Origin of the sequence: Exiguobacterium sp. s128 (genome assembly GCF_018618815.1) — a bacterium.
Taxonomy (GTDB): Bacteria; Bacillota; Bacilli; order Exiguobacteriales; family Exiguobacteriaceae; genus Exiguobacterium_A; species Exiguobacterium_A antarcticum.
The window spans coordinates 1-57,671 of record NZ_JACSMT010000004.1 but is presented as its reverse complement, the minus strand read 5'-3'; the positions used below and the strand labels follow the sequence as shown (position 1 = coordinate 57,671).

56 protein-coding genes, 1 pseudogene and 1 other annotated feature are annotated in these 57,671 nt (G+C 47.8%); of the genes and pseudogenes, 18 read left to right on the top strand and 39 right to left on the bottom strand.

Features of this window, described 5'->3' with window-relative positions:
* Positions 1 to 684: 684 nt before the first annotated feature.
* The 6 genes from KNQ13_RS02875 to KNQ13_RS02850 all read right to left on the bottom strand — a co-directional run bounded on the left by KNQ13_RS02875 (position 685) and on the right by KNQ13_RS02850 (position 7,697).
* Positions 685 to 1,932 (bottom strand): flagellin N-terminal helical domain-containing protein, encoded by a 1,248-nt coding sequence (locus KNQ13_RS02875; RefSeq protein ID WP_209547940.1) that lies wholly within the window; start codon positions 1,930 to 1,932, stop codon positions 685 to 687.
* Between the two features lie 222 nt (positions 1,933 to 2,154).
* Positions 2,155 to 3,438, bottom strand: coding sequence for a methyl-accepting chemotaxis protein (locus tag KNQ13_RS02870; protein WP_209547939.1), 1,284 nt, complete (start codon positions 3,436 to 3,438; stop codon positions 2,155 to 2,157).
* 199 nt (positions 3,439 to 3,637) lie between these two features.
* Entirely contained in the window at positions 3,638 to 5,152 is a 1,515-nt protein-coding gene (locus KNQ13_RS02865) for a peptide ABC transporter substrate-binding protein (RefSeq protein WP_209547938.1), read from the bottom strand.
* 95 nt (positions 5,153 to 5,247) lie between these two features.
* Positions 5,248 to 5,483 (bottom strand) — a binding site (T-box leader).
* 62 nt (positions 5,484 to 5,545) lie between these two features.
* On the bottom strand, positions 5,546 to 5,938 hold the full coding sequence (locus KNQ13_RS02860) for a hypothetical protein (RefSeq protein WP_209547937.1): 393 nt from the start codon (positions 5,936 to 5,938) through the stop codon (positions 5,546 to 5,548).
* Positions 5,939 to 6,306: 368 nt separating this feature from the next.
* A complete protein-coding gene (locus KNQ13_RS02855; protein WP_209547936.1) occupies positions 6,307 to 7,137 on the bottom strand; it encodes a GNAT family N-acetyltransferase in 831 nt (276 codons plus the stop codon).
* Between the two features lie 77 nt (positions 7,138 to 7,214).
* Entirely contained in the window at positions 7,215 to 7,697 is a 483-nt protein-coding gene (locus tag KNQ13_RS02850; RefSeq protein ID WP_209547935.1) for a hypothetical protein, read from the bottom strand.
* Positions 7,698 to 7,834: 137 nt separating this feature from the next.
* Here KNQ13_RS02850 and KNQ13_RS02845 point away from each other — a divergent pair, with 137 nt between their 5' ends.
* On the top strand, positions 7,835 to 8,338 hold the full coding sequence (locus KNQ13_RS02845) for a hypothetical protein (RefSeq protein WP_209547934.1): 504 nt from the start codon (positions 7,835 to 7,837) through the stop codon (positions 8,336 to 8,338).
* Between the two features lie 47 nt (positions 8,339 to 8,385).
* Here KNQ13_RS02845 and KNQ13_RS02840 read toward each other — a convergent pair whose 3' ends face one another.
* Together KNQ13_RS02840 and KNQ13_RS02835 are read right to left on the bottom strand one after the other, a co-directional pair.
* The gene (locus KNQ13_RS02840; RefSeq protein ID WP_209547933.1) at positions 8,386 to 9,666 is read right to left on the bottom strand and encodes a HAMP domain-containing sensor histidine kinase; all 1,281 of its coding nucleotides are present in this window, start codon (positions 9,664 to 9,666) and stop codon (positions 8,386 to 8,388) included.
* Entirely contained in the window at positions 9,663 to 10,322 is a 660-nt protein-coding gene (locus KNQ13_RS02835) for a response regulator transcription factor (protein ID WP_209547932.1), read from the bottom strand. The genes KNQ13_RS02840 and KNQ13_RS02835 overlap by 4 nt, the downstream gene beginning before the upstream one ends.
* 129 nt (positions 10,323 to 10,451) lie before the next feature.
* Here KNQ13_RS02835 and KNQ13_RS02830 point away from each other — a divergent pair, with 129 nt between their 5' ends.
* The 4 genes from KNQ13_RS02830 (at position 10,452) to KNQ13_RS02815 (ending at position 16,742) form a co-directional block, all read left to right on the top strand.
* Positions 10,452 to 11,582, top strand: a complete 1,131-nt coding sequence (locus KNQ13_RS02830; RefSeq protein WP_209547931.1) for a hypothetical protein — start codon at positions 10,452 to 10,454, stop codon at positions 11,580 to 11,582.
* A 432-nt stretch (positions 11,583 to 12,014) separates the two neighbouring features.
* Positions 12,015 to 14,840 (top strand): sensor domain-containing protein, encoded by a 2,826-nt coding sequence (locus KNQ13_RS02825; protein ID WP_209547930.1) that lies wholly within the window; start codon positions 12,015 to 12,017, stop codon positions 14,838 to 14,840.
* An 80-nt stretch (positions 14,841 to 14,920) separates the two neighbouring features.
* Positions 14,921 to 15,802 carry a YitT family protein gene (locus KNQ13_RS02820; RefSeq protein ID WP_209547929.1) on the top strand — a complete coding sequence of 294 codons (882 nt, stop codon included), beginning with the start codon at positions 14,921 to 14,923 and terminating at the stop codon, positions 15,800 to 15,802.
* A 37-nt stretch (positions 15,803 to 15,839) separates the two neighbouring features.
* Positions 15,840 to 16,742 carry an alpha/beta hydrolase gene (locus tag KNQ13_RS02815; protein ID WP_209547928.1) on the top strand — a complete coding sequence of 301 codons (903 nt, stop codon included), beginning with the start codon at positions 15,840 to 15,842 and terminating at the stop codon, positions 16,740 to 16,742.
* Between the two features lie 52 nt (positions 16,743 to 16,794).
* Here the strand turns inward: KNQ13_RS02815 and KNQ13_RS02810 are convergent, their stop codons facing one another.
* From KNQ13_RS02810 to KNQ13_RS02745, 14 genes are all read right to left on the bottom strand, one after another.
* Positions 16,795 to 17,619 carry a squalene/phytoene synthase family protein gene (locus KNQ13_RS02810; protein WP_071499608.1) on the bottom strand — a complete coding sequence of 275 codons (825 nt, stop codon included), beginning with the start codon at positions 17,617 to 17,619 and terminating at the stop codon, positions 16,795 to 16,797.
* Between the two features lie 132 nt (positions 17,620 to 17,751).
* Positions 17,752 to 17,979, bottom strand: a complete 228-nt coding sequence (gene csrA / locus KNQ13_RS02805) for a carbon storage regulator CsrA (protein ID WP_014971224.1) — start codon at positions 17,977 to 17,979, stop codon at positions 17,752 to 17,754.
* The gene (gene fliW / locus KNQ13_RS02800; RefSeq protein ID WP_251027303.1) at positions 17,979 to 18,419 is read right to left on the bottom strand and encodes a flagellar assembly protein FliW; all 441 of its coding nucleotides are present in this window, start codon (positions 18,417 to 18,419) and stop codon (positions 17,979 to 17,981) included. The genes csrA and fliW overlap by 1 nt, the downstream gene beginning before the upstream one ends.
* A 4-nt stretch (positions 18,420 to 18,423) precedes the next feature.
* On the bottom strand, positions 18,424 to 19,002 hold the full coding sequence (locus KNQ13_RS02795) for a DUF6470 family protein (protein ID WP_071499606.1): 579 nt from the start codon (positions 19,000 to 19,002) through the stop codon (positions 18,424 to 18,426).
* A gap of 17 nt (positions 19,003 to 19,019) precedes the next feature.
* A complete protein-coding gene (gene flgL, locus KNQ13_RS02790) occupies positions 19,020 to 19,979 on the bottom strand; it encodes a flagellar hook-associated protein FlgL (RefSeq protein WP_209547926.1) in 960 nt (319 codons plus the stop codon).
* Between the two features lie 7 nt (positions 19,980 to 19,986).
* Positions 19,987 to 21,516, bottom strand: a complete 1,530-nt coding sequence (gene flgK / locus KNQ13_RS02785; RefSeq protein ID WP_209547925.1) for a flagellar hook-associated protein FlgK — start codon at positions 21,514 to 21,516, stop codon at positions 19,987 to 19,989.
* A gap of 12 nt (positions 21,517 to 21,528) precedes the next feature.
* The gene (locus KNQ13_RS02780) at positions 21,529 to 21,936 is read right to left on the bottom strand and encodes a flagellar protein FlgN (protein WP_014971229.1); all 408 of its coding nucleotides are present in this window, start codon (positions 21,934 to 21,936) and stop codon (positions 21,529 to 21,531) included.
* Positions 21,937 to 22,034: 98 nt separating this feature from the next.
* The gene (gene flgM / locus KNQ13_RS02775) at positions 22,035 to 22,283 is read right to left on the bottom strand and encodes a flagellar biosynthesis anti-sigma factor FlgM (RefSeq protein WP_014971230.1); all 249 of its coding nucleotides are present in this window, start codon (positions 22,281 to 22,283) and stop codon (positions 22,035 to 22,037) included.
* Positions 22,284 to 22,319: 36 nt separating this feature from the next.
* Entirely contained in the window at positions 22,320 to 22,700 is a 381-nt protein-coding gene (locus tag KNQ13_RS02770; RefSeq protein ID WP_071499603.1) for a hypothetical protein, read from the bottom strand.
* 42 nt (positions 22,701 to 22,742) lie between these two features.
* Entirely contained in the window at positions 22,743 to 23,381 is a 639-nt protein-coding gene (locus KNQ13_RS02765) for a ComF family protein (RefSeq protein ID WP_209547924.1), read from the bottom strand.
* Positions 23,378 to 24,592, bottom strand: a complete 1,215-nt coding sequence (locus KNQ13_RS02760) for a helicase-related protein (protein ID WP_209547923.1) — start codon at positions 24,590 to 24,592, stop codon at positions 23,378 to 23,380. The genes KNQ13_RS02765 and KNQ13_RS02760 overlap by 4 nt, the downstream gene beginning before the upstream one ends.
* Positions 24,593 to 24,779: 187 nt before the next feature.
* A complete protein-coding gene (locus tag KNQ13_RS02755; protein ID WP_209547922.1) occupies positions 24,780 to 25,625 on the bottom strand; it encodes a DegV family protein in 846 nt (281 codons plus the stop codon).
* Between the two features lie 135 nt (positions 25,626 to 25,760).
* The gene (locus KNQ13_RS02750; RefSeq protein ID WP_014971233.1) at positions 25,761 to 26,456 is read right to left on the bottom strand and encodes a response regulator; all 696 of its coding nucleotides are present in this window, start codon (positions 26,454 to 26,456) and stop codon (positions 25,761 to 25,763) included.
* Entirely contained in the window at positions 26,453 to 27,625 is a 1,173-nt protein-coding gene (locus tag KNQ13_RS02745) for a sensor histidine kinase (RefSeq protein ID WP_071499599.1), read from the bottom strand. The genes KNQ13_RS02750 and KNQ13_RS02745 overlap by 4 nt, the downstream gene beginning before the upstream one ends.
* A 98-nt stretch (positions 27,626 to 27,723) precedes the next feature.
* On the opposite strand from KNQ13_RS02745, the gene KNQ13_RS02740 reads away from it, so the two are divergent.
* The 3 genes from KNQ13_RS02740 (at position 27,724) to KNQ13_RS02730 (ending at position 29,856) form a co-directional block, all read left to right on the top strand.
* Positions 27,724 to 28,365 carry a YigZ family protein gene (locus KNQ13_RS02740; RefSeq protein WP_209547976.1) on the top strand — a complete coding sequence of 214 codons (642 nt, stop codon included), beginning with the start codon at positions 27,724 to 27,726 and terminating at the stop codon, positions 28,363 to 28,365.
* A 68-nt stretch (positions 28,366 to 28,433) separates the two neighbouring features.
* Positions 28,434 to 29,465, top strand: a complete 1,032-nt coding sequence (locus KNQ13_RS02735; protein ID WP_209547921.1) for an LCP family protein — start codon at positions 28,434 to 28,436, stop codon at positions 29,463 to 29,465.
* Positions 29,440 to 29,856, top strand: coding sequence for a GNAT family N-acetyltransferase (locus KNQ13_RS02730; RefSeq protein WP_071499596.1), 417 nt, complete (start codon positions 29,440 to 29,442; stop codon positions 29,854 to 29,856). Before KNQ13_RS02735 ends, KNQ13_RS02730 begins: the two co-directional genes overlap by 26 nt.
* A gap of 101 nt (positions 29,857 to 29,957) precedes the next feature.
* Here the strand turns inward: KNQ13_RS02730 and chrA are convergent, their stop codons facing one another.
* From chrA to KNQ13_RS02710, 4 genes are all read right to left on the bottom strand, one after another.
* Entirely contained in the window at positions 29,958 to 31,115 is a 1,158-nt protein-coding gene (gene chrA / locus KNQ13_RS02725; RefSeq protein ID WP_209547920.1) for a chromate efflux transporter, read from the bottom strand.
* A gap of 72 nt (positions 31,116 to 31,187) precedes the next feature.
* A complete protein-coding gene (locus KNQ13_RS02720; RefSeq protein WP_209547919.1) occupies positions 31,188 to 32,309 on the bottom strand; it encodes a DUF418 domain-containing protein in 1,122 nt (373 codons plus the stop codon).
* A gap of 54 nt (positions 32,310 to 32,363) precedes the next feature.
* Positions 32,364 to 33,407 carry a glycosyltransferase family 4 protein gene (locus KNQ13_RS02715; RefSeq protein ID WP_209547918.1) on the bottom strand — a complete coding sequence of 348 codons (1,044 nt, stop codon included), beginning with the start codon at positions 33,405 to 33,407 and terminating at the stop codon, positions 32,364 to 32,366.
* A 57-nt stretch (positions 33,408 to 33,464) separates the two neighbouring features.
* Entirely contained in the window at positions 33,465 to 33,866 is a 402-nt protein-coding gene (locus KNQ13_RS02710) for a Rok-like winged helix domain-containing protein (protein ID WP_014971241.1), read from the bottom strand.
* A 292-nt stretch (positions 33,867 to 34,158) separates the two neighbouring features.
* Here KNQ13_RS02710 and KNQ13_RS15925 point away from each other — a divergent pair, with 292 nt between their 5' ends.
* Positions 34,159 to 34,494 carry an SH3 domain-containing protein gene (locus KNQ13_RS15925; protein ID WP_251027302.1) on the top strand — a complete coding sequence of 112 codons (336 nt, stop codon included), beginning with the start codon at positions 34,159 to 34,161 and terminating at the stop codon, positions 34,492 to 34,494.
* 49 nt (positions 34,495 to 34,543) lie between these two features.
* On the top strand, positions 34,544 to 35,644 hold the full coding sequence (locus KNQ13_RS02705) for an N-acetylmuramoyl-L-alanine amidase (RefSeq protein WP_251027301.1): 1,101 nt from the start codon (positions 34,544 to 34,546) through the stop codon (positions 35,642 to 35,644).
* 156 nt (positions 35,645 to 35,800) lie between these two features.
* On the opposite strand, the gene pgmB is transcribed toward KNQ13_RS02705, so the two are convergent.
* Positions 35,801 to 36,463, bottom strand: a complete 663-nt coding sequence (gene pgmB / locus KNQ13_RS02700) for a beta-phosphoglucomutase (protein WP_071499592.1) — start codon at positions 36,461 to 36,463, stop codon at positions 35,801 to 35,803.
* A gap of 276 nt (positions 36,464 to 36,739) precedes the next feature.
* On the opposite strand from pgmB, the gene secA reads away from it, so the two are divergent.
* Complete coding sequence (secA, locus tag KNQ13_RS02695; protein ID WP_209547917.1) at positions 36,740 to 39,100, top strand: preprotein translocase subunit SecA; 2,361 nt, start codon at positions 36,740 to 36,742, stop codon at positions 39,098 to 39,100.
* Positions 39,084 to 39,842, top strand: coding sequence for an SLAP domain-containing protein (locus KNQ13_RS02690; RefSeq protein ID WP_209547916.1), 759 nt, complete (start codon positions 39,084 to 39,086; stop codon positions 39,840 to 39,842). Before secA ends, KNQ13_RS02690 begins: the two co-directional genes overlap by 17 nt.
* A gap of 53 nt (positions 39,843 to 39,895) precedes the next feature.
* Here KNQ13_RS02690 and KNQ13_RS02685 read toward each other — a convergent pair whose 3' ends face one another.
* Both KNQ13_RS02685 and KNQ13_RS02680 read right to left on the bottom strand, forming a co-directional pair.
* Complete coding sequence (locus KNQ13_RS02685; RefSeq protein ID WP_236624326.1) at positions 39,896 to 40,228, bottom strand: Asp23/Gls24 family envelope stress response protein; 333 nt, start codon at positions 40,226 to 40,228, stop codon at positions 39,896 to 39,898.
* A 51-nt stretch (positions 40,229 to 40,279) separates the two neighbouring features.
* The gene (locus KNQ13_RS02680; protein WP_209547915.1) at positions 40,280 to 41,347 is read right to left on the bottom strand and encodes an acyltransferase family protein; all 1,068 of its coding nucleotides are present in this window, start codon (positions 41,345 to 41,347) and stop codon (positions 40,280 to 40,282) included.
* Positions 41,348 to 41,390: 43 nt separating this feature from the next.
* Here KNQ13_RS02680 and KNQ13_RS02675 point away from each other — a divergent pair, with 43 nt between their 5' ends.
* Both KNQ13_RS02675 and KNQ13_RS02670 read left to right on the top strand, forming a co-directional pair.
* Positions 41,391 to 42,131, top strand: a complete 741-nt coding sequence (locus KNQ13_RS02675; RefSeq protein WP_209547914.1) for an SGNH/GDSL hydrolase family protein — start codon at positions 41,391 to 41,393, stop codon at positions 42,129 to 42,131.
* A gap of 457 nt (positions 42,132 to 42,588) precedes the next feature.
* Positions 42,589 to 43,056 carry a hypothetical protein gene (locus KNQ13_RS02670; protein WP_209547913.1) on the top strand — a complete coding sequence of 156 codons (468 nt, stop codon included), beginning with the start codon at positions 42,589 to 42,591 and terminating at the stop codon, positions 43,054 to 43,056.
* Positions 43,057 to 43,115: 59 nt separating this feature from the next.
* On the opposite strand, the gene KNQ13_RS02665 is transcribed toward KNQ13_RS02670, so the two are convergent.
* Together KNQ13_RS02665 and KNQ13_RS02660 are read right to left on the bottom strand one after the other, a co-directional pair.
* Positions 43,116 to 43,715 (bottom strand): alpha/beta hydrolase, encoded by a 600-nt coding sequence (locus tag KNQ13_RS02665; RefSeq protein ID WP_209547912.1) that lies wholly within the window; start codon positions 43,713 to 43,715, stop codon positions 43,116 to 43,118.
* Positions 43,712 to 44,650 (bottom strand): ring-cleaving dioxygenase, encoded by a 939-nt coding sequence (locus KNQ13_RS02660; RefSeq protein WP_209547911.1) that lies wholly within the window; start codon positions 44,648 to 44,650, stop codon positions 43,712 to 43,714. Before KNQ13_RS02660 ends, KNQ13_RS02665 begins: the two co-directional genes overlap by 4 nt.
* Positions 44,651 to 44,830: 180 nt before the next feature.
* Between KNQ13_RS02660 and KNQ13_RS02655 the strand changes: the two genes are divergently transcribed.
* The 3 genes from KNQ13_RS02655 to KNQ13_RS02645 all read left to right on the top strand — a co-directional run bounded on the left by KNQ13_RS02655 (position 44,831) and on the right by KNQ13_RS02645 (position 47,414).
* On the top strand, positions 44,831 to 45,724 hold the full coding sequence (locus KNQ13_RS02655) for an ABC transporter ATP-binding protein (protein ID WP_071499583.1): 894 nt from the start codon (positions 44,831 to 44,833) through the stop codon (positions 45,722 to 45,724).
* Positions 45,714 to 46,916 carry an ABC transporter permease gene (locus KNQ13_RS02650; RefSeq protein WP_209547910.1) on the top strand — a complete coding sequence of 401 codons (1,203 nt, stop codon included), beginning with the start codon at positions 45,714 to 45,716 and terminating at the stop codon, positions 46,914 to 46,916. Before KNQ13_RS02655 ends, KNQ13_RS02650 begins: the two co-directional genes overlap by 11 nt.
* A 66-nt stretch (positions 46,917 to 46,982) precedes the next feature.
* Complete coding sequence (locus KNQ13_RS02645; RefSeq protein ID WP_071499581.1) at positions 46,983 to 47,414, top strand: hypothetical protein; 432 nt, start codon at positions 46,983 to 46,985, stop codon at positions 47,412 to 47,414.
* Between the two features lie 57 nt (positions 47,415 to 47,471).
* Here the strand turns inward: KNQ13_RS02645 and KNQ13_RS02640 are convergent, their stop codons facing one another.
* The 8 genes and pseudogenes from KNQ13_RS02640 to KNQ13_RS02605 all read right to left on the bottom strand — a co-directional run bounded on the left by KNQ13_RS02640 (position 47,472) and on the right by KNQ13_RS02605 (position 55,398).
* A complete protein-coding gene (locus tag KNQ13_RS02640) occupies positions 47,472 to 48,101 on the bottom strand; it encodes a helix-turn-helix domain-containing protein (protein WP_071499580.1) in 630 nt (209 codons plus the stop codon).
* Positions 48,102 to 48,126: 25 nt separating this feature from the next.
* Entirely contained in the window at positions 48,127 to 50,058 is a 1,932-nt protein-coding gene (locus KNQ13_RS02635; protein WP_209547909.1) for an FtsX-like permease family protein, read from the bottom strand.
* Positions 50,024 to 50,788, bottom strand: coding sequence for an ABC transporter ATP-binding protein (locus tag KNQ13_RS02630; protein WP_209547908.1), 765 nt, complete (start codon positions 50,786 to 50,788; stop codon positions 50,024 to 50,026). Before KNQ13_RS02630 ends, KNQ13_RS02635 begins: the two co-directional genes overlap by 35 nt.
* Positions 50,781 to 51,719 (bottom strand): sensor histidine kinase, encoded by a 939-nt coding sequence (locus KNQ13_RS02625; protein WP_236629963.1) that lies wholly within the window; start codon positions 51,717 to 51,719, stop codon positions 50,781 to 50,783. Before KNQ13_RS02625 ends, KNQ13_RS02630 begins: the two co-directional genes overlap by 8 nt.
* A gap of 50 nt (positions 51,720 to 51,769) precedes the next feature.
* Positions 51,770 to 51,928: pseudogene (locus KNQ13_RS02620) on the bottom strand (winged helix-turn-helix domain-containing protein); the annotation flags it as partial.
* A 133-nt stretch (positions 51,929 to 52,061) separates the two neighbouring features.
* Positions 52,062 to 53,978: an ABC transporter permease gene (locus tag KNQ13_RS02615; RefSeq protein ID WP_209547907.1), complete on the bottom strand. Its 1,917-nt coding sequence runs from the start codon at positions 53,976 to 53,978 to the stop codon at positions 52,062 to 52,064.
* Positions 53,965 to 54,726, bottom strand: a complete 762-nt coding sequence (locus KNQ13_RS02610) for an ABC transporter ATP-binding protein (protein ID WP_209547906.1) — start codon at positions 54,724 to 54,726, stop codon at positions 53,965 to 53,967. The genes KNQ13_RS02615 and KNQ13_RS02610 overlap by 14 nt, the downstream gene beginning before the upstream one ends.
* A 168-nt stretch (positions 54,727 to 54,894) precedes the next feature.
* Positions 54,895 to 55,398, bottom strand: a complete 504-nt coding sequence (locus KNQ13_RS02605; protein ID WP_014971262.1) for a PTS sugar transporter subunit IIA — start codon at positions 55,396 to 55,398, stop codon at positions 54,895 to 54,897.
* Positions 55,399 to 55,572: 174 nt separating this feature from the next.
* On the opposite strand from KNQ13_RS02605, the gene KNQ13_RS02600 reads away from it, so the two are divergent.
* Positions 55,573 to 57,279: a M3 family oligoendopeptidase gene (locus KNQ13_RS02600; RefSeq protein WP_209547905.1), complete on the top strand. Its 1,707-nt coding sequence runs from the start codon at positions 55,573 to 55,575 to the stop codon at positions 57,277 to 57,279.
* Positions 57,280 to 57,671: the final 392 nt, after the last annotated feature.

The following is a 57,671-nucleotide window of genomic DNA, read 5'->3' as shown; positions in this document are numbered from 1 at the left end:
CATTTTTGGAGCAAGTTGCACCATATACAACGGACTTGCCAAAGTTTGCTTACAAGTTAGACTGGGAAGCTCGTCTCAAGCAACTTCAGCATGGACATCCACAGTATCAAGTACTTCCATCAAACCCTTCAAGACCATATACATTAGAAGAGTGCACTACTATTTTAGAACTCAAAACAAATGGATGGACGACACAAGCCATTGCTGAAAAACTCAACCGGACATATTGGTCTGTCACTTATAAGTTTGGACAACTAAAAAAGGCCATGGAACGAGTCCATGACCTTTAAGTAAGCTATACGACCAATTACGATTAACGGAGTAATTGGAGAACGCCTTGCGGCTGTTGGTTCGCTTGCTACGCGCATTAGCTTTCGCTAATGATAAGACTATATCTTCATCCTAGGTATACTAGGAGCTGGGCGCTTCCCCCGCCGTTTACGGAGTACGGATTTCATAACCATCGGAAATCTCCATTAGGTCGTCTATCCTAGTCGTTGAACCTTCACCAAGGTTTCCCTACAGGTGCTTGGCTGCTGATTGTCCAATCCTTGACGTTTTTCAGAACGGTCACGCTCGCCGTTTCCAGCCACGTTGTCGTACATCAAGGCTCTAAAGGAGTTCCAGCAATTCACCCAGTCATGCTCTGATCAGTTACCCGATCAGACGCCCGGTGGAATCAAATTACCGTAGGAGTTGAAGAACGCCTTGAGGTGTTTGATTCGATTGAGCCAACATTGCTTGTGCAGCTTGCGCAAGAATCGAGTTTTTCGTTTGGTTCATCATTTCTTTCGCCATATCAACGTCACGAACACGTGATTCAGCCGCTGTTAGGTTTTCAGAAGATGTTTTAAGGTTGTTGATTGTGTGCTCGAGGCGGTTTTGTGTTGCTCCGAGTTTAGAACGCTCTGCAGATACTTTTTGAATTGCAGTATCGAGAACTTTAACAGCAACGTTAGCTTGACCTTGGTTACCAACTTTTAAATCTTTAACACCTAAAGCAGAAGTACCCATATCTTTAAATGCTAATTGAATGTTTTGTCCAGTGTTAGAACCGATGTGGAAAGTTGCTTGTCCATCTGTGTTGATGTTAGCAGCAGCTGTTGTTTCTGTAAAACTTGAAAGTGCGTTTGTAGCAGCACTTCTCACGTTTCCAGATGCATCTTTAACAGTTACAGTAAGACCATTGATTGCTGCACCTGAACCACCTACTGCTGCTGTGATAGAAAGATTTTTATTAGCATCCGCAGCGAGTGTTAGGTTAGTATCCCCAGCAGCACCGTTAGTTGTTCCTAATGCAGCTGTCGTAAGTACTCCAGCAGTAAATGAGTTCGTAACAGTTGCACCATCTTTTACATATGACACACTGATTACGTCAGTTGCTGTGATACCTAAGTTGTTTCCGTTTTTATCAGTTAAAGTTGTCAAAGTATCTGTCAAAGCACTTGCAGTAGCAGTTTTAACTTCTGTATTTTGGTTAATGTTTGCTACAGCAGCTGCTTGTCCTTTATCCATTGAACCGTTTAAAAGATTTTTTGTATTGAATTGAGTTGTATCGCGAATACGATCAACTTCTTTTCCTAATTGGTTAACTTCATCTTGGATGTTTGTACGATCTGCATCAGTATTTGTATCTGTAGCAGATTGGACAGAAAGTTCACGCATCCGTTGAAGGATATCATGCGTTTCGTTAAGTGCACCCTCAGCTGTTTGAATCATTGAGATACCGTCTTGTGCGTTACGTGAAGCTTGATCAAGTCCACGAACTTGGCCACGCATTTTTTCAGAGATTGCAAGACCAGCAGCATCGTCGCCTGCTTTGTTGATGCGAAGACCTGAAGCCAGTTTCTCCATTGATTTACTTTGAGCTGCAGAAGCGCTCGAAAGTTTGTTGTGTGTGTTAAGTGCTGTAATGTTGTGATTGATAATCATTTTAGTTTCCCTCCATAGGAATAAATTTTTTGTCTCTTTGAAGATCCTTCTTCTCCGAGATGCGCCCCCTGGCCGGCCCAAGAGTAGCGCGGTGGTTGTAGTCGATGACTGCTTCCACTCTATATATCGTCGCCGTATCGAAATGTTTAACAGTTTCTCTCAAAAAAAATAAAAAACTTCAAACAAAAATCGCAGACGCTGATGCCGTCTACGATTTCTGATTTACAGACGCGTCGCGCCTGTTTCTTCCTGTAGTTGTTCCGCGACCGCAACCAACTCTTCCATCGCGCCATTAACCTCACCAAGTGAAGCTGCCTGGTGACTAGACGCCTGCAAGACCTGTTCCGCGTGTTTCGATGCTTCTTCGACCATCGCGAGGATATTCGCCGTCGTCAAACCGACCTGATCGATTTCTTTATCCGACTTGATAACGAGTTGATCGACCGACTGAACACGCGAATAAACGCTTTCCGTCGACTGATGAATCTCTTCAAACGACGAACCGGCTTGTTCGACGAGTCCGACACCGGTTGCGACTTCTTTTTGAACGTCCGTCATGGCGTTCGCTGTATCGTTGACGAGACGCTTGACACCGGAAATCAAATCGGTGATTTCTTTCGCTGACGTTGCTGTCTGTTCAGCGAGCTTCTTGACTTCTGCTGCAACGACGGCAAATCCGCGTCCGGCATCGCCAGCACGTGCCGCTTCAATCGATGCATTGAGGCTAAGTAAATTCGTCTGCGCTGAGATATCACTGATGACATCGGTAATCCGTGAGATTTCACCCGTCATGTCGGTCAAGCGACCGTTCAGTGTTGCTGACTGTTCCATCTTGCTTGAAATCATGTGCATCGCCTCGACTGAATCTGTCGCCAGCGTCTTGCCGTTCTCCGCTTCCGTTTGCATGACCGTCGCTGATTTTAAGGCTTCGTTCATTTCTTTTGCCACTTCATTCATCGTCCGTTTGACGGCACCGAGGGCGTCCATCGACAGATAAGCTTGATCGACGTTTTCATTCATCTTCGTCGAGAGCTCTGCCATCGCTGACTGAATGCTTTCGCCCGAGGCATTACCTTCTTGCACGGCGGCTGCGATTTCTTGCGCTGACGCTGTCAATTTATCACTTGAATTGCCCATCTGTGTCGCTTGTTTGCGAATATGTAAGACCATGACTTCGAGTTCATGCATCAATTGATCGACTTCGTCGCCACGTTTGGCTTCTTCGAAATCAACGTTAAAGTTACCGTTTGCGACTTCACGTGCCGTTTCCGTCGCTTTTTCGATTGCTCTGATCGGCTGACGAAGAATCAATTGAATCAACAACGAGCCGAGAATCGAAAGGATTAATCCAATTCCTGCACCAAATAAAATCGCTTGATTTTCTGCGACATCAACTCCACGCGCAAGGAATAATGTCAGCTGTGCTGAAATCCCACCCGTAATGACTGAAATCGCCAAGACCCAGACAAACAACCGCATTTTTAAATTTTTTCGTAATCTACTCATCTTCGAAACTCCCTTTCCTGTTTCAAATCTCATCACTCTTCTTATCGGCAACTTCTGAGAACGCTTTAATAGAATTGACCTGATTTTGCAGTTCACGACTGCATACTTTCGTCACATCGGTAATAGACATAACAAAAAAACACCCAGTCAACGCTTCTTATAGAAGAAGACAGCTGATTGGATGTCTGTTTGTTTTACTTTACTTGCGGTCAATCTCGACGTATTTATAAGAAATATCTGTTCCGACATTGTGACGGGCCAGGTTTTTGACTTCCGTGTTTTGCAGGAAGGCATTTTTTCGTTGGTAGACCGGTGAAATTGCTTGATCGTCGAGTAACATCGTTTCTGCTTCGCTCAACAGCTCCAAACGTTTGTCTTGATCGAGTTCGTTTTCAGCCTGTTTCAAGAGTTTGTCATACTGTTTGTTCGAGTAGTCCATCATGTTAAACGGATTGCCTGTCATGAACAGGTTCAAGTACGTTGTCGCATCTTGATAATCCGGAGCCCAGCTCGCAAGGGACAAGTCGTAATCCCCTCGTCCTTCACGCGCCAACCGTTCTTTTTTCGGCAGCGACAACAGTTTGACATCGACGTTTTGCTGTTTCAGCGATCCTTGAATGTATTCGCCAATTTTTTTCGAGACATCGTCGTCTTCAATGATCATAGTCAGTTCTAACTTCTGATCGGCTAACACTTGTTTTGATTGTGCCGCGTCAAATGACGATTCGATTTGACGGGTCTTGTCGTATTTCAAATCGAGTTCTTTCGGTACGATGTAGTCGGCCGGCAGTGATCCGTTCCCGAGTAACGTCTCCGTCAATGCTTTTTTATCGTAAGCGGCATCAATCGCCTGACGTGTCTTCTGATCTTTGAGCGCTTCCGTTTTTTGATTCATCCGGATGAAGAACATCCGTGAGTCGCTGAACGTGTTGTACTCTTTTTTGTTTTTATACGTCACGACGTTTTCCGAGTTCAGTGGGGCAACGTCCAGTTCACCTGTCTCAAACAAGTTAATCGCAAGCATCGGGTCCTTGATGATTTTGACGTCAACTTCGTCAATCTTGACGTTTTTCCGGTCGGCATAATCGGCGTTTTTTGCGAGTGTATAGCCTTGCTCGGCTTGGTATTTTTTGAATGTGAACGGTCCGTTGTAGACGTTTGTTTTCGGGTCCGTCCCGAACTGCTCGCCTTGTTGTTTTACGATGTCTTCCCGAACCGGCATATACGTCCCAAATGTCGTCATGCTGAGGAAGTACGGTGTCGGGCGTTTCAATTCGATTTGTAACGTCTGATCATCGATGACTTTTGTTTCTTTAACCGGCTCCAGCAAATAAGCGAACGGTGAGTTCGTCTCGATTACCCGCTCATACGCATAGCGGAAGTTTTCCGCTGTGACCGGTTTGCCATCCGACCATTTCGCATTCTGATCGAGCTTAAACGTGTAGACTTTTCCGTCTTCCGACACGCTGTGTGATTTCGCTGCTGCCGGAACGAGTTCGTTATTTGCATCAAACCGGTAAAGTCCTTCGTAGATCTGGTTGAAGATGTTTGACGTGATAGCATCTGCCGGGTCGACCGACAAGAGGTCATAACTTTCCATCGTGTGCAGGACTTTCTTTTCATTTTCCTTTGGTGCTGCTTTTTCTGTTTCCGTCGTCGAGCATCCTGCGAGTAGGAACGCCGTGCTTGCCGCCGCGATCAATGTCTTTTTCATCAAAAATTCCTCCTAAAGATAATGTGCGTTGGATGATTCGGCGTTCCTTGACGTAAAACAAAAGACGTCCTCTATGCCACAGCAAAAGCTGATGCATAGAGGACGCCTGTATCCGCGCGGTGCCACCTCTAGTTGAGATTAAAAATCTCCTCTTGTCGCTGGTCCAACAACCAGCTAGCCCGGTAACGGGGGCAACCGTCCTGTCTACTGAATCGTTCAACAGGCTCTCAGCGGTCCATTCCCTGATCAGCTTACCGCGTCAGGCTCTCACCTTTCCTGACTCGCTTTGTCGGCAGTGTTGACGGTACTTACTCCGCGTCGTTGATTTATTTGATATGGCTTAACTTGCTGTTTACTTTACACGGCTTGTTTTCTCCTGTCAACGAAAAAAGCTTAGAACGGATGGTCCTCTTTGCGTTCCTGTTCTTTTCGGACCGGACGGGGACGGATCGGTTCGACGCGTTCCACATGTGTCCGCGTGAGAATCCGGTTGCCGAATGCCGCATCAAGCAAGATCGTAATCGCTGCCGCCATATGCAACAGCATCCCGACGACCGGGATGACACCGACTGTCGACGCGACGATTCCGACGATGTTCCCTTTTGAGACCCGACCGGCTCGTGCCGTCAAGACGACGACCACGATATGGAACGCTAACATCAACCACAGTGCATTATACCCTGTCCCAATGACAATCAATCCGCCTATAAACGGAATCCCGAGCATTGCCTCTAAACCACCTGATACCCACTTCAACGTCCGTAATGAACCCTGTCGACATTCCATAACGTCGCCTCCTCTTTTTTTCCATATGTTTAGTATACGACAAAACCGGGAGAAGGTTTCAGACTTCTTTTAGATTATGAACTTGTTTTTCCATGTTGTTGAGCTCATCAAAAATAGCATGATTTCTTAAGAAAAGTTTCCGTCGTCCGGGTACGACTCCTACGGGAAAAGGAAGGGCTTGTCCCTTCCGTCAGGAACAGGCAAGACCCGGTCGGCTGAAAGACGACAGCGGCTTGCGTTCCGCCTGAGGAAAGCGCGCCAACGGACGAACGGCAACGATATCGTATTTCTTTAAAAAATAGCAAGACCTAAGGTCTTTTAACTCTACAAAAAAGCCCACTCCCGTGGGCTTTCATCAACCAGACTACTTATAACGCAAGCACGTGGAACTGGTAACCGCGTCCGACAACAAACCCGGCCTCTTTATAGAGATCAAGCGCCCGTGCATTATCCGTCTCGACATCCAGTTCAAGTTGCGTCCGACCGGTGCGGAACATCGCCTGGACCATTAGCTTCAACATTTTTTTACCGTACCCTTTACCCTGTGCTTCCGGACGAACGGCAAACGCATGGATGCTCGCCTGTGTGTCAGATGCGAGGTAAGCCCGAACGACACCAACCGGCTTGCCGTTTGCGACACCGATGAATGTGACACGATCTTCCGACTCGATCGCCTGATAGATCGACTCTGCTTCATCTGCCGTGTTGCCAAATGACGATCCAAGCGTCTCAACGATGAACGGACGATCGTCCTTTGTTGCTTCACGCAGTTCGAAATCCGGATCAGCTTTTAAGAACAATTGTGCTTTCTTGAGCACCATGTTGTATTCCGTCATCCGGTATTCGGCACCAAGTTGACCGAGGACGGCTTGTCCCGACTTACTTTCATCATCAATGACAAACGTAAACGCTTCGACCCCTTGCGGACGAGCTGCTTCTTTTGCCGCTTCGACAAGCGTCTTGAAGACACCTTGCTTCCGGTAATCCGGATCGACGAAGACATTGATTTCCCATTCCGTCGGTAAGTAGGCAAATGCTTGGAGATAGCCAATCAATTTTGTATCATCATAGATTGCAAAATCGTTTTGTCCGACCCAATCCGCTGCTACCTTTAATTCGATGCCATCGTGATCGTTAACACATTTCTCAAGTTGTAAAACTTCTGTCGTTTGTTTAACTTCTGTTACTGTCCATTCCATTTCACTTCACCTCAACCTTTACTATATCGGACCATCAAAAGAAGCACTAGCAAAAGCTGGTGCCCCTTGCAGTTTCCTCATTTTAATTTAAATGTTTTCATCATCGCCGGGACATCACTTGTGATCAAGTTGGCGATTTTTTCTTTACCAACTGCCCCTTTGACGGCTTCTGTCGGCTGGACGTAATAATACGTTTTGTTGCCTTTGGTTCCGAGGTACGTTCCGAATCCGACTTGTTTTTCAAATTGTTTTTTTGATAACTTTTTCGGTTCAAAGTTCAAGTTGACGAGCAATTGGTCTTTGCCCTTCACTTTATAATAGAGCGAAAACGTCCCGCTTCGTGTGACGGTGCCGTATTTCGTCTTGACGGTTTTGTTTTTGACAAGATCGACCTTATCCTGCTTGATCGCTTTCTGCAAGGCTGTCGTCGTCTTGACGGAATAACCAAAGTCTTTGTTTTGAATCGTTCCTGTGTTGTACGTCACGTTACTTGCGCCGAAAGCTGTCACTGGAATTAGACATGCCCCGATTAATACCCCTGTCATTGCTAGTCGTTTCATGCTAACTCCCCCTCAACTCTTCGATAATAGTTAGATTCCCTTTTGTGAAATAGGTAAACTCTATTCTTGAAAAAGATTTGACGGAATTGTCTAAATTTCTTACGATAGAAGTAACGAAACGAAATGGGGTTAAACTGATGGCTGAACAAGAACAATTAACGCAAGAACAGCTCGATAATCTGCTGAAGAATTCGTTTGCGATGCAGGTACCAATCCTCGAGAAGTTCATGAAAGATACACATGACCGCTACGCACTCGCGACGACTTCTTTCAAACGCGATATGAATACGATGAAAGAAAGCGAGTGGCACCAGTTTTTTGCCGGTAAATTGTTACCACACTTCTTCCTCGAGCACCTCGGATTCGGCGCCTCGTTCCGCTTCAACGGACACGACAAAGAAGTTGATTTGCCGGAAAACGTCGTCCCTGTTCGCAATGACGCCGATGACCAAATCGCAAAAGTCGTCCTCGGTGTTGAAAAAGCGATGAAGGACATGCACATCAAAAACCACAATCTGGTCGCGAAATTCTACCAGGAAACACTCGAACTCGCTTGCCAGATGGGCAGCCGTGTCGGGATGAGTGATGAATTCTATACACTCGTCAAACCAAGCCTCGTCCAAGCAAACGATTCCGAATAAGCAAACGTCTCGCTCCTCATCTAGTTGATGAAGGGCGAGACGTTTTTTCATGTGATCCGTTCTTCTCCGAATCGAATATAAAAGCAGGCTCCCTTAAGCGAACTGTCACGAACCCCATATTCAAGTCCATGACTATCCAGAATCAGTCGACTGATCGCAAGACCAAGACCGTGCCCGGATCCTCCGGTCTGTTTGACATAGAGATCCCAAATCGTTGCCCGGTCCGCTTCCGCGACACCACTTCCCGCGTCTTCGACCGTCAGTTCCATTGGTGTCAACTGGACCCGGACTTCACTGCCGGTTGGTGCTGCGACTTGCGCATTCATTAAAAAATTGACGAGGACGCGTTCGAACATCCGGCGATCGACAACAAGACGGACCGGTTCTGTCTCGACGCTCAATATGACCTGGTCTTTGCTGAACGTCGACCGAAGGCGTTCGACCGTCTCCTGCACAAGCAAATCAAGGGCGACTTCCGATTGGTCGAGCGGCATCACCCCCCCGGCAAGTTTCGAGTAGACCAGTGTTTCGTCAATCAACAGACCCAACCGGTCCGCCTCCTCGATGATACTGTCCGTCACTTCCGGTAATTCTTCGACCGGGATCACTCCTGCCGCGAGTGCTTCCGTCTCGTTACGGATAATGGCAAGTGGTGTCCGTAAATCGTGGGTGATCCCAGCGATGAACGATTTCTGCAGGACGTCTTTTTGTACGAGTTGTTCCTGCATCTCGTCCACGGCACGAATCAACTCACCCACTTCGTCATTGGGTCGGACCGGCAAGGTGACATTTTTTCGTCCATCGCCAATCTGTTTGGCGACTCCGCGCAACTCGATGATCGGACGGATGAACCGTCGTCCCATATAGTAGGCAAGTCCTGCCGCCAGCAGTAACGTCACGAATAAAGCGACTCCAATCGCGAGATACACGCCGTCAAGTGCACTACTTGCAAGCGGAGCTTCACGGATTGTCGTGATGACCGTATCCCCGCTCGTCAACTGATACGTCAACAGCCGGTTGCCTTGGACTTCGATGATATCTTTTTGCTTCAGATTATCAAGAATCGGCAGTTCGACGACTTGTCGTCCCCGTCCCCCGATGCGTTCCGTCACGCCGTCACGGGTGATAAAACCCTGGATTTCCCGTGGCACCGGACGATTTTCGGTCAGTGCCTCTTTGAGGATACTTGCTTCCCGTGCCAGTTGATTGTATCGTTCGTCCTCCGCAAAACGGTTGACGAGGAACGCCGTCAGACTGAAGCTGAGTATACCCATAATCAATAACGGGGCGATGACCGCCAGCAAAAACTTTTGCATCAACTTACTCATTCAATCGCCTCCAACCGGTAGCCGACCCGATGGATTGTCTTCAACTGTTGTTTAATGGTCGGGAGTTTATCACGCAACTGTTTGACGTGGGTATCGACGGTCCGCGTATCCCCGCCGAACGTGTAGCCCCAGACCTCGTCCAGGATTTGGTCACGGCTGAGCGCTTCTCCGAGGTGCTCAAAGAAATAGATCAACAGTTCGAACTCCATCTTCGCCAGACTAATCGTCTCCGGTCCACTTTTGACACGGCGGGCCTTTTCGTCAATCGTCACATCTCCCAGCTGCCGTCCGGCGGGTAACCGTTGTTTTAACGCCCGTTCAAGCCGAATGATCAATTCCTTTAAGACAACCGGTTTGACGAGATAATCATCGGCACCCAGTTCGAGTCCAAACACCCGGTCGTCTGCTTCCCCGCGTGACGTCAGCATGAAGACGACGGGTGCCGGATGATTTGACTTGATCGATGGGACGAGCGACCAACCGTCTCCATCAGGTAGACGGACGTCAACCAGTACGGCGTCAAACGTCTCGCCCATCAAATATATTTTGGCCCCTTGAAGCGATTCGGCAAGTGTCACCGTGTAACCATGATGGCGCAAGAATCGTTCCGTGACCTGAGCCAGCTTCAGTTCATCCTCAATTACTAAAATCTTCATCTTCATCCCTCCATCTGTAGTGTACCGCCTTTTTTAGCCGGTTAGCGTTTCTTCGCGATTTCTTTGCAACTTCCTCACAACTTCCGTCCGGACACCCGCTAACATAAAGGATGAAAGGAGTGATCACCCATGCAATTCAAAAAACAATGGATCACCGCATTGACCATCAGCGCCTTAACAGTTGGAGGAGCTTCTGCTTACGCCGCAACCAACGACAGCGATACGGAAACAAAATCAGAACGTCCTCATTTCGAAGGCATGAAAAAACTTGACTTCACCTTACTTCTCAAAAAATTGAATCTGACTCAAACACAAGCCGAGGCGGCTCGGGAAAAAGGCTTATCGATCGCCGATCTTGCGAAACAAAAAGGCATCTCGTTTAAAGACTACAAGGCAGCAGAACTCGCTGCTGCAAAAGAACAACTTGCTTCCCTCGTCAAATCAGGGGACTTAACGAAGTCGCAGGCAGCAGATATGCTAAAACGACATACGGAACGGTTTAGTAGCGTTTCAAGCTACGCCGAGCTAAAAGAGCAAATGCCTAAAGGACATCACGGTGACAAAGGCGGTTTCTTTAACGAATCCTTGATTGCTGACGTCTTAAAAGCCCTTGGATTGAGCCAAGACAAGTTTGATGCCGCCAATCAATCACTCGCTGCCTATGCGAAGGCACAATCGATCAAGTTCGCCGACTACAAAAAAGCGTTGCTCGCTGCTCAGACGACACAACTCGATCAATTCGTCAAAGACGGTAAAATGACGAAAAAACAAGCAACGGACATCAAAGCCCGTCTGACGGAAGAGTTTTCGGACGCTAACAGCTATGATGACTTACCGGACCGCGGTCAACATGGACCAGGCGAACACGGGGAACGTGGTCATGACGTGTTTGGCGATACGACATCTGCCATCTTGAAACGGTTGAACCTCGATGAAGCGAAGTTCAAGGCCGCCGATCAAGCGTTACCGGAATTTGCAAAAGCGAATAACGTCTCGTTTGCGAAATTCGAACAAGCTGTGCTTGCGGAGCAGACAAAAGCGATCGATGCGAAAGTCAAAAGCGGTGCCATCACGAAAAAACAAGCGACAGCCATCAAGGAACGGATACAGGAACGGGCGGATGAAGTCTCCAGTTACGACGACTTACAGCAAAGTCCACGCGGTGGACACGGTCCCGGACGTCATCACGGACTGGACGAAGACCGCCCGGACCAAGCCGATTCAAATGCGAGCGCCACGTCTGTTGATCTTGTCATCTAGTATTCGAATCACGGACAAACTTCAACATCTGCCACTAAGCGGGCATTGTCGAGGTTTGTCTTTTTGTCTTTTTGTCTTTTTCCGTTATGAGCCATCATTTAAGATTTTTTACGTTCTGTGCCGGAGTGAACGATTCGATTGAGTCTGCTTTTGAAGCTCGACTTCTACGGGAAAAGGAAGCTTCGCTTCCGACAGGAACAAGGAAGACCCGGTCGACGGTCAAGGCGACCGCGGCTTCCGTTCCACCCGAGAAAAGCGAGCGCGCAAAAGCTGACTCAACTCGCCCTAACTCCCCTCTTTTCCTCTCATTCTCTAAAAAATGATTCGCTTTTTTTGAAAAAAAAGTCTATTCTTTGAACTTTGATTGCAATTGAGGCTCCCTTACTCCGATACTAGAAAGAGAGTTAAAATTTCTAGTGAGGAGATTTGTCTATGACTTTTTTCGACGCGATGCAACGGCTGAGCCGTTCATCTACATCCCCTCTGTTGATCGGCGGGCTCGAACTGTCCCATCCGGAACGCGTGGAACCTTTTTTCCAACAAAATACGGATGCCGTCTTTTTCTTTAATCACCTTGGTGAAATCGTCTATTTTAACGAGAACCTTCCTCGGATGCTGGGTTATTCTGAAGATACTTTATATAACCATTTCGCCGTCTTTAGCCCACCGGAACAAAACGATTCCGTGACCACCTTTTTCGAACGTGCACTTGCCGGCGAAACCGTTCATTATACGGCCCAAGGATTACATATTGATCAACATCGGCTGACGTTAAAAATCACCAATATGCCGATCGAACAAGATGGTCAGGTCGTTGGTGTATACGGGATCGCACGAGACATCACACGTGAAAAGCAACTCGAAGAGGATGTCGTCCAGATTCGGTCACAACTTGAATTGACGGAACAGATTCCGGAACTCGTTGTATTTCATTATGATCCACAGGCCCGAACGATTGAGTACTCTCCGTCGTTGATCAATTATCTCGGTCTGGGTCCGGAACAACTGAAAGAACTTTCAAACGAACAATTGCACAAGCGAATTCACCCGCGTGACTTCGACCCGCTCCGCTTTCATATGATCCGACTCCTCGACGGAGAAATCGAGACGTTCGAACAGGAAGTATCGGTTCTGAATGCCAAGAACCAATACCAGCTGTTACGCTTAAAGGCTTTACGACGCGACGATCAAAGTGGTCTGATTTCACTTATCCTGTATGATTTGTCGGAAGTCAGTGAAGCCCGTCGCCAACTGGCACTCGAACGTGAACAGACGCGTGAAATCTATGAAGCCCTCGATGCAGCGATTTCGCAAATCGATTTATCGACTGGACGTCTTTTGTTTCATTCCAAAGGATTTTTCCAGATTTTCGAAGAGTTGCCGGAAGATTTGATTCTCAGTCAGGACTGGCTGTTTGAGCGCCTTGACCCACGCGATGTGACGGCGATGAAGCAGTTCATCCGTCGTTTGACTTCCGGAAAATCAAGTACGATTCAATACCGTCTTGTTTTCCCGGACGGCCGTTGCAAGTGGATCGAGGATCAACAAATCCCTGTCTTCCAGCTCGATGGATCGATTGCTTATACGAACAGCATCATGCATGACATCACGTTACAAAAAGAATATGAAGAACGGTTGCAGCAACTCGCGATGCACGATTCCGTCACCGGTTTGCCGAACCGGATCTCATTAACTGAAACCATCAAGGACTGGATGCAAACGAATACCACCTTCTCGATTTTATCGATTTCATTTAACCGGATTTCTGAAATCAACAATGCCTTTGGTCATGCGTCCGGTGATCAGTGGATTCAAGCGACGAGTGCTCTTCTCTACACATCAAAACCGGATGAAGTCTTTTTTGGTCATCTCGGTGGTGATGAATACGCGATGCTCATTCCGTCCTGCTTCAAGCAAGACGTCACATCGTGTGCTGAAGCCTTACTCACGTTATCTGCTGCACCGATTCTGATTGAACCGTACGCCTTGTTTGCTCGGGTCTCGATCGGGATCAGCCGTTTTCCGGATGATAGTCATGATCCGATTGAACTGATGAAACATTCGTATACGGCACTGCGGCGTTCGCGCCGGGAAGACCATAGTGCCGTCCATCATTATGCGTCCAATCTCGATATCGATTACTACCGCCGTTACCGGCTCGAACAAGATTTGCATTACGCGATCGAGCGGAATCAACTGTTTCTCGAGTACCAACCGAAAGTCGATAGCTGGACTGGGAAAATCATTGGTCTCGAAGCCTTGATCCGGTGGCAACACCCGGAATGGGGACGGATTCCACCAAATGATTTTATTCCACTGGCAGAAGAAAGTGCACTCCATATCGCAATTGGCGACTGGGTCGTCGAGACGGCTTGTCAGGCGATGGTCAACTGGTCCCGTGCCGGTGCTGAACTCGTTCCGATTTCCGTCAACGTCTCCCCAAAACGGTTTTTGATCCCCGGGTTCGAGCATCAAATCGAACAAGCTCTGACCACGTACAAGCTGTCGGCCGATCTGCTTGAACTTGAAATCACGGAAGCCGCCTTGATCATGGATGACCCGAACATCAGTCGGACCCTCGAACACTTAAGTCAGCTTGGTGTTCGGATTGCTCTCGACGACTTTGGAAAAGGATACTCCTCAATGGTCTATTTGCAACGTTATCCGATCAACGTCATCAAGATCGATCGGCAATTTGCGACGCATATCGCGGAGGATCGAAAAGCGCAAGCCATCGTCAAAAGTATTCTTTACATGGCGACAGAGTTTAATCTAGCCGTCATCGCAGAAGGCATCGAAACCTTACAACAACTCGAGATGTTCCGGTCCTTGAACTGTCCGAATATCCAAGGTTATTTATTCAGTAGACCGGTGTCGGCAGAGGTGATGGAAAGTTTCCTCTTACGGGAAGTGTTGTATCCGATTGAAGCCTGTTCCCTTGCGTCCGATACCGTTCCGAGTTTCTCCGTCCCAGGAAAAATCAAGATGCTGAAACATCAGAATCAAGCCCTTGATTTTAGTTTTTCAAACATTCAGGCGCACCGGACGAGTACCCGTCATCTCTACTTCACGACGAAAACGCCACTGCCGTTACAGACTGCGACGTTTGAAGTACGGCTCGCCGAAGGGATTCAGATGGTCTCCTGTACCCTGTCCATCATCACCATCGAACAGGGACAATATGTCGGACAATATGAAACGGTCCAAGAAGCTGAACTGGTCTTACGTTTTTTCCAGTCTCTTCGCTATATCGGATAATACCAGCACTAAGGTCGTTCTCGCGCGCCTTAGTGCTTTTTTGTTATAGTAATGAAAAGTGTGTAAAAAGGAGGGATTCGATGCCCGCTGCTGAACAGGCCAAACGACACCGCCGTTCGACGAAATGGCAACTCGTGCGTCGCCTGTTGTTATTGACGATTGGTGCCGTGATTTTTGCGATCGGACTAAAAGGATTCCTTGTCCCAAACAGCATCATCGATGGGGGTATCGTTGGGATTTCGATCATTGCCTCCAAACTGACGGATACGACGCTTGCCTTATGGTTGTTCTTCCTCAATATTCCGTTCATCTTCTTTGGTTATAAACAAATCGGGAAAACGTTTGCTTTGTCGACACTTTATGCCATCTCAATCATGGCGATGGCGACGAAACTGCTCGAAGACATCGGACCGATGACAAGTGTCGATTTACTCGCGACTGTGTTTGGTGGATTGATTCTTGGAATTGGGGTCGGAATTGTCATTCGGGCCAGTGGTTCGCTCGACGGAACGGAAATTTTAGCCGTTTCGTTTAGCCGCTCGACACCTTTTTCTGTTGGTGAGATCGTCATGTTCTTTAACGTCTTCATCTTAGGTGCTGCGGGTTTCGTCTTCGGCTGGGATCGGGCGATGTATTCGTTGATTACGTATTTCATCGCGTTTAAGACGATTGATGTCGTCATTGATGGACTCGATCAGTCCAAAAGTGTCTGGATCATTTCTGAAAACCACGAAGAGATTGGTCTAGCCATCATGGACCGGCTTGGTCGGACGATGACCTACTTAAATGGAGAAGGTGCGTTTTCCGGGGATGACAAAAAAATCATCTTTTGTGTCATCAGTCGTCTGGAAGAAACGAAATTAAAAGAAATCGTCCGTGATTTTGACGAAGAAGCCTTCATCGCCATCGGCAATATTCACGATGTCCATGGTGGTCGTTTCAAGAAAAAAGACATCCATTAAGCAATGGATAGGATCAGAATAGAGAGGGAGGATCGCCGTGTCGTTGTTGAAAAAACACCGTAAGAAACTGATTGCCGGACTAATCGTATTGATCGTCCTGGTTTTGATTGCGATCGTCGGGATTTCCGCCTACGTCGGTTCTTCGTTGACGGAGCCGACGCGGGAACCGCTGACGACCAATCCGAAAAAAGCAGAAGGTCTTGCTTATGAGAATATTTCCTTCCGGTCCGTCAAAGACCGGACGCGCCTGTCCGGCTGGTGGATTCCTAGTGAAGACGCCAAGCTGACGATCGTCTTCGCCCACGGGTACGGGAAAAACCGGGAGCAAAATGATTTGCCGGTTTTACCACTGTTCAAAAAGTTTCATGAAGCCGGCTATAATGTACTGACATTTGATTTCCGGGGATCCGGTGAATCCGAAGGAAAACGTGTCACGGTTGGCGCAAAAGAACAGGATGATTTATTGACGGCCGTTAATTATGCGAAGTCCCGCGCATCCGAACCGGTTGTCCTCTACGGGATCTCGATGGGGGCTGCGACTTCTCTCGTCACGGCACCAAAAGCGGACGTGGCTGGTGTCATCGCCGACAGTCCGTTCAGCAATCTCAAAAATTATCTCGAGACGAATCTGCCGGTTTGGAGTGGACTGCCTAACTTCCCGTTCACACCGATCATCTTGCAGGTGACACCACCGTTGACCGGACTGAATCCGGAACGGGTCAAGCCGATTGAAGCGATTCGCCGAATCGAGTATCCGATTCTCATGATTCATGGGAAAGACGACGATGCGATTCCCGTGACGGAAAGCATGCGCCTCCAAAAAGCAGCACCCCGGTCTGAGTTGTACGTCACGGAAAACGGTGGACATGTCCAGTCCTACAAACATGACCGAGCAGCATATGAAGAAAAAGTCTTATCGTACCTCGAAGATATTCGTTAATCACAAAAACGGAGACCCTGTTCCTAGGAACGAGGTCTCCGTTTAAATTCACTTATCGTTTTAAAACCGCACTTCCGACAATCTTCAAGACTTCCGGTCGACTGAGTTTTTCTTTTCCGCGTGCGAGCGCATCGAGCGTCCCGTGTGCAAGAGCCAGGGGAATCTTACAGAACTCATAAATCGTCGTCTGTTTTGGAATCGATGCCAGATACGCATCCGCTTCCGCTAAGTTCTCGCGTGCATAATTAAACATCGTTTCCGTCGTCCAACCTGGTGGGAAATAGCCGACCCCACGTTCGGCATCTTCTTGTTGATTCCGTAGGATGTTGACAGCCTGCAAGCCGCGTCCAAAACCAATCGCCTGCTGTTTATCGGTCACGATACCGGCTTTCCAGTACCAGATATCCGATAACATGACACCGACGAGTCCCGCCACGTAATACGTATATTCATCCAAGTCAGCAGCTGTTTTAACCGTCCAGTCTCGTTCCGCCCAAACCGCCATCCCTTCCGCCATCTCAGCCGTCGATTCCAGTACTTTCGCCCGAATGCCGACTGGGCAGTAAGCGATCCATTCCGGAAGACGACGTGTCACTTCCGGTAACTGATTGGCATACGGTGCAATCAGCGTCCGGTATGTTTCACTCGAAAATGTTCCCCGCATCAGTAAGGCGGTCTCGCGCAACAAGGTTGTTTTGATGTCTGTCGACAACTCTTCGTGATCCTCGATCTCGTCGATTGCCCGCATACATAAATAAGCAGCGCCGACTGCTTCCTGTAATTCCTGTGATAGACGGCTGATCGGTATATAAAAGGTCCGGCTCGTCGCTTTTAGTACACGATTCGCATCTTTCTTCAGCTGCTTCGTCTCATTCATCCCACTACACTCCCTCTTTAGTCAAAAAGGTTTCTTTTCTCTACATTACTATACACGATTCAAAAGAAATGAGCATTTTTTTCGTGAGATGAAAAAACTTCTTCTGCTAGGACTTAGCAAAAGAAGCCTTGATTATGTATCCGTCCGCTGTTTCAACAATTGGCTCATCAAACCGGTACTTTGCGATGCTTCCGCATTCTCGTCCTGAATCGCCAGATAGATCTCTTTCCGGTGAATATCGATTTGCCGCGGGGCATTGATCCCCAGTTTGACTTGATCGCCTTCAATCGCGAGAATCGTCAACTCGATATCGTCGCCGATTTGAATCGCTTCTCCTGCTTTTCGTTTTAAAACGAGCATCAGCGGCCACCTACTTCGGTCAAACTACCAATCATCCGTCGGTTCGCATACGTTTCGTCGAGGATGATCTGTTTCGCTTGACGACGTTTCGTCTCCATGACGAACGGGGCGCGCAAGTTTGTCGTCGATTCTTGGAACGGTTCCCGTAAGGTCACGGTCGTATAAACAGCAACTTGTGCAGTCTCTTGAATACCCAGTTGTTCTTTGGCCGACTCTGGTAATTCAAACACGTAATCCGGATCAATCCAAAACGGATTTGTCACGACAAACGCACATTCCTCCTGATCAATCGATTGAAACGACCAAAAGGGAACCCCTTCTCCAAACGGTAACAGGATAAAACGCCGGGCATCCGGGAAACCCGGTACTTCTGAAGCAAAGGTAATGATTTCACTTTCATCTACTTGCACCGTACCAAAAAAATCAGTGTTGATTTGCATATGATTATCCTTCCCCATCGAATATGCCGCCGACCGGCCACATATCCAGTTGATTTTGTTCCCGCAGATAAATTTCGACCGTACCTTCCGTGACGTTCAACTCCGGTCGATTGACCTGAACCTCAATCCGTGGTTTCTCAGCCGTATAGTTGAGTTGTACTTCTGCCGGCGTGTAATTGATTTTGACCCGGTCGAGACTACGTGGCGAGAAACCAAGTGTCGTCACTTCAGCAGGCGGCGTGTCCCGCGATTTTGCGACGCGGGCTACTGCATTGCCCCCTTGCTCGATTCGCATCAATTGATCGCCTTCCGCTGCTGCCCGACTAACTGCCTGTTGCCCCATCTGACGACCATATTCCGCATAACGCTGGACGGACTCAAACGCTGGAAGCCGTCCCGTTTCAATCATCGCTTGGGTCGAGTCGATTTCGAGACGTGCTGCGACTGTCTCGATCGACAGATTCCCTTTTGGTTGTTCGATCGATAACGACGCCGGTGCCTGATGCTGCTCAAGCGTGGCTCGGGTCGTATTGATTCCAATCTTCGCTGACGTTTGACGCATCTCAAGATGTGGCAGATTCACCGTCCGTCATTCCCTTCTTAACGTAAGAAATCAAGCAAGGTCGGCTGAATGATCCGCGCCCCCGCGCTGAGTGCCGCACGGTGTAACGTTTCATACGACTTCAGTTCCATGATGACTTTTTCGGCTTCGATGTCTTCGTTATCCGACATGACCGATTTCGCGATAATTTCTTGATCTTCCAGACGCGACGCATTCAATTCGAGTCGGTTGACCCGCGCCCCGAGATCAGCACGCGTTTCGACCGTTTGATTGAGCATACTATCAAGATCTTTTAACATCCCTGACAATTCGGCTCCATTATTTGAACTATCGACGACACCTGCGTCCGAAACCCCACCAAGGGCATCGTATAATTTTTTGAGCGTCGTGAACGTCTCCGGACTAAAGACATTCGTCGGTGAAACGTTGACTTGGACTTCAATTCCGGAAGAAATTTCATAGCGGATGACTTCATTTTCTTTTTCAGTTGGATCACCGTCCGTAAAAACGGTATCAACCGCCTTACCTGGTGTTGTTAAATAGTCTTTCAGACCTTCCATCGAAATGAACGGCTGATCGGTCTTTGTTCCATTAAAAATGGCTTTTTCATTATATTTCGTGTTCGCCAGTGTCCCGATATGTTCAATCAACTGACCAACTTCGCTTTGGATTGCTTTTCGTTGCGTAGCATCATACGTATCCGTCGCAGCTTGTGTCGTCAATTCACGGACCCGGCTCATGGCGGATGTCACTTCGTTCAGTGCAGAGTCCGTCAAGTCCATCCAACCTGTCGCTTCATTGACATTTTTTTTGAACTGTTCGACTTCACGCACTTCCGTCCGGTAACGAATCCCCTGCATCGCGACGACTGGATCTTCAGATGGGCGCTGAATCTTTTTTCCACTGATCAATTGTTCCTGCATCGCACTCAGTTTTTGATAACTGGCCGAGAGATGTCCGATATTCGTTTTCGTCAGCATCGTTTGTGTTACGCGCATTTAGTCATCACCGTCCTACGATTCCCATACCATTGATGATTTTATCAAGCATCTCATCAACCGTAGTAATATTACGCGCTGCCGCGTTGTATGCATGTTGGTACTGAATCATCATCGTCATCTCTTCATCAATCGAAACAGCAGAAACCGACATACGGCGCTGTTCCGCACTTTCCATCAAGACGGCAGAACTCTGACCGAGCCGAGCGACCTGATCCGTTGCGACTGCCATGTCTCCAATGACGTTTTGATAAAACGAACCAATTGTCGTCGTCGTATCGGATCGTTCAAAACGAATGCTTGCCGTCTTCATGTTGGCCAGCTTCAAGGCACCGGCACTATCACCGATGTTCCCGTCCGTCGAGGTAGCAATGTTATCTAGACTCTTTTTAATGTCTGCTCCAAGCGTAATCGACTTCGCTGTGATTGCTTCTCCGTTGGAAGAAACAAAAAATTCACTTGTACCCGCTGTCTTGTCTTTTTTTACATTCGTCGCATGCGCTTCGTTGAATGCAGTCGCAAACGTCGTCGCCATCTCATCCAAATGTCCTTGCATGTTGACGTACTCACCGGTTGCTTGACCATCCTCCACGTGTCCATACATCTCAATCAGACCAATTAATCGACCTGATGAAAAACCGCCGGCTGTGTCAAATGACATCGTTTGTGAATCCGTTTTGAATCCTGTATAAAGACCATTGTCATCTGTTGTAAAGGTCAACGTTCCAGCTTGTGGTAAATCCGAATCCACTGCAAGCAACTTATCACCGTTCGGTAATTTGATTCGAACATCGATCCGACCCTCTGCCGTTTTAACCGTATTTCCAAGTGTTCCTTGCTGAATCGCATCGCCGTCGACTGATACTTTTTCAAAATCGACGTACTCTGCGAGTTCATCGAAATAACGGTCTCGTTCATCATAAAGTGCATTTGGTAACACACCAAGTGGTTCGACCGTATGGATTTCCGCATTGATATTATGAATCTTTTTGAACAGATCATTTACTTTTTTGGTCGAGACCTCAATCTCACTTTTCAAGTCACCTTGTACTTGATTAAGTGCCTTCGCCATATAATTAAACGTTTGTGTCAACGTCTCTGCTTTTTGACGAACGACACTCCGAGCACCGGAATCTTGGGGATTTGTGGATAACGTCTGAAGGGATTCCCAAAACCCATCAAAGGCTTTGGATAAGCCGGTATCGGACGGTTCATTGATGACGTCTTCCATCCGACCGAATGCGGCTTCTTTTGTACCATAATAAGATGTCTTCGTCGCCTCGTCCCGGTATTGTTTATCGAGCATGACATCACGGACACGTTCGAGGAGTTCACCTTTCACACCGGTCCCGATTTGTCCCATCTTTCCTGTCCCGATTGCCATCGACAGTTGTTCTGTTGTCGCCATGACAAGACGTTGCCGTGAAAATCCGACGGTTCCTGCATTGGCGATATTGTTTCCGGTTGACTGGAGTGCCCACTGATTCGTCGTCAGCGCACGCCGGCCTGTTTCAAGCCCCATGAATGTTGATCCCATGTTGTTTCCCCCTTAGGCATTGCGATTGAAGTGTGCGCGGTCCAGCGCGGATTGACCATATGTAAAATCATCGGCTTCCGGTATCAACAGCTCAAGATGCCAGTTGAGATACTGAAGCGACTGTTCGAGCAGGTCGGCATTTAGTTCGTTGAGTGCCTTCAGTTGACCGATTGCCTGGAGCAACTGACGCATGGAATCGACATCTGTCGGATGAACCTGTAGCCATTCCGTCATCGTCATCGTCCCCATCTGCTCGATCCGTTGCTGTTCCAACTGTTCGATTCGTTTCAGATGAACCGGTTCTTCCTTGACGATTTGCGAAAGACGTTGCATGTCGTTTTGAATCAGGACCTGCTTTTTTTCTTCTGCTAGTTTTAATAACGGAATGTGTGCTGCCGTAAGCTGATCGATGAGTTCCATCCGTCCATTCCTCCTTTTCTATTATGTATATGCGTTCATATAAAAAACGACCCGCGCATCCGTGCCCCGAGTCGCCTCTACTGTCTGAGTTAACCTTCTTACAAGTTCAAGAAACGTTCCGCGATTTTTTTCGCATCCGGTTTATAGGTTCCATCCTGAATGGCTTGACGAAGGGATTCGATTTTCTCGGTCCGGGAAGAGGGGGTCTCACTAAAACGCATCCGCGCTTCGCTTGAGATCGTCACTTCATCCGGCCGATTCGTACGTGTTGGTTCTGTTCCTTCTACTTTTTGATTTTTTTCGTACGCTTTAGGCATATTCACCCATTTCGTAGAATCAATTCGCATGTGAACACCTGCTTTCTAGACTACAAGATTCTTAATTCAAGTTCGATACGTTCTCGGTTTCGAAGGGGCAGAAGAATCCAGCATCGCTTGGGCGAGGTCACGTCGCAGCTTTTCACGACATTCGGCACAAATCGTGCCATCACGGGAGGGCTTCCCGCAACTCTCACACATGATCTCCATCTGAGAAATCTCAGAAATCAACAATCGCCCTTCTTTAATGTATCGGTATACATTTTCTTTTTTCACACCGATAGTCATCTCAACATCGACAGGTGAGGTTCGGACTTTTCGCCGTTCTCGCAGGAACTCACGCACCTTCTCAAAATCAGTATGATCTTTTCTGATACAATCCACACAGAGATCAGAAGATTGACGAACAAATAACTTCCCACAAGTTTTGCAGTTTAATACATCCATTTCCTTCACCTCATATTGAATATCGGCAGGAAGGAGACTTTTTTAAACACTTCGAAATAAAGTTACGGCAGAAATTTCGTTCGCTCCGGCTTCACGCAGTCGAGAAGCCGCTTGGCGTAAGGTGATTCCTGTCGTGTACACATCATCCACAAGCAGAATGTTTTTTCCACCAACCGGTTGAATGACGTGAAACGGGTTCGTCCGCTCGTGCCGTTGTCGTCTCGATAAGTGGCTGAGCGCAACACCATCCGTTCGCTCCAATGCCAGATGGACACGCCCCCGCAACATCCGGGCAATCCATTCGGCTTGATTAAAACGACGTTCTGCCAACCGTTCCGGGCTTAACGGAATCGGAACAATCCAGTCCTGTTTAACTTTTACCTTCTTCAGCTCTGTTTTAAACACTTCGAGCAAAGCGGTATCTCCGAGAAACTTATACTGTTTCATAAATGCCTTGGCCTGCGGATGATAAAGAAACAAGGGATGTGTGACCAGTGCTTGTCCCTGCGTTCGCCACTGCTGGCAGTCCGCACAGAGCGCTTGTCCCGGTTTTCCGCAGTCTGCGCATTCCCCTTTTTTCACAAATTCTATTTTACAGGTTGGACATAGAGTTTGCCTAGTCCAGACGTTCGACAACGACCAACTTGGTAAAAATGCCTGTCCGCAAAGTCCGCAGTTCATCGAAATCCCTCCCGGTTCGCTTGTTTGATCTGATGAATCGCCTGATACATCGCATCGGAGCGGTCGTTCGCAAAAAATACAACCTCGCCTTCCGGAAAATCCGCACTCCGTCCGACACGACCGCTGATTTGAATCAACGCCGCGACACTAAACGCTTGATCGGCACCCAGCACGGCGACTTGAACATCAACGAGCGTCACGCCCCGTTCTAAAATCGTCGTCGTCAGCAAAATTCCGGTCGTCTGACGAAACTGTCCGACCTTCGTAATCCGGTCCGGATCGGCAGCATGGACGGTTTCGCTTTTCAGTTGGTGTTGACGGAATACTTCTTGCCATACCTTCAGGTCGTCGACTTTCGGGACGAATACGAGTCGGGGTTTCGTCGAATGGGTGGCGAGCCAGTCCAAGACATCCGTCTCGGTATACGGAATCTGTAGACGGGGGACAGGTAACGGAAATCCGTGATAGCGGCGCATCAGCCGGACGGTCGGAAGGAATTTGTTGCGTAACGACGGAGTCGCACTCAGTAAAATCAGCGAGGCCCCTGACCGCATCGCTTGGTGGACGTAGCGGTGTAACGTTCGGTCGGCATGATAAGGGAAGGCATCGACTTCATCGATGAAGACGACGTCAAAACAACTACGGTAATGAATCAATTGATGGGTCGTACTAATCGTGATATCGCCAAGTTGAAGGCGATCTGCGGATCCACCAAACAACGAAACGATTGTGGTCTGCCGGAATGCCCGCTTCACATGCACCGTCAATTCCCGCACGACATCCGCTCGTGGTGTCGTGATCAAGACACGTTTCTGTGTACAAAGTGCCCGTTCAATGCCCGGAAACAGCATCGGTGTCTTACCGGCTCCACAGACGGCGTGGACGAGCAATCGCTTCTTTTGATCAATCGTCTCGACGATTGCGCTCGCGATCCGTTGCTGGTCGACAGTCAAGTTTAGTTCGGCATGGTGGTCGGCTTGAACCGGTTCTAACGGGCGTGGGTCCGTTACCAGGTAGTCACATGTCCGCAACTTGCCAAAAACCAGGCAATGACGGCAGTAATAACACCGTTTCCCACACGTACACGGACCACGCGTCGGTAACTGACCACACCGTTGACAACGCCATGTCACGGCCGGCAAGCGTTTGATTGGATAGTCGACCGGTGCGTCTAGCTGATATGAAGGAATCACGCGTCCTCTCAGATCCATCTGTCACGTCCTTTCTACGACCGGCCTTCACGCCAGCGTAGACATGTTTTTCGTCAACGTCCTCGTATTTCCTGCTCATCCAAATCGTGTCACGCCATCACAAAATGCAAACAACTCCACAAAAAAGACGCATCTACTTAAGTAGACACGCCGAAAGTTTCAACTATCCGTTTCGCTTGTTCTAGAGTTAAGCTTCTTGATACCACGTGATCCCGATCGCTCCCGGTCCAAGATGCGTTCCGATGACCGGACCAAACAGACTCATCTCGATCCGGGCTTCCGGGAATCGTTCCTGCAAGACCGCAATCTCGGCTTCTGCTTTAGACGAATCTTCTGCGTGGATCACACCGATGACGTAACCGGCTCCGGTTCCATGAATCGTATCTTCCATCATCTCTTCGATTCGTTTGACTGCCCGTTTAAACGTCCGGATTTTTTCGAACGGCACGATCTTCCCTTCGACAAAGTGAAGGACCGGTTTGATCTTCAAAAACGAACCGACGACAGCTTGCGTCATGCTGAGGCGTCCGCCACGCTGCAGATGCTCTAAGTCATCGACGACGAAGTAGGCGCGGATCAGTCCTTTTAAGTCTTCAAGGCGCGTGACGATTTCAGCTGCCGTCGCACCTGCATCACGCATCCGGACCGCTTCCTTCACTAAAAAGGCTTGCGGCATACAGGAAATCCGGGAATCGATTGGATGGACCTGGACGTGCTCGACCATCAGATTGATCGTATGTAGTGCCTGATACGTGCCACTGATTCCGCTCGATAACGTGATGCCGATGATATCCGTCCCTTGTGGAAGACGTTCAAACGCATCGACGAGATCGCCGATGTTCGGTTGCGAAGTCGTTGGGAGACTTCCTGTCTGAATCCGTTGATAAAAGTCAGGTACGGAAATATCAATGCCTTCCCGGTACGCTTCTCCATCAAAAATGACACTAAGCGGTGCGACATGGACGTTGTTTTCTTCACAATAGGTAGTTGGCAGATAGGCTGTACTATCCGTTAAAATCACAATCTGGCTCATTCGTGAATTTCCTCGCTTTTAAGAGTTCCGTCGTGACATAAAGTATTCTGACAGGTCACAATCGCTTTTTCATCATATCATATGTAAGGAGGTAAAAAAAAGAAAGACGGAGCCGAATCGGCTTCCGTCCTGAAATCAAACGACGACGACCCAGCCCCGTCGAATGGCTTCGACGACGGCACCAGTTCGGTCAGGAACATTCATCTTACGTAAAATCGATGACACATGGTTTTTGACAGTCTTTTCACTGATGAACAATGTATCGCTGATTGCCCGGTTCGAGAAACCGTCCGCGAGCAGCTGCAGGACTTCGCATTCCCGACGTGTCAATACGTGTAACGGTGCTTCGGCAACACGTTTTTCAATGGGTTGAGAAGACATCGTCTGTTTCATCTTCATCAAACGACGGTATTCTTGCAGTAAGTTCGGCGTGACTTTCGGATGGACATAACCACCTTCCCGGTAAACGGAACGAATCGCATTCACGAGCTCATCCGTCGCCATCTCTTTTAAGAGATATCCTACTGCCCCTGCCCCTAACGCATGCATGACATAAGTTTCATCGTCATGGATCGACAGAATGATGACACGAACTTCCGGATGAACTTCCATCAGACGTTTCGTTGCTTCGACACCATTGACTTTCGGCATATTTATATCCATTAAGACGATATCAGGTTGATGGGCTTCGACAAGCGGAATGACATCCGCTCCGCTTTCCCCTTCCGCGACGACGATGAACTCTTGTTCGAAATCAAGAATTCGTTTGACGCCTTCACGGAAAAGCTGATGATCATCGATGATGACTACTTTTACTTGCTCGTTATTCACAGTGTTTCCCCTCTCACTCCGGATTCCTCAACTGGAATCCTTACCTTGATGACTGTCCCTTTTCCGGGTTGCGTCTCGATCTCAAACTCACCATCAATCAATTCAATCCGTTCACGCATTCCGATCAATCCAAACGATTCATCACACGATTCGACGATCGAATCAAAATCAAATCCGATTCCATTATCTTTGACATGAATCCGAACGGAATGTTGGTACTGTTCTATGATAATACGAATGTCCCCTGCTTTGGAATGCTTAACTGCATTTTGGACGGCTTCTTGAACAATTCGGAAGACGGCGACTTCATATGTCGACTCAATCCGCTCCCCTCCCCCGAGATAGTTGAAGTGGATCGGAATGTTGGAAATTTCCTGCATATGTCGTAAGTAACGTTCGAGTGTCGGGACAAATCCGAGATCATCGAGCGTCATCGGACGTAAATCATAAATGATGCGCCGGATGTCGGCTAACCCGTCACGAATCAACGTTCGCAGACGATGAATCTCTTCAAAAGCGGCTTCCGCCCCGTTATGTTGATGGATTTTTTCAATCAAGTCGGCCCGGATCAAGACATGGGCCAGCGTCTGTGCCGGACCATCATGCATATCACGCGAGAGCCGACGCCGTTCATTCTCAGCCGATTGAAAGACTTTTAATCCCATTTCTTGTTTCTGCATCGCTTTTTCGTACTTTTCATTCATGACCTGCATATCGTCTGTCAAAAAATTCAGGACAACCGAGACACGGCTGATCAGCATGTCGGCTCGTTCAATCGTCTCATCGAGTTGAATCAAACGTCGTTCGAGTTCATCCCGCCGCTTGCGGCAATTCATCTCATCCCGTTGGTTGATGAATGATTCGAGTTGAAGCGAGTTTGCCGTCTCATACGCGGACCGGATATCTTGTTCCGAGTAGTTGTCGAAGTTCTTGCTCACGATGACGAGTCGCGCTTTCGAGTCCTTAATGTGTCGTTCCAGCCGTTCGGCTTCTTTAATATAGTCGTGAACACGTGTCTTCAGTTCCCGCAACTCTTGCTGGATCTCAGCATACTGTTCACGTGAACTTTCTGTGATGCGAACGATTTCTTCCCGACTTTCTTCTACGACACCAATGATGTTCTGTACGATATCATTCAAGGACAGTCGCTCCCCCATCTCATTCGTCATACTACTCCCTCCGTTCCTTGCCAGTCCCCACGGTTGTCTCTCTCTCTAATCGTCGTTATGCTAGAAAGAACTAGTTCACGAGGAGGACATTTTTGATTATGACATTATTTAATTATTATACAGTAAAAGAAAACGGTTTCCATGAAATCATTATCCAAAAGTCACGATTTATTACATATTTAGCGCGTGCCACCTCAGAAAAAGAGGCACAGGGCTTCATTGCGGACCTCAAAAAAAAACATCACGATGCGAATCATAATTGTTCCGCTTATGTCATCGGTGAACGAAATGAGATCCAAAAAGCCAATGATGACGGTGAACCAAGTGGGACAGCCGGCGTCCCGATGCTCGAAGTCTTAAAAAAACGGAATCTCCGAAATACCGTCGTCGTCGTCACCCGTTATTTCGGGGGCATTAAACTCGGTGGCGGCGGATTGATCCGTGCTTATGGCACCAGTGTCTCGGAAGCCTTAAACGCAGTCGGGATCATTGAACGGGTTCCTCACGATCTCGTTGAAATCACAGTCGACTATACGTGGTTAGGGAAGCTCGAGAATGAGTTGCGAGCAACACCACACATCATCGAGCAGATTCATTATCTCGATCACGTCAAGATTGATGTCTGGGTGGAAGAAAAAGATGTCCCTCCTTTCATCGATTGGATGACGAACCTGACAAATGGACAAGCGGTTCTCGAGAAAACCGTTTCCCACTACATCGAACGTGACATTCAACCTTGACCTGCTATACTGATTGTAAAGAATTTAAAAGTTTTCTAATAATTCAGTAAAGTAAGGAGTAATGAACTGTGGATGACTCGAAACGATCCCGTTCTGCAAAACAAAAACCGAAACGGTCTTGGTTTAAATTGTTCGTCACCGTATTCCTAGTTGTTTTCATCACAGGAGGTGCCGCATTTGCCTATGTCGCGAATAAAACATTCCAGACAGCGAAACAATCAGAAGTCAAACTGTCGCGTGGTGATAAATCAGACAAACGGGCTGCCGCCGTCGATTTGACGAAAGACCATTTTTCCGTCCTGCTTGTCGGAACGGACGAACGGCCCGGTGACACATCTTCACGAGCCGATACGATGATTGTCGCAACTTTCAATAAAACCGATAAAAAAGTCAACCTGCTCAGCATTCCACGTGATTCCCTCGTCATGATTCCGTCTGTCGGTTACGAAGATAAGATCAACCATTCCTATGCCTTTGGCGGAATTGATTCGACGATCGAAACCGTCGAGACGCTGCTTGACATCCCGATCGATTATTATGGCTCGATCAACTTCAATGGTGTCGTCGCAATCGTCGATGCCGTTGGCGGGATCGACGTCGACGTCAAATTACCAATCGATACGTTGAACTCATCAGACCAAAAAAATGGTGTCAAACTCGAACCGGGTCTTCAACGCTTAAATGGAGAAGAAGCGCTTGCTTATGCCCGGATGCGTTATCAGGATCCTGAAGGTGACATCGGACGGACAAAACGGCAGCAACAGGTCGTCCAAGCAATCATCGATCAGTCGACATCTTTTGGATCCATCACGAAGCTAAATAAATTGATGGATGCGACTGGTGATAACTTCACGACGAACATGTCACTGACAGAAGCGTTCCAGCTCCAACCGTTCGCGAAGTCCCTGAATGCGGTCAATCGGATTGATTTGAAAGGAACCGACACGAAAATCAATGGTGCCTACTATTATCAGCTTGATCCAACATCACTGACAGAAGCAAAAGCCGCCTTAAAAGAACAGCTTAACCTGCCAACTACAGCTGACGATCCAACGCTTACGCCGGAGGTCACGGATGATTCGACAACTGGAATCAACTGATTATCCAGCTCTCTACCACCTTCAACAACAAGCTTATCAAGTCGAGGCGGATTTGATTGGCGCCTCTCACTTCCCACCACTCCAGCAAACGGAAGCCCAACTGAGGCAGGAGCAGCCCAGCGGTTATGTTTGTGTGTGCGAGGGATCACTTGTCGGGATCCTGACCCTTGAACAGGAAACGATCACACGGCTGATCGTCTCCCCGGATCATTTTCGTCAGGGGATCGCGAAACAGCTCGTGCAACATGTTTTGACGAGACAAACCGTTCGTTTCGTCTCGACGGCTGCTGCAAATCATCCAGCGATTGCCTTATATCAACAGTTTGGATTTCGCCAAACCAACCAACAGACACGTGATGCGATTGTCCTCGTGACACTCGAACGGTCATGAAAAATGAGCTGGCGATGTACTTGCTCCCATCGAAAAACGAACGACTCCCTGTTACAAAACAGAGGAATCGTTCGTTTTTTTGTCTTGAGCCCGATTTTGACTCAGACCGAGTTCATGATCGTACCGACCAAAGCACCGATTATCACGATGCGAAGCGGCGACTGTTTATAGAACCGAAGCAGACAGAACAAACCAAATGCGACGAAAAAGTCGGCACCTGTCTTGACGCTTGATGTAAAGATCGGGTCATACAAAGCTGCCAGTAAAATACCGACAACTGCCGCGTTCACCCCGATCAACATCCGACCGACCTGTTTGTTCGAACGGACGCGGTCCCAAAACGGGAGCACACCGATGACAAGTAAAAAGCCGGGCAAGAAAATAGCGAGTGTCGCAAGGATCCCGCCCGTCAGACCGTTTACGACTGTTCCCAGGTACGTCGCAAATGTAAAGAGGGGTCCCGGTACGGCCTGAGCTGCCGCGTAACCTGCAAGAAAACTATCACCGGTCAAAAAATCCGGAACAAGTGACTGCTGTAAGAACGGTAAGACGACGTGCCCGCCACCAAAAACGAGCGCTCCTGCGCTGTACATGATGCTTGTGAGTTGGACATTCCCTGTCGCGACATTCGCTAAAATCGGTGTCGCAACGAGCAAGACCACGAACAAGACCAAAGCAGTGATGCTGAGAAGGCGTGGAACACGAATATCTAACTTTCCGCCACTTGCTGGTTCATCCTCGAACCAAAATAGGCCGATCAGCGCTGCAAGAACCAAGACGCCGACTTGTGCGAGCGGGTGTGCGAGGAGCAAGACTCCTGCAAGGGCAAGCAACATCAAAAACAACCGTTTCGGACCGACGGCAAGTTTGGTGCCCATACCAAGCACGGCATCGGCGACGATTGCGACGGCGACGAGCTTTAACCCATGAATGAAGCCGGCTTCTGCCAAATTGAACTCCGTCGCAAGCAACGCAAAGATGACCAAAAGAATACTCGACGGTAACGTAAAACCGATGAATGAGATGACGGCGCCGATGACGCCTCCCCGGACAAGCCCAATCCCCATTCCGACCTGACTCGAAGCCGGACCGGGCAAGAATTGACAGAGAGCGACCAAATCGGCATACGCCTTCTCATCCACCCATTTCCTTCGTTTGACATATTCCTCGTAAAAGTACCCTAAATGGGCGACGGGTCCGCCAAATGATGTTAATCCGAGCTTCAAGGACACGATAAAAATTTCGATCCATCTGTTCATATAACCACCTCCACCACTGATCATACGAAAAGTTTGTAAATTTTTTGTGACAACCTGCATCTTCTGATTGGATTATTTAGTACGACCATTAGTACGACCATAGGTTCCCGCGCGCCAGACCGCTTCGATCGGACCTTGACGGTGGCGGTTTAAGTACCAGTTCGAGAACACGACTTGTACTGCCAACAACACGATGACAGACAACGTCCCTTGCCATAACGGAATCGTTCCGTACATCCCCGTCAAGAAAATCAGTGCCGTAAAGACCATCGTCTGCATCAAATAGTTCGTCAACGCCATCCGCCCAAGCACTTGAAAACCAGACAGCGAACGACCGGACCGAAGGAGCAAGGCCACCCCCGCTGCATAAGTCACAGCAAGCGTCCGTCCGGACAACCAAACAAAAAAGTAGTTGGCCAATCCGTCCGGCACCGGTCCTTGATGAATACGAATGATTTGATACAAAGCGGGGAACGAAACGACGAGACTGATGCCAAATATCAGCGCAAGTGTCCGTGTCGCTGGCGGTCGGATTGTAAAACGCTCCATCAAATAGGCACCGATCAAGAACAGTGATAGGATTTCCGGAAAAATCGTCAGTGTGTTACTTAACGCCTGTGGCAGCTGAACCGTTGCGTGATAGGATATGTAGTCAATAAACTGCCGCGACGCTACCAGTTCCTGAATCGTACCATCCGGCTCTACGATTGATTGGTCCCCCTCCGAACGGGCATACATATAAATCGATACGTATAGGAAAAACGTATAGAGTTGTAAGGCGATCCCCACAAATAACTTCGCCGTCGGACGGGTCTTGACGAATAAGAGTAAAAAGAAGCCGCTCAACGCGTACGTCTGAAGAATATCTCCTTTCCAAAACAAGAGATGAATCAGTCCGAACACAAACAAAATAGTCAGCCTGCGAACGAATATCCATAATGATTTCCCTTTGACACGGAGACGATCGATAAACAAAATAAAGCCTGCTCCAAACAACACACTGAACAACGTGTAGAATTTCGTTTGAATAAAGAGGTCAAACAATAACCGAAGCACTTGGTCTGCTTGTCCCATCTCACTCGTCAAACGCTCTCCGAGAAAACTCGGCATGTTGACGAACAGAATCCCGCACAAGGCAAATCCCCGTAAGACATCCAGATAGACAATTCGATCTGTACGTTCCATCAGATTCATTTTAGACACCCCCAGCGTCAATCAGCCGCTCAAATCATTTGAGCGGCTGATTGGTTATTTTGATGTAATTCGTTCTAACAGATTGAGTAAGGGACGATACCGTTCACCGAGCAACCCAAGTGACTCGACTAAGATATCGAGGACGAGTAACAACATGAGTAACGAGACGAGTGCTCCGAGCGAAGTCGTCTGGGAAAACAGAATTGCTGTCATGCCGAATACGGCACACAGTCCATAGATGACGAGCACGGCTTGCCGCATCGTAAATCCAAGATCAAGCAATCGGTGGTGCAAATGGGCTTTATCTGGCGCAAACGGTGGTTTCCCTTGCAGGACCCGACGCACGATCGCAAACAACGTATCGGAAATCGGAATTCCAAGCAAAATAACCGGAACGGCCAGTGAAAACAAGGTGACATTCTTGAAACCAAGCAATGACAAGACCCCTAGCATGTAGCCGAGGAACAATGCTCCCGTATCGCCCATGAAGATTTTGGCCGGATAAAAGTTGTGGAACAGAAAACCAAGCGTACTCATCAACAACAGAATCGCGACGATCGTCACGTAGACGTTGCCTTGAATGACGGCCAAGCTGATCAGTGTCAACAGGACAATGCTCGAGACACCTGCTGCGAGTCCATCTAACCCATCAATCAAGTTGACGGCATTCGTGATTCCGATGACCCACAAGAACGTCAACGGCACACTCCACCAACCGAGAAACAGTTGTTGATCAAAGGGGAGATTGATGAATTCGATCCGAATTCCGCCATTTAAGACGACGACGGCGGCAATGATCTGCCCCATCAACTTCAGCCGGGCATTCAATTGAAAACGGTCGTCGAGTGCTCCTGTCAAAATGACGACAAAACCACCGACTAAAATATGCGTCGCATACGGACTTGAAGGTTGCAATATAAAGTAGCCGATCATGAAGGCGATATAAATCGCGAGTCCGCCTAAACGCGGCATGATCCGCACGTGTACTTTTCGCGCGTCCGGACTGTCAACGGCACCGACTGCAATCGCAAAGCGTTTCACGACGGGTGTGATCAGTAAGGCCGCGATAAAACAGACAATGGACGCCGTCCATAACATAATAACATCACGCTCCTGCGCGAATTATATCATAAAAAAAAAGAGCCGACGAGCGGCTCACATAAAGATTGGAACTTCTGCAGACGGATCATATGTATAGATACCACGGCCTACTTTTTTAATCGCAGGGTTGGCTTGTTCGACCTTCGCCATCAACTGATAGATGTTGCTGATCTGGTGACGGTAACGTAATTCGAGTTCCATCTGAATGTCACGTGCTGACATCGACTCGCGTTCGCGCATCAAGTCACTGATCTGGTGGACATACACTTCCAGCGGGTAACGTTGATTGACACGACGTTGTTTTAATGGACGTTCTTGTGTCACAGCGATTTCTTTTGCTGAGTCGCCGGTTCCGCGGCTCAGTTCCGCGATTAAGTATTCTGCGCGTCGTTGCAAACGACGATATTCCTCTTCGATTTCCATCAGCTCTCGGTAGATGTGTTCACTCGTTCCCATTTGTTGACCTACTTTCCTAAATTAAACATAAATATTTCAATTATGTTTCAATTGTATGTTTTTTGAAATATAGTTCACTACATTTTGCCTCTTTAATATATAATTTTATTATATATTTAATTATTCTGTAATATTTTTATCTCATTGGGTAGCAGTTAACTACACTTCATATTAACAGAAAGGAGCTAGAACGGAACATATAAATTATAAATTAAACTATTTCAAAAGCACTTAATTGACTATATAAGGTTTTATACGTATTCATTTTACTTAAAAGGAGACTGGAAATTTAATGGACAAAATAACTAAAATCTTAACCTCAGCGTTAGTACTTTTGCTTCTGATCACCATCGTGTTTCCGTCCTCATTAGTATCGGCTGCAACTGGAGTAACGTTTACGAAAACGACGTATAAAACAACCGATTTGTTAAATCTACGTTCAGCAGACTCCGTTTCCTCAAAAAAATTGACATCGATTCCGAAAAACACAGCCATCACGTCCAACTACCGTGCTGGTGATTGGTATCGCGTCACGTACAGTGGAAAGACGGGTTATGTTCTCGGTCAATACTTAACTAATAGTCGCTTCGGGCACGACATTCACGAAAACGACATATCAGACGACTGATGCGTTATCGTTACGTCAAGCTGCCTCGACGACATCAACACGGCTGTTGATGATTCCGGTTAAGACGTCGATCGATTCTAGTTTCCGTGATGGCAACTGGTATCGCGTCACGTATAAAAACAAAACAGGTTTCGTCTCTGGCTCCTACTTAAAAAAAGTGACCGCTGCTCCTACCACTGCTTATACGACGACGGAACGGCTGAACTTACGTAGTGCGCCGACGACTTCCGGCACGTTACTGATGACGATCCCAAGCAATCAGGTCGTCCAATCGTTGTCCATTAGCTCAAACTGGCATAAAGTCACGTATGGCGGGAAAACAGGTTATGTCATGGGAACCTATTTGAAAAAAGGAACGGCTTCGCCGGCTGCGACACCTGTCGGCAAAGCCGACTACACTGGTGCGAAGATGTATGTCCTGATTGATTCCGGAAGCACAGTCGCCCTGCGTTCTGCCGCTTCCGTCTTGAGTGGACAAACTGCCCGACTCGGACGGGGAACACCGCTCGTCGTGACGAATAGTCTCCATAAAACGCGTGGTTTCGTCGCCGTCCAAACGGCAGATGGTCGTCGTGGTTATGTAGAAGCGACGTATTTGACCCTCTTCCAACCAAACACCTCCAACCGTCCGCTGATCGTCCTCGATCCGGGTCACGGCGGGTATGATCCTGGTGCCGTCCGATCCGGACTAGCAGAACGTGACATCGTCTTAGCCGTTGCGCGCCAAGTCGCAGGTCTCCTTGAAGGAAAAGTCGATTTGACGTTAACACGGTATACGAATGATTATTATCCTACATTAGGAGACCGGAGTGCGATGTCAAATGCACTTTCGACATCCCGTTTCGTCAGTATCCATATCAATGCTTCTTCTGCAGTAAGTGCGTCAGGTGCGGAAAGCTTTTATTACAAAGGATCGACTTCGATTCAACTCGCACAAGCCATACAGCAACGACTGACGAGTTATGCCGGCATGAAGAACCGGAATGTACACTTCGCCAATTATGCCGTCATTCGCGGCACTCAAGCCCCGGCAGTCTTAGCAGAACTTGGATTCTTGTCAAACAGTGCAGATCGTGCGAAACTCGCAAGTCCGGCTTATCAAACACGTTATGCCCAAGCGATTGCAGATGGGATTCTCGCTACGCTTTGATCAAATGAAGTAAGTCAAAAAGCCCTGATTCCTCGCCCGGAATCAGGGCTTTTTGGCATGACAAAAGGACCGCTCAGGGAAGCGGTCCTTTTGTACTCACATGAAAAGAGATCAATCAGATAAAACAATCCACCATCAGGGAATGGTTGATTTTCATTAGCGACTAGCTAGAATTTGCTCAAGGGAAAGCAAATCCGTCGAATCGACACGATAGTCTGCCTCATGTAACGTCGTTTCCGGTCCGACTCCAACAGCATACATACCTGCTGCTTGAATCGCCGTAATACCTGCGGCTGCATCTTCTACACCGATACAACGTTCAGGTGCGACGTCAAGCGCTTCAGCTGCCCGTAAAAACACTTCAGGGTGTGGTTTTGACTGGGCAACGGTCGCTGCATCGACGATATCATCAAAATAGTGTCGGACTCCAAGTGCCTCAACGACGGTCAACGCATTTTTAGAAGCCGACGCCATTCCGATCTTCAAGCCAGCAGCACGGATTTCATCAAGGAACGCAATGATTCCCGGTAAGAGATCCTGTTCTGAGATATGTTGGATCAACGTGACGTAATGATCATTCTTTTTCGTTGCGAGCGTTATCTTCTCTTGCTCCGTGAAAGCATCCTGCTTTCCGCCAAGTGTTAAAATCCGCTCGAGCGAATCAGTTCGACTGACGCCTTTTAGTGTTTCATTGAAATCCCGGTCGAACGGAATGTCCAGTTCCTCACCCAGTTGTTTCCAAGCCAGATAATGATACTCGGCTGTATCGGTAATTACGCCGTCTAAGTCAAAAATGACCGCTTCAATCGTTGGTGCCATCCGACATCCATCCTTTCATCCATCGTACATGAAAGACAAGAAATCGAATGATTTGCGCAAACGATTGCACTTGCCTCAAGAATTATTTTACCTGTTCCCTCACTTCTTTGCAAGCGTTATCAAAAAAACAACTTAAAAAGCAGACTCCTTTCAATAGAAAACGTTTTCATATTCAAGGGAATGTTTTACTTTTTTCGTTCTTTACTATTCGTTTTACAATTTTTAACTGTTATAATAAAAACGAGTCTGATAGTCGAACTGAAGGAGTGACCAACTATGTTTCAGCGTGTTAAACAATTAATAGATGAACAGAGTCGTAGAATGCGGCGTTACGAAAAAACCGTTTTATTAATTAACAGCTTAGAAGCAGAAATGGAACAAAAAACGGATGAAGAATTACGACGTTTGACACAGTCCTTAAAAGACCGTCTTCAAGCCGGTGAAAAAATCGAAACCATCACGGTGACTGCCTTCGCGCTTGTCCGGGAAGCGAGTAAACGGACGCTCGGATTACGTCATTATGATGTCCAGTTAATCGGTGGGCTGTCGCTTCTTTCAGGACATATCGCGGAAATGGCGACGGGTGAAGGAAAAACGTTAGTCGCTTCGCTCGCAAGCTTCACACAGGCCTTACATGGACAAGGTGTCCACGTCATCACAGTCAATGAATACCTGGCCAGACGTGATGCCGAGCAAATCGGTCAGATTCACCGCTTTTTAGGTTTGACGGTCGGTATCAATTCTGCTGACTTATCTTTTGAAGAAAAACAACACGCGTATGCGTCTGACATTACATATGGTGTCGGGACAGAATTCGGATTCGATTATCTCCGTGATCATCTCATCATGCGGCCAGACGATCGCCTGCAACGTCCACTTCGCTTCGCCTTGATTGATGAAGTCGACAGCGTCTTAATTGACGAAGCGAAAACGCCCCTCATCATGGCAGAACGCGATACGGTTCATGAAGGGTTGCAACAGCTCGTCCGCCACGTCATCCAAGACTTTATCGAAGACGCAGATTATACGTTTGATGAAGAGGTCAAAGCGGTTGCCCTGACCGATCAAGGCATCGAAACGATTGAACAGGTTTTTGGTATCGATCAGCTGTTTGCCGCTGAACATGCTGTTTTGTTTCATTATGTCATCCAGGCACTCCGGGCTCATGTCGTCTTACAACGTGATGTCGATTATATCGTCAAGGATGATAAGATTGCCCTCGTCGATCTGTTCACCGGGCGTCTCATGGAAGGGCGCAGTTTGTCTGACGGTCTCCATCAGGCACTTGAGGCGAAGGAACAAGTCAGTGTGACGGAAGAAAATCGGACGACGGCCCAAATTACGATCCAGCACTATTTCCGCCTGTATCACCATGTCTCCGGTATGACAGGGACTGCTGCGACTTCGCGTGATGAATTTTTGAAGACCTACCGGATGGACGTCGTCTCGATTCCACCAAACCGTCCTAAAATCCGCGTCGACGAACCAGATGTCCTGTTCTTGACCAGTTCTGAAAAATATACGGCAATCGCCAGAGCGACAGAAACGGCACATGCGACCGGACAACCGGTCCTTATCGGAACGACATCGATCGAACAGTCTTTGAAGGTTGCGCATGTTCTCGACGAACGACAGATCCCTTACGAAATTTTGAACGCCAAAACGGTTGATCAAGAAATACGGATCATCGAATCCGCCGGACGACAGGGACGGGTGACGATCGCAACGAACATGGCCGGTCGTGGAACCGATATCCTGCTCGATGATACGGCAAAAGCAAAAGGCGGTCTGTTTGTGATCGGGACAGAGCGACATGAATCCGTCCGGATCGATAATCAGTTGCGTGGCCGGGCCGGGCGTCAAGGTGATCCCGGGCGGACCCGCTTCTATCTTTCGCTAGAAGATGATCTGCCCCGGCGTTTCGCACGCGATCGCCTGATTCGCGTAAAAAAGAAGCTTGGTTCAGTCACAGGACCCATCAGCGCGAAAGAAGCCCAACAATTGATGGCGTTTGCGCAAGAGACATGCGAATCCGTCAACCGGAGTGTCCGCGACGATCTTGTCCAACTCGAAGAAGTCATCAGCGAACAACGTCTTGCCATCTATCGCCTGCGTAATCAAATCGTTGACTCGACGACACTGGATCAGTTCGTCCGACCATTTGCGGCTCGGACGGTTCATTTGTACCTCGAACATCATTTGACAGACGAACTGGTCCCGGAAGAATGGCCGATTGATTTACTGAAAACGGAACTGGAACAACTCCTTCATCAACCGATCACACTCGTCTTAGCTGATACGATCGATGGCGTCAAACAACAACTCGAACCGTTGATCGACTTCGTCGAACAACAGATGACAGTCCACTTAGCCGAACAGGAAGAAGCGGCGCGACGTTTCATGTTGCTTGTACTGGATGAACAATGGACAAGCCATCTGACAGCGATGAACTCGTTGAAAGAAGGAATCCACCTACGTAGTTATGGGCAGGAACAACCCGTCCGGATCTTTGAACGAGAAGGCATGGATTATTTCCGGTATGCCATCTTAAGTTTTGAAAAACACGTCGTTTCTGGACTTTGCCGTTCGGAAGAGACGTCTACACCAGGAGGACTGATTCATGCAACCGTCGACTGATTCGTTATTGATTCAACCTGCTCTTTACTTCACCGAGGATATGCCGATCGTCAAGGAAGACGAATATGTCTTTCGTTATGCCTTGAATCAGTTACCGAAGCTTGGACCTGGTCAGCTCGCGATCCATTTGTTTCAAGTCTTACAGACGGAACCGTTACAGCTGATTGCTCTGTTCCAGAATACGCTCGAGCAACATTTCCAGCTCAATGACTTGGTTGTCCTTGTATTGTCGGGTGATCAGCTCGTCGCTCGGAAAACGTTCACGATTGAGGAAGTACCGGTACTTCTTCCGAAAGCGACATTACCGCTTTGGCTCGATTTTTCAGAGGAAGAGCAGTTCGTCGATTTGTCGACATTGGATGCTCCGCTCGAGCTCGTCTTCTCGAATGAGCAGTTAACTGATCTCGTGATTGATGATTCGTTCACCGCTCCGGAGCAGCGTTTGATTCGACAAATTGCTTTCTCTCATCCTGCGCCGCCGACAGATGGCTGGTCGCTGTTGCCGGTCTCACTCTTCAAACGTGAACAGACCGTCAATGCCATCGTCCTGGTCCGTAATCCAAGTGAACAGTCGATTGAGCTCGATCCACTCGACTTTGAATTAACCTGCGGCGATCAGACCGTTTCAACCACTCAGCATGAAGCCGTCACGGTCTCTGCCAAAAGCGAACGCGCCATCCGGTTCGTCTTTGACTACACGGCAAAAGTAACGGATTCACTCGCGTTACGTTATCTTCCTTAATCGTTTCTTCAAAAAAATGGACTTCTCGTCAGTGACGAAAAGTCCATTTTTGATTATCCTTTTAGTAAACCGATGACACGGACGTTGACTGCTTTTGGTTGGAACGCCAACATGTTTTCCATGTCTTGCGCAATCCGTTCCTGTACTTTACCGGCCGTTTTGATGATCGACATCCCGTATTTGATATGCACCGACAGACTGACTGTGATCGCGCCGTCGACATCTTCGACTTTCACGAGTTTGACCATCTGTTTTTCCTGTAATTTTGAATCGTCCTGTGTAAAGGCAATCCCTTCTGTTTCCTGAACTGCTACTCCAGCAATGACTTCAATGACTTGCTGAGACACGTTTACGACACCATCCGCGTTATTTAAGTTATATGACATACTATCCACGCCCTTCATCAATTAATCGCTCTACTTTAAATTGTATAGCATTTAACCTTTTTTTGAAAGGTCTTGTCGTTCTTCGACGATTGGTCGAATATCAATCTCGATCAACGGCCGTAAGATTCGAACGACGAGCGGATGAATGATCAGACCGACAATCAATAATGCGACACCGGTGACAATCAACATTGCGAGCCACGGCTGCGGCACAAAGGCCTCTGTCACGTATTGCCGCCATGCCATGACGAAGAAGACGTGGAGCAGATAGACATACAAACTGAGTTCGCCGGCGCGTGTCACGAGCGGCAGACGACGCATCGGGACAAGCATCATGAATCCAAGCGACGCCGTAATCGAGAGGAAATAGATCACGCTGTGTTTTAAGACACCGATCCAGGCATCACTGTCGTACTGGACAACATACGGGAAGCGATGTTTGAAAGCATTGGCGAGGGCGACGATTTCTTGAGGCGTATCCCGCCACGCCTCATATAGAAGAAAACCGACGACACTCGCAAACGCCAGTCCGCCGATCAATCGCACGTTCATTCGCCGCTTAAAATTTTTCGGCATTTCAAAGATGCGAATGAATTCATGCTCCGACAAGTAGTTCCCTAACAGAAAGTAAGGGTAAAACATGATTAATTTCCGTAAGGCTAAAAATCCTGTGTTTTCTAGCTCAAAGCCATACAACAGGGCAAAGGCTAGACCAAACCAGACATACCCGCGCAGATGGACGACGTACGGTGTGACGATGTACCAGACGACCATGACGAATAAATACCAGAGTGCCCAGTACGGACGTAAAAGATGGGTTCCGATATTTTCTCCAGACAGGATGGGCAATCCTTCATTAAACGTCGCCCACGAACCGATCAGGATTTGCCAGACACAATAGACGGCAAAGAGTTGGATCACCCGTAAATATTTATTTTCACGGAAGAAGTAACCACTTAAAATAATAAATAATGGCATGTGGAACGAATAGATGATTAAATATACTGTTTCGAGTAATTTCCCATCGTAATCAAACCGTAGATCCGTCAGCATATGACCAATCACAACGAAAATGACAAGAAATCCTTTGATGTTGTCAAACCATGGATTTCGATTCATGTTACACTACCCCTTATACTCCCTCGAAAGGAACGATTGTTTTATGAAAAAAGCACTAATCATTCTATCGGTCGTCGTAAACGTCGTCCTCCTTGCCCTCTTACTAGGACGAAAGCCCATCGAGTTATTCGAATCCGCCTTTCCTGCAACGAGTACGAAACCCGTGACGACATTCCAATACACAAAAAATCCGAACTATGTCCGTCTGAATAGTCTTTTCCATACTTATCAATACCCAAAATCACCGAATGCTGTCATGTTAGGTGATTCGATGACTAATTTTGGTGACTGGCGGATCTTGCTCAATGATCCGACGATCGTCAATTTCGGGATTCCGGGTGATACGACGGAAGGATTTTTAACTCGGCTTGATCTGATTGTCGAGATGAAACCAAAACGTGTTTTCTTAATGGGAGGCATCAATGACATCCGCCATTTCACGCCGATTCCGATAATTACGGAAAACATGACGACCATCGTGACGACACTCCGAAAAAATAACATCGATGTCGTCATTCAGTCAACGTTACCTGTCGCTCCTAAATATTCCGATTCCGTTCGTGTCAATCGAGAAGTCGAGGCCTTGAATCGGAATCTCGAACAGCTCGCAAAATCAGTCGACATGCCGTTCGTCGACTTACGACCAACCTTGACCAACCAACAAGGTTATCTTCAGAACCGGATGACCTACGATGGTCTACATCTGGTTGGTGGTGGCTACTTGCGCTGGAGTGATGCCTTGAAGCCGTTTGCTGAACATCTCCAAATCACAGAAAATAAATAACGGTTCTCCTGGCGTCCGCGATCGTTCTCGTCGTCAGTATCCTGTACAGTTTCTACCGGACAAAAAAAGACACATCATCCGACTGCTAATCTGACAAGTGGCTGAAAAAAGGGAGGTTCCGCAACCGGAACCTCCCTTTTCTGACGTCCATGCAGAACATGAACCTTTGTTGTTTGTTCAGTCTTCTTGGTTTTTGACACCCATGTACGCGGCGATGCTTGATGCTGAGAATACAGCGATTGCGACGATACCGACTGAAATCCATACGACTTGATCCATCTTTTCTCCCCCTTGTATGTAACCGTTCACTTTCTTTTTTTAGCGTACACGAAATTCGTCAAGAAAGAAACACATTTTCCATGTCTAACGACTAGACGTTTCGGGAAAAAGTAACTATAGTAGAGGGACAACTATAAATTGTCAGAAAATTCGATTATTTAACAAGGAGGTGATTCTGATGGCTACCCCAATTCTAAAACCACGACTTATAGTGCGGCAACGAAGTACAGTCAACTTTGGCTATTGGCTCGTCATCGGTCTCATTGCATGGACGATGCTCAGTTTCGTGACCGGACTTCGTGATACCCTTTCGAACCTTCCCTTCTATGAAAGTGTACCGCTTGCTCTATCCGTCATCTTGATCACAGGGATCGTATTGAAAATGGCTCGGGATGAATGGTGGATTCGCTATCTCGATCGTCAAACTCAGTTTTACATCGGTCATGACACGGTTTTGACCTGGTGTCTCATCATCGATAGCATGTGGTTGATCCGTAAACCGATGCGCCGTGAACTCCGTCACCTCTATAAACACATCACACAAACCAAAACATCCCAAGAAGCGATCGAAACGCTTGCCAACCAACTTGTCGAACGTGGTGTCCTCATCGTCTATTCTCGTCCAAAAAGTGATCATCCTGCTTAACTCAAAAAGGCATGGGATTCAGGACACCCTCTCCTGAATCCCATGCCTTTTGCGTGCCATTACTGTTCAGCCAACCAGTTTGTTGCCGCCTCGATTGTCGGCATGACGAGCTGGTGACCATGATGGGACCAAGTCACGTCAACGTCTGCGCCGGCCTGTTCGAATAGTCGAGTCAGCTCCTCTGTTTCTGAAGCCGGACAAATTGGATCATTCGATCCAGCTCCGATGAAAATTCGGACTTGTGCGGAATCCGGTAAAGCCACGCCACGTCGTGGGACCATCGGATGAAGCAAGATCGCCTGTTCAAACAACCGTTTTTCGAACATCATGTTCGCCGCGATGTTGGCTCCGTTCGAATAACCGACTGGTATGAGTTGATTGACGGAAAAACCATGCGTTTCACTTGATTCATGTAAAAAGGCGATGAGTCGTTCTGTCCGGAGCGCAAGATCTGCTTCGTCAAACACACCTTCTGCCAATCGTTTAAAGAAGCGTGGCATTCCGTTTTCCGTCACCTCGCCTCGGACTGACAGATAGCCGGCTTCCGGATGTAATAGTGAAACGAGCCCAATCAAATCCTGCTCCGTCCCGCCTGTGCCGTGTAACAAAAGAAAAATTGGTGCGCCCGGTTGTTTCGCTGGTTCAAATAGATGAATCATACAAGTCTCCCCTTTGGTAGTGTGATTGGTGCGACATGTCCTTCAATCGTCGCCCGGTGTGCTTCGAATTGCTCTGGTAACTTCAAATCTTCTCCCAATGCTTCAAACGCTTCATCGACGGCAAAACCAGGGGTATCGGTTGCGATTTCATGCAAAATCCGACCCCGATCATGGAAGTAAATCGATGTGAAGTAATGGCGGTCTTTGACTTCTGTCGTCATCAGACCAAATGCATTGATTTGTTTCATCCAATCGAGTTGATCCGCCTGGTCGTCCGAGCGCCACGCGATATGGTGAACGGTTCCTGCTCCCGGTCGTCCGACAGGGACATTCGCATGCAGGACGTCAACCGTGTTTCCAAATTCACCGGCCGCTGCGTATCGGTCCGTCGTTTCCGATCGTTTCGCAAGCGTCAATCCGAATGCTTCCGTCAAAAGACGTGCCGTATCCGTTGGATCGTGCGACAGCAAAGTCGCTCCGGCAAACCCTTTGATGGCGACGTCGGTAGAAATCCCGTCGATTTCATAACGGCTGTTTGGTCCCTCGGTTCGTTCGACCAGTTCGATTTGTAAGCCATGCGGATCCTTGAAGAATAATTGCTTTTCTCCAAACCGTTCAGCTTCTTCGAACATGACATCTTTTGCGGTCAAGCGGTTTTTCCAAAAATCGTAGGCACCGGATGGAATCGCATAGGCTGTCGTCCCGACTTGACCGGCACCGACTTTCCCTTGCTGAATCCCTTCAAACGGGAAAAAGGTGATGATCGTCCCCGGTGCCCCGGACTGATTGCCAAAATAAAAATGATACGTGCCCGGATCGTCAAAGTTGACGGTTTTTTTTACGAAACGTAACCCGAGTATCGTTCCGTAAAAATCAAGATTTTCCTGTGGATTGCCGACCATTGCTGTAATATGATGAATCCCTTTTGTTTTCATGAGTATTTTCTCCCCTTCATTCTCCCTTATAACAAAATAATAGTAACTAATTTACTAAAAGTAAACAGATATGCTTGATTGATTTCTTTCTTTGGAACCTTTACCCATTTCCTTCGTAGAAGTATTAGGAAACGAAACGTGACACGTACGACCTATCTTGATGAAGGAGGACTGATCCCTATGCTAGAAATTAAACAGATCACGAAACGATTTGGAGCATTCACGGCCGTTGACGAACTGTCCTTTGAAGTGCCGGAAGGACAAATTTTTGGTTTGCTGGGAGCGAACGGTGCCGGTAAGACGACGACGTTCCGGATGTTACTTGGTTTGCTGAAACCGACGGAAGGTTCGATCACGTGGAAAGGACAACCGATTCCGCTCTCAAAGATTGGTTACCTCCCGGAAGAACGTGGGTTGTATCCGAAAATTCGCGTCGATGAGCAGTTAATTTTTTTAGCCGAATTACGCGACATGAAACGAAAAGATGCCAAGCAGTCTTTGCAGGAGTGGCTGAACTACTTTCAGATTCCACAGTATGAAAAGATGCGGGTCGAACAACTATCAAAAGGGAATCAACAAAAAATTCAATTGATTTCCGCCGTCCTACATAAACCCGACTTATTGATTTTAGATGAACCGTTCAGCGGACTGGATCCGGTCAATGTTGAACAGTTAAAGAAGGCCGTCCGTAAATTGACGGCAGAAGGCACGACAATCGTCTTCTCGAGCCACCGGATGGATCATGTCGAAGAATTATGTGAGCATGTTGCGATCCTCGACCATGGAAAACCGGTCGTCGCGGGCTATCTCCCCGATATCAAAGCGGGCTACGGGAAGACACGTGTCTTACTGACGACAGATGCCCCTCCGCTGTTATGGGATGCGCTTCCTGGGATTCTTCAAGTCGAATCAGACGGAACCGGCCATAGCTTACAAGTCGAATCAAAAGAAGCCGCCGATTCATTGTTACGTCATTTGATCACGGAAGGATTCCGCGTCGAACGATTCGTCTGGGATCAGTTATCACTACAAGATATCTTCATCGAGGAGGTCGGAAAACGTTATGAACCATAAATTCTTCACCTTGTATCGTTTCAGTCTGTTTCAAAAATTGCGGGCTAAAAGTTTTCTGATCTCGACTGTCCTGATGATCGTTTTTCTCGTCGGCTTCAGCAATATCGAACGGATCATCGACTGGTTCTCCGGTGATGATCCGAAAATTGCCGTCGTCAGTACACTTGACACCAACATACTCCCCGTTTTAAAGCAAGTGGGTATCAAAACCGCTATTACCGAAAAAGACTACACGCAAAAGCAGGCACGGCAAGTCGTTGACAAAGGTAGTTATGATGCGGTCGCTTTATTGTCCGATGACCCGTATCGTGTCACACTGATTAGTGCCAGTCCGGAACAAGAACTGCAGACACAGCTATCGACGGCCTTAAAACAAGTCCGCGATCAGAACATCATCACGGAGGCAGATGTCGATCCCGCTTTACTCGCGTCTCTCGCCGAACCAATCGAAGTCAAACAAGAATTGACCTCAACGGGTGGGAAAAATGAAGATGAGTTGTTTGCCGCTTCGGCTCTCGTTTATGTTTTGCTCTTTTTGATGTACTTCACGATTGCGATTTATGGGGGGATGATCGTGACGGAAATCGCGAATGAAAAATCATCACGGGTCATGGAATTGTTGATTTCAGCGGCCAGTCCGATTCAGCATATGCTCGCTAAAATCACGTCAATCGCAACCGTCAGTCTCATTCAGCTGTCGTTACTCGTCGGAGTCGGTTACTACAGTGCGCAAAGTAGCAGTCTGTTTGACCAGTTATCCCTTGATTCACTAAGCGTCAAGACGATTGCATACTTGTTCGTCTTTTTCCTGCTTGGTTATCTGCTATATGCGACGTTACTCGCTGCACTCGGTTCACTCGTCAGTCGGGTCGAGGATGCTCAACAGGTGACGTTACCCGTCATCATGTTGATTGTCGCAGCGTTCACCGTCTCCATCTTCAGCCTGAATGCACCGACGAATCAAGCGGTCGTCATTTTATCCTTTGTACCCTTCTTCACTCCGATGCTGATGTTCTTACGGGTCATGCTGACGGAAGTCCCGGTTTGGCAAGTTGCCTTATCACTCGTCTTGATGGGAGTCAGCATCGCTCTTGCACTCTTCGTCGGAACAAAGTTCTACCGCGGTGGCGTTTTATTCTACGGATCAAATCCATTAAAACAATTACGCCGTATTTTAGGTGGTCGCCAGTAGTGGTTTACAAGACGAACCGTTTCCGCTATCGTTAGGTGAGAAAAAGCCTTGAGGAGGAACTACGTTATGCGGTCTCGTTTTTGGGCAGCGATTTTGTTTACAGCTGCCGCCATCGTCTCGTCCCTTGTCATGTTCACGAAATTCCCGCAAGCAAGTGAGACATGGAAACTCGTCCTCGCCTACGGAGGGACGACATTTATCGTCAGTCTGTTTTATTGGTCCCTCGTCACTCTCCGAGTTCAGTCTTCACGTCTATACGGAAGCTGGATCGGTGTTTTTATTGGTGGGACGACGGTCTTGCTCGTCTGTGTCGCTCGTTTTCTGATTCGAGGAGACTTCATGATGATTTTCAAATGGCAGGCGATGCTCGGTAGCCTCACCTTGAACTTCGGTTATGTCGGTTGGGTCTTGATCATTGCTAACGCCATCATCGGTTTCCTGATCGGACGGACACGACAACAAGGACGCCGTGCACCACGTCCTGCGCCACACCGTTAATTGATCATCCATCAAAAAACGCCGTCTCTTCTTTAAGAGATGGCGTTTTTCGTTCAGTCATTTCCGGTGATAGCGGGCACGATTACTCGATTGACTGAACTTCGTATAATAGGCGGTTTCCGGGACATCGAGTCCTTCCGTCAGACGGTCGAGGTACTCATCGAGTTGGAGCATCGTCGGTAGCTTATCCGTAAACAATTCAAACGTCTCGGTCGCTTCTTCACGCTTCAATTCCCCTGCTTCCATGACGGCTTCGACAAGCTCATGGAAAATCCGTTGCTCCGTCGCACTCATTGTCTGTTCGATTCGCTTGACGTCTTCGTCATACATGAGATCAAATAAACGCATCCTCTCCTCAAGCTGCTGTTCGATCATCGTCTCGTCCTGCCCCATCGTCTGCTCGTAAGCTAATCGCATCTCTTCCAACGGCGTTTTTTCTTGCATGACGAACTTCAAGGACTCTCCGGTCCAGATATGCCGTGCCAAGTAACTTGAATCAATATGCAACGCTTCCGCCAACGATTCGATATACGCTTTTGTCGGATATACTTCGCTTAATTCGGTGCGTCGAATGAAATAAGACGCGACACCTAGATTTTTTGCCAACTGATCAATCGAGATACCGGCTCTTTCTCGTAAGATGCGGATGCGGTCACCGTATCCCCGGTAAGGTGAATGGTCGAGCATGTTACCCCTCCTCGCTATGCTTTTATCATACCCTTGAATCAGGTATCGGATACATCGAACTTTCGCACGATTTTTTAAGCAGATGACGTGGATAACGCACCCACAAGGGCAAGATGCTGATCAAGTAACAAAACGTGACGATACCAATCCAAATCAAGGAGAGGGGCAGAAACGGTCCGAGGTCCAGTCCTCCTTCCGACAAGATCACCTGAAACAGTAACCAGGCGTGAAAAATCGAGATCAGGTACGGGACCATCAACACTGTTCCATACTTGACGAGCAGAAAGGTTCGAATACTGCGTTTGCTGAAGCCAAGGGCAAACAACGTTTTCAACCGTTTCTGTTCCTTCTCTGCCGTCATCTGCATCCACACATGCAGGAAACTTGCATTGATGACAAATAACCAGACAGTCAATAAGATGACGACGAATGAGACGAGACGGACAATCCGGATGCCATCAAGTTCATCTTCCGTTTCATTGATCAGTTGGTACGGTGCCTTTGCCTTTTTGGCCATGTCGGATTTGGATTGAATGTTGCGAACGATCGACATCCACTTCTCCCAACGTTTTGTTCCGTAGTCCATATAGGAAGGTGTATCAAATACATGGATGGTCGCAAGCGGACGCTTGATACGCGCAAAGTCGCTGTCACTGACGACAAACAAGGTCTCGATCCGGTCGTTGTATCCGAACAACAGACCATGATCCGAAGCTTTCGTTAAAGCGTAACCTGCCTGCTTCATCTCCGCTTGTGCTTGCTTCATCGTCGGTGTGACTTCCTTGACCTGGACCGGTCGAGCCGGAACCATGAACGCCTGTCCACTCGTCAAGGGGCGCCGTTCATATCCGAGATGCCGCATCAATTGGTTGTAATCCGATAATGGCATCACATAGCGCGTGTTAAAGGATTTTAAGCTGACGGCTTGTTGGTATTTATCCGGGAACGTCTCGGTCATCGTCTGCTGGATCGTTTCAAGCCGCTTCGACGGTTTTGTCGATTCTTCATAATAAACGAGACCAAACTGGTTTTTCGATGATACATCAAAACCGATGAGTTGAAACACAAAGACAAGCCCCACCGCCGTCAACGCGCACGACGTCAAAATCGTCCCGAGCGCGACCAGCGTACTGTTCGTCCGTAGTTGGACCACAATCTCGGAGACGATTAATTTACGTAACGACAAACGCCGGGGGCGATATAGTTTCAACAGTGTTGGAATGACATGCCGGCAGAAAAAAAAGGAGCCGACGAAAATGACGAACGGAAAAACGAACAAAAAGTTGCCCTGCCGCGTCAATGCCAGGAAATAACCGTAAAACAGCATGAGTACGCCCAATACCTGAACGGTCAGACTCAGGCGGACCCGAAAACGTGAATGGGTCCGGACGGGACGATCGGGTCGAAACCGATAAATCGCGAGGAAGGTCGCGATCAATAGGGCAAGTAACGCCCCCGCAATCAAGACCAAAAAGGAGGTGATTGAAATCTCGATCGTCAACCGTGGGAGAAACATGACTTTTTCGATCGATAGTAACATCAATTTCGTCAACACGACACCAAGCGTGATTCCGGCCGTAATCGCCAAGCCACCGACAATCAAAATCTCAATCAGGAAGTATTTTAAGAAATGCGAAAATCCACTGCCGAGTGTCCGCATGATCCGTAAATCATTTTTCCGATGCTCAAGCATCGTGTAGGTCGTCGAATAGATAAATAGAATACTAAAAAATAAGATGATGACTTCTGCGATAAAAACAAAAAACATCGTCAATTCAATGACTTGATTGAGTTGACTTAAGACTTTCGCGATATTTTGAAAAGATTCACTCACGACGAGATTCCAATAACTTGTCGCAATCGTCATCGCAACGATGATGGTCAGCGCATAGCCATAATACAGACGTTGATAGCGTTTGATATTACGTAGGGCGTATTGCAGATAAGTGATGTTCATCCCCTCCTAATAGTGAAAGCGATTCGATGACACGCTGAAAGAAGACACGACGTGGTTCATCCCGGAACAACTCTGTCTGAATACTCCCGTCTTTTAAGAACAGGACATGGTTACAATAAGACGCAACTGTCGGATCATGGGTGACGATGACCATCGTCATCCCGGATGCGTTTAATTCTGCCAACAGCTCCATGACGTGTTTCGTCGCCTGAAAATCAAGCGCTCCCGTCGGCTCATCCGCTAGCATCAAACGAGGGGCATGGATCAAGGCACGACCAATCGCGGTCCGTTGTCGTTGACCTCCGGAGACTTCATCGACCTGCTTATCGAGCAACTCATCAATCTGTAATCGTTTCGCGAGATGTTGCATTTCTTCTCGTGCTTCTTTCGTTTTTTTCGAACCGAGCATGAGCGGGACAAGCATGTTTTCAGCAACCGTCAACGAGTCGAGCAAGTTAAACTCCTGAAAGATGATGCCAAGCGTCTCACGGCGAAATCGTGTCGTTTCTTTTCGTTTGAACGTCGCTGTATCAATGCCTTGAATCAAAATCGAGCCCCAGCTCGGTTGATCAAGCGTCGCCAGCAAGTTGATCAAGGTCGACTTCCCACTACCAGATGGTCCCATGACGGCGACCATCTCCCCTTCCTCGACTCGAAAATTGATGTCGGTCAACGGCTGTTCCGTCACTTTTCCGGGATACACTTTCCCTAACTGCTTGACTTCAATCATCCTGCTTCCCTCCTACGAGTTTTAAACGACACACTGTTCCGACCCCTTCCGTACTCTCCAGTTCAATCATATGTCCGAGCTTTAAACAGACTTGGCTCACGAAGTAAAGTCCCATTCCGGTTGATTCTCCATACCGTCGACCGTTTTCACCGGTAAAGAAGGCATTGAAGACACGCGGCAAATCCCGCTTCGGTATCCCGACCCCATCATCTTCAATCGTCATGATGACCTGTCCCCCCTGCTCGAACGCCCGGATGACGACCTCCCGTCCATGACCTGCCGTATATTTGACGGCATTCGTGATCAGCTGGAGCAATAAGAAGCGAAACCATTTGGCATCTGTATACACATATAAATCAGGTGAAAGCTCAAGCTTCGGAAAAACCTGATTTTTGACGAAAAGTCGTTTTTCTTGATTGATGATCCCCGTCACTAATGTCCGAAGATTCAACTGTTCCGCCTTCAGATCCGTTTCGATCGCTTCAAGTCGTGAGGAATACAACATCTGATCAAGTCCAATCCGCATCCGGTCCACCTCATGACGTAAATCGGTCTGAAACTGTTCTCCCGGGTGTTCGAGAATCAATTCAATGACCGAAAGCGGCGTCTTCATCTGATGGATCCATTGATCGACATACCGGTGCCGTTCCTTTTCCTTACGTCGTTCTGCAAAAAGACTGTTCCGAAAAACAGTCTGCTGGCGTTCTAAAAACTGTTCGACGGCAGCCGCAAGCGGTTCATCACTATCCCCCCGGATCGGTTCTGCGACTGAATGAATAGGTGTCTGGAGACGTTTGAGTAACGGCAACATACTAAAAAACCGATAACTCAAATAGATGATGAGCGCGATGCCATTTAAAAGTGCGATATAAAAAAACGCTGCCGGTCGATACAAATCGTATAACCATAAAATAATGAATAATGCCACCATCTGTCCGCTAAAAAAGAGAATCCCCGGAATCGTATGTCTAAGAAAAAGCTTCATTTGTCCAAGACCAGTTTGTACCCGACTCCACGGACGGTCTCGAGACCACCGATTCCGATTTCGGTGAGACGTTTTCGAACGCGGGTGATGTTGACGTTTAACGTATTTTCATCAACAAACGCTTCGTCATCCCAAATCCGTTCCAACAGCTCCTTTAACAACAAGGCAATCTGTTGATCGTCTTCTACTAATAAAATTGTTTCCATCAGAGAATTCAGCTCCTTCTTCCTCCATGATACCGGACAAAAAATGGACTGGAAACGATTATTCGTTTCCCGTCCATTGGAATCACATGACAATCTGACGATACGCTCGAACAGTGATCCAGTAATACATTAGATAAACGACCGTATAGCAACCGATTGCAAGCGACATCGGTAAGACCAGATTATAGTTCAGTAATTTTTGTAAAACTTGCATCGCAAACAGACTGTGGATGAGCCCCAGCAGATACGGTAACGAGAACATGAACCCGACCAGCCGGCGAATGATCCCGGTCTGCTCTTGATCATCGACCCCGATTTTTTGAATGATTGCAAATCGTTGTTTCGATTCTTCTGCTTCCGCGAGCATCTTAAAGTAGATGATGGATCCGGTCGCCAGTAAAAAGACCAGTCCGAGGAAACCGGCAGCAAAGGCGAGCAGTCCCGTCGTCGCCGTCGTCATCGCGTAGACCGGGTAATAGGCTGCCATGTCTGTCTCTGCTTGTTTACCATACAGCTGTTCCAATCGTTGGATTAACCCATCATCCGAACGTTCGTTGGAGAACTGGTAGTTCGTCAGCATCTCTGCTTGTTCCGGCATCATCGCAAAGGCATCATCGGAAACGGCAAAGGCCAAACGTTTTTTCGCATAGAGTTGAGTGAGTGGTAAATTCGTCGCACCGGTAATTTGAAAAAAGGTATGATCATCTTTGATCGTGACACCCATCGGGGATCGGACGGTCTCTTTCAATAGATCGTTGCCCTTAAACGTCTCAAGGACAATCGCTTCACCTGAATCCGGTTCTGCCAACACGTTTTTTCCGGTACTCTTCGCTAACTTCTCATAATCAGAATAACTGATATAGCTGAACTGACCTTTTTCCCCATCGGACCCAAACGTCTGATACGATGTCGTCAACGATAATGGATTCGGTAATTCTTCGAGCGAGTGTGTGACGTTCTTGACGTTGACCATTGTCCGCGACTCGATCGTCTGATTCGACTCTCGAATCAACTTTTCCGCTGCTTGTTGTTGACTCGCAATCGAAAGGCTGTATGGCATCTGTTCTTCGACTGTCTGATCGATGTAATAGTAGATGGACGTCGCCGTTCCGACCGTTGTCAACGTGACCGCCGTGATGACGGTGATCGTTGATAACATGACCGCATTGGATTTGATCCGTGATACCAGTTGTCCATGTAAAATTAAATTCGTGCCTTGGTAATGCCGGAGATGCTTACTGAGTAGACGCAATAAAAAAATCGTGAAGTAACTCATCGTCCCAAACGTCCCGACAATGATACACACCATTAAAATCGGTGCGACGAGCGTAAAGTGTTCGAGCAGCGGTTTTCCGGTCAGGTAGTAGCCAACAGCAACCAAGGTCACGGATAACACGGCAAGTACCGGATGGACTTTTGGAATCGTTTCGACCTGTTGTTTCGCTTGAAACAGCTCAATCAACGTAAACCGGTAAATCGTCCGCGCTGATCGGAGTGCGATCAGCAGGAAAATCGTTAAAAAGACAAGAATCGTCTGACCGATTGCATCGGCATTCATCGAAAAATCGGCTTGAATGTTCATGCCCATGACGTACGCGAGCAGCTGGACAAAATATTTCGAGGCGATCGTTCCGAACAACACACCGATCAACAGACCGATGATGCCGTATCCCATCGTTTCAAGAAACATCAATTTGGCAATTTGCTGGCGTTCTAAACCAAGCAAGGCATAGAGTCCAATTTCTTGTTTCCGGCGTCGTAGGAAAAAGTCACTCGAGTACCAGATGAATATGGCTGAGAAAAGCGCCAGAATCACACTAGATCCCGTGAAGACCGTCCCTAATTTTTCGTATGATTCATTAGCTTGCAACATCGCTTCATTGGAGCGGATTGCTAAAAACGTATAATAGATTAAGATCGCAAACGTCACAGCACCGAGATACATCATATTTTGACGCATGTTCTTTAAATTATGGAACGCTAACTTAAACAAGTTCACGTGCAGCACCTCCAAGTTCCCGTTGCACTTCCATGATTTGCTCAAAAAATTCCTTCCGGGTCCCGAACTGATGAATTTCCCGGAACAACTCCCCGTCCTTGACGAACAGGACTCGCTCCGCATATGACGCCGTCATCGGATCATGCGTCACCATCAAGATCGTCGCTCCTTGTTCGTTCAACCGGACCATCGCTTCAAGCAATCCCGTGGCTGACTTTGAGTCGAGTGCCCCGGTCGGCTCATCCGCTAAGATCAGCGACGGCTGATGAACGATTGCTCTTGCTGCTGCCGTCCGTTGTTTTTGTCCACCGGATAGTTCGACCGGTCGTTTTTTCAACAGGTCACTAATGCCCAACTCCTGTGCTACACTGGTCACCCGTGCCAGGATATCTGTTTTCGGGAGCTGTTGGAGGGCAAGCGGCAAGGCAATATTTTCTTCGACCGTCATGGTATCGAGGAGATTAAAATCTTGAAAGATGAACCCAAGCTGTTCCCGTCGAAAACGTGCCAATTGTTTTTCCCGCATCCCGGTCACGTCTTCCCCATTGATATGAATCGTCCCGTCCGTCGGCTGATCAATCGTTGATAAAAGATTCAGCAATGTTGACTTTCCGGCACCCGATGGTCCCATGATGCTGACGAATTCAGCTTGATGAATCGTTAGCGTCGTCGGATGGAGTGCCTCGTTCCGGGCATTTTTCGTTTGGTAGACTTTCGTAATTTGTTCTGCATGTAAGATGGATTTCATGTGATGGTTCCTCCCGTATTGTTCGTGTTACCACTAGTGTAACGGGAGTACGTCCCTTACAAGAATCGGCTAGACTTTCATTCATCTTACAAAACAGTAAGCTCGGGACGGAGACGACAAAAAAGCTCCTTCGTCTAGGACGAGGGAGCCGGTCAGTTGCGTGATGGATTATTTATGTGTTGCTTTGAAAAGTTCTGTTTCGCCTGCGACAACAGATGTGCCTTCAGCCGGTACAGCAGAAAGTGTAAATTGATCATGATTCGTCACGATGATTGGTGTAATCGTTGACGGTGCATTCGCACGGATGAAGTCGAGGTCGAACTCAACGAGGACGTCGCCTGCTTTGACTTTATCGCCTGATTGAACGTGTGCTGTGAAACCTTCACCTTTTAGGTTAACCGTGTCTAGTCCAACGTGAATCAACAATTCAAGACCGTCTTCACCTTTAAGACCAATGGCGTGTTTCGTCGGGAAGATCGTTTCGACTGTTGCGTTGATCGGTGAAACAACTTTACCTTCTGTTGGCTCGATTGCAATTCCGTCACCCATCATTTTTTGTGAGAAGACTTGATCTGGTACGTTCTCGATGCTGACGATTTTACCTGTAAGAGGAGAAGCGATTTTTGTGTTTCCTGCGTCATTACCACCAAACAATTTTTTAAAGAATCCCATGATACTATCCCTCTACTTTCTCGATCGTTGTCTTCCTGAAGAAGATCCGATTTTTTTATAGGAGCCAGTTCAATACGAACTCGCTCACGTTCTCACAAAAAGCATACGTTTGTAACTCTGGTTTTGCAAGTATTTTTGTGTGATAATAGTTAGAAATCACAAGGAGGCGCTTACATGTTAACATTTTCAGAACTTACATATGTCCGTCCTGACCTAAACGTCCTTGAAACTTCTATGCATGCCGCAATCAATCGGTTGCATGAAGCAACAGACATCGATACGGCAAACAATGCCATCACTGAGATTAATACCCTTAGAAATCAATTTGAAACTGCCAGCCAGTTGGTCGAGATTCGCCATACGATCGATACACGCGACAGTTTTTATGAAACGGAGCAGGGATTCTTTGATGAAGCCGGTCCCGTCTACCAAGGATATGTCTCAAGTTATTACCAAACCTTGACGGCTCATTCACTCCGCCCCTCACTCGAGTCAACGTGGGGCAAACAACTCTTTTTACTCGCGGAAGCAAGTCTGAAGACATTTTCGGATGAAATCATTCCTAAGCTCCAGGAAGAAAATCGTTTGGCAAGTGAATATACGAAACTGATGTCTTCTGCTCAAATCGAATTTGATGGCAAAATCTTGAACTTGTCGCAATTCGGTCCTTACTTACAGTCGCCTGACCGTGATGTTCGAAAAGCAGCATCAGAAGCCCGCTATGGCTATTTAAAAGAGCACGGTGACGCGATTGACACGATTTACGACAAACTGGTTCATGTCCGGACCGACATCGCGAAGACACTTGGTTTCCCGTCGTTCGTCGAACTCGGTTACGCCCGGATGTTGCGTGTCGACTACGATCAATCGATGGTCGAAAACTATCGCGAGCAAATTCTCGAGACGATCGTCCCGATCGCCACCTCTCTAAAAGAACGCCAGCAACAACGGATTGGTGTCGATTCCCTTTATTATTACGATGAAGGGTTTGCTTTCAAATCCGGAAATGCGACACCTCAAGGGGAAGAAGCGTTCATCATCGAAGGTGGCAAGAAGATGTACCGCGACATGTCCCCGGAGACAAATGAGTTCTTCGAGTACATGATCGAGCGTGGCGCACTCGACTTGACGGCTAAACCAGGTAAAGCGGGCGGCGGATACTGTACGTATATCGCGGATGAGAAACTTCCGTTCATCTTCTCGAATTTTAATGGGACAGCTGGCGATATCGACGTCTTGACGCACGAAGTCGGACATGCGTTCCAAGTCTATGAGAGCCGTCACTTCACGGTGCCGGAATACGGGTTCCCGACCTATGAAGCATGTGAGATTCATTCAATGTCGATGGAATACTTTGCGTATCCGTGGATGGAAGAGTTTTTCGGTGACCAGACTTCTAAATACAAATTCAGTCACCTCGCAGGCGGCGTCACCTTCTTACCATACGGTGTCGCAATCGATGAGTTCCAACACGTCATCTACAGCCAGCCGGAATTAACATCTGCCGAGCGTCGTGCGGCATGGCGTTCGATTGAAAAAAAATACTTGCCACACCGCAATTATGAAGAAAATGATTACCTCGATTCAGGTGCCTGGTGGCATCAGCAAGGGCATGTCTTCGGCAGTCCGTTCTATTATATCGATTACACGCTCGCTCAAGTTTGTGCCTTCCAGTTCTATGCCTGGATGGAGCAAGACCGCGAAGCAGCCTGGAAGTCGTACCTCGCACTCTGTAAAGCGGGTGGCTCGGAAAGTTTCCTCACGCTCGTCGAACGTGCCGGGTTGAAATCACCATTTACTCCTGGAACGGTCAGCGCAGCCGTCGCACCAATCAAGGCGTACTTGGCGGAAACGGATGATTTCGCACTCGATCGTGTTTGATTGATTTACAGGCAAGACTTCCATTTTCTGCAGGAGTCTTCTTCTTGCCTGTTTCTCAATCCTCATACTCGGATGCTTAAAGTAAAAAAACAAAAAACCGAAACGATCTGTTCCTTCTTGATAAAGGACTAATCGTTTCGGTTTTTTTTGTCGCCATTCATGCGTTTCTTCGAAATACGGAGGTACTATCGACGTCCTGTCTTCCCTTGACTCCTACGGGAAAAAGCATGCTTTTGCACGCTGACAGAAACAGGCAAGACCCGACTTCGCATCCGACAGGATAAGACGGCGCGGCTTGCGTCTCCATAGATGTCAACTTAGCCAAAAGATGAGTTGAGAAAGCTCTCATTTTTTATTCCTGATGCGTTTCATTCGGATGATTAGCGGAAAAG

Coding starts and splice junctions, on each gene's coding strand:
- KNQ13_RS02870 (WP_209547939.1), bottom strand. CDS start 3,438: ATGAGTAGATTACGAAAAAATTTAAAAATGCGGTTGTTTGTCTGGGTC.
- KNQ13_RS02630 (WP_209547908.1), bottom strand. CDS start 50,788: ATGATTGAAGTCAAGCAGTTAGGGAAAGTGTATCCCGGAAAAGTGACG.
- KNQ13_RS02765 (WP_209547924.1), bottom strand. CDS start 23,381: ATGAACTGCGGACTTTGCGGACAGGCATTTTTACCAAGTTGGTCGTTG.
- KNQ13_RS02875 (WP_209547940.1), bottom strand. CDS start 1,932: ATGATTATCAATCACAACATTACAGCACTTAACACACACAACAAACTT.
- KNQ13_RS02675 (WP_209547914.1), top strand. CDS start 41,391: ATGAAAAAAGCACTAATCATTCTATCGGTCGTCGTAAACGTCGTCCTC.
- KNQ13_RS02635 (WP_209547909.1), bottom strand. CDS start 50,058: ATGAACATCACTTATCTGCAATACGCCCTACGTAATATCAAACGCTAT.
- KNQ13_RS02850 (WP_209547935.1), bottom strand. CDS start 7,697: ATGAAACGACTAGCAATGACAGGGGTATTAATCGGGGCATGTCTAATT.
- KNQ13_RS02835 (WP_209547932.1), bottom strand. CDS start 10,322: ATGAAGATTTTAGTAATTGAGGATGAACTGAAGCTGGCTCAGGTCACG.
- KNQ13_RS02705 (WP_251027301.1), top strand. CDS start 34,544: ATGATTCCGGTTAAGACGTCGATCGATTCTAGTTTCCGTGATGGCAAC.
- KNQ13_RS02860 (WP_209547937.1), bottom strand. CDS start 5,938: ATGGAATGTCGACAGGGTTCATTACGGACGTTGAAGTGGGTATCAGGT.
- KNQ13_RS02685 (WP_236624326.1), bottom strand. CDS start 40,228: ATGTCATATAACTTAAATAACGCGGATGGTGTCGTAAACGTGTCTCAG.
- flgL (WP_209547926.1), bottom strand. CDS start 19,979: ATGCGCGTAACACAAACGATGCTGACGAAAACGAATATCGGACATCTC.
- flgK (WP_209547925.1), bottom strand. CDS start 21,516: ATGGGATCAACATTCATGGGGCTTGAAACAGGCCGGCGTGCGCTGACG.
- KNQ13_RS02690 (WP_209547916.1), top strand. CDS start 39,084: ATGCAACCGTCGACTGATTCGTTATTGATTCAACCTGCTCTTTACTTC.
- KNQ13_RS02645 (WP_071499581.1), top strand. CDS start 46,983: ATGCGGTCTCGTTTTTGGGCAGCGATTTTGTTTACAGCTGCCGCCATC.
- KNQ13_RS02740 (WP_209547976.1), top strand. CDS start 27,724: ATGACATTATTTAATTATTATACAGTAAAAGAAAACGGTTTCCATGAA.
- KNQ13_RS02625 (WP_236629963.1), bottom strand. CDS start 51,719: ATGGTGGCATTATTCATTATTTTATGGTTATACGATTTGTATCGACCG.
- KNQ13_RS02715 (WP_209547918.1), bottom strand. CDS start 33,407: ATGTTATGGACGGCGTCCATTGTCTGTTTTATCGCGGCCTTACTGATC.
- KNQ13_RS02755 (WP_209547922.1), bottom strand. CDS start 25,625: ATGAGCCAGATTGTGATTTTAACGGATAGTACAGCCTATCTGCCAACT.
- KNQ13_RS02745 (WP_071499599.1), bottom strand. CDS start 27,625: ATGACGAATGAGATGGGGGAGCGACTGTCCTTGAATGATATCGTACAG.
- KNQ13_RS02680 (WP_209547915.1), bottom strand. CDS start 41,347: ATGAATCGAAATCCATGGTTTGACAACATCAAAGGATTTCTTGTCATT.
- KNQ13_RS02665 (WP_209547912.1), bottom strand. CDS start 43,715: ATGATTCATCTATTTGAACCAGCGAAACAACCGGGCGCACCAATTTTT.
- KNQ13_RS02660 (WP_209547911.1), bottom strand. CDS start 44,650: ATGAAAACAAAAGGGATTCATCATATTACAGCAATGGTCGGCAATCCA.
- KNQ13_RS02840 (WP_209547933.1), bottom strand. CDS start 9,666: ATGAGTAAGTTGATGCAAAAGTTTTTGCTGGCGGTCATCGCCCCGTTA.
- KNQ13_RS02730 (WP_071499596.1), top strand. CDS start 29,440: ATGATTCGACAACTGGAATCAACTGATTATCCAGCTCTCTACCACCTT.
- KNQ13_RS02720 (WP_209547919.1), bottom strand. CDS start 32,309: ATGAATCTGATGGAACGTACAGATCGAATTGTCTATCTGGATGTCTTA.
- KNQ13_RS02670 (WP_209547913.1), top strand. CDS start 42,589: ATGGCTACCCCAATTCTAAAACCACGACTTATAGTGCGGCAACGAAGT.
- KNQ13_RS02820 (WP_209547929.1), top strand. CDS start 14,921: ATGCCCGCTGCTGAACAGGCCAAACGACACCGCCGTTCGACGAAATGG.
- KNQ13_RS02610 (WP_209547906.1), bottom strand. CDS start 54,726: ATGAAATCCATCTTACATGCAGAACAAATTACGAAAGTCTACCAAACG.
- KNQ13_RS02770 (WP_071499603.1), bottom strand. CDS start 22,700: ATGGATGTATTAAACTGCAAAACTTGTGGGAAGTTATTTGTTCGTCAA.
- KNQ13_RS02650 (WP_209547910.1), top strand. CDS start 45,714: ATGAACCATAAATTCTTCACCTTGTATCGTTTCAGTCTGTTTCAAAAA.
- KNQ13_RS02600 (WP_209547905.1), top strand. CDS start 55,573: ATGTTAACATTTTCAGAACTTACATATGTCCGTCCTGACCTAAACGTC.
- KNQ13_RS02760 (WP_209547923.1), bottom strand. CDS start 24,592: ATGGATCTGAGAGGACGCGTGATTCCTTCATATCAGCTAGACGCACCG.
- KNQ13_RS02855 (WP_209547936.1), bottom strand. CDS start 7,137: ATGGAATGGACAGTAACAGAAGTTAAACAAACGACAGAAGTTTTACAA.
- KNQ13_RS02830 (WP_209547931.1), top strand. CDS start 10,452: ATGCAATTCAAAAAACAATGGATCACCGCATTGACCATCAGCGCCTTA.
- pgmB (WP_071499592.1), bottom strand. CDS start 36,463: ATGGCACCAACGATTGAAGCGGTCATTTTTGACTTAGACGGCGTAATT.
- KNQ13_RS02780 (WP_014971229.1), bottom strand. CDS start 21,936: ATGGAACTCATCGATCAGCTTACGGCAGCACACATTCCGTTATTAAAA.
- KNQ13_RS02865 (WP_209547938.1), bottom strand. CDS start 5,152: ATGAAAAAGACATTGATCGCGGCGGCAAGCACGGCGTTCCTACTCGCA.
- chrA (WP_209547920.1), bottom strand. CDS start 31,115: ATGAACAGATGGATCGAAATTTTTATCGTGTCCTTGAAGCTCGGATTA.
- KNQ13_RS02605 (WP_014971262.1), bottom strand. CDS start 55,398: ATGGGATTCTTTAAAAAATTGTTTGGTGGTAATGACGCAGGAAACACA.
- KNQ13_RS02825 (WP_209547930.1), top strand. CDS start 12,015: ATGACTTTTTTCGACGCGATGCAACGGCTGAGCCGTTCATCTACATCC.
- KNQ13_RS02640 (WP_071499580.1), bottom strand. CDS start 48,101: ATGCTCGACCATTCACCTTACCGGGGATACGGTGACCGCATCCGCATC.
- KNQ13_RS15925 (WP_251027302.1), top strand. CDS start 34,159: ATGGACAAAATAACTAAAATCTTAACCTCAGCGTTAGTACTTTTGCTT.
- fliW (WP_251027303.1), bottom strand. CDS start 18,419: ATGCAAATCAACACTGATTTTTTTGGTACGGTGCAAGTAGATGAAAGT.
- secA (WP_209547917.1), top strand. CDS start 36,740: ATGTTTCAGCGTGTTAAACAATTAATAGATGAACAGAGTCGTAGAATG.
- KNQ13_RS02810 (WP_071499608.1), bottom strand. CDS start 17,619: ATGAATGAGACGAAGCAGCTGAAGAAAGATGCGAATCGTGTACTAAAA.
- KNQ13_RS02710 (WP_014971241.1), bottom strand. CDS start 33,866: ATGGGAACGAGTGAACACATCTACCGAGAGCTGATGGAAATCGAAGAG.
- flgM (WP_014971230.1), bottom strand. CDS start 22,283: ATGCGAATTGATTCTACGAAATGGGTGAATATGCCTAAAGCGTACGAA.
- csrA (WP_014971224.1), bottom strand. CDS start 17,979: ATGCTCGTTTTAAAACGAAAAGCAGGAGAAGCGATTCAAATCGGCGAC.
- KNQ13_RS02655 (WP_071499583.1), top strand. CDS start 44,831: ATGCTAGAAATTAAACAGATCACGAAACGATTTGGAGCATTCACGGCC.
- KNQ13_RS02845 (WP_209547934.1), top strand. CDS start 7,835: ATGGCTGAACAAGAACAATTAACGCAAGAACAGCTCGATAATCTGCTG.